Here is a 57,671-nt window from a genome sequence, read left to right as displayed (position 1 = left end):
CTTCCACGAGGGCGTGCCGGGCCACCACCTCCAGGTGGGGACGCAGACCTACCTGCGTGACACCCTCAACTCCTGGCGGCGCCTGTGCTGCTGGGTGAGCGGTCACGGCGAGGGCTGGGCCCTGTACGCCGAGCGCCTCATGGCCGACCTGGGGTTCCAGGACGACCCCGGTGACCGTATGGGCATGCTGGACTCCCAGCGCCTGCGCGCCGCGCGCGTGGTCCTGGACATTGGCGTGCACCTGGGCAAGAAGCGGCCCACCGAGCTGGCCGACCTGCCCGGCGTGGGACCGGGCAGGTGGGACGCGCCCTCCGCCTGGGCCTTCCTGCGCCACAACGTAGCCATGGGCGAGTCCTTCCTGCGCTTTGAGCTCGACCGCTACCTGGGCTGGCCGGGGCAGGCGCCCTCCTACGCGGTGGGTCAGCGGCTGTGGGAGGAGACGCGCGACGCCGCCCTGGCGACCCAGCGGGTGGTCGGGGGCGAGGCGAGCCTGCGGGGCTTCCACACCCGGGCCCTGGCCCTGGGCAGCGTGGGCCTGGACGTCCTGCGTCAGGCCCTGGCCTGAGGCGGGCCCGGGCAGGTAGCTGGCAGGTCGCTGTGGGTGCGGTGGTGCGCGGCCGCGCGCCGCAGGCGGGCCCGGGCAGGTGGTCGTGGGGGCACCTGGGGCAGGAGCGGCGGGATCAGGATCCTGCCCCCTACCGCTTACGACCGAGGACCTACCACGTGGCGGGGGCTGCGGGCGAGGCCGTCAGCCGCTCACGAGCGAGGACCTGCCCAGTGGTGCACCCGGGCTTACCGGCCCGGGGCGGTAGGATCGGGGATCACAGGCCCAGGGCGGCACGCTCCTCGAAACCGACCCAGTCGGTGCGCACCTCCAGGGCCCGGAACCAGCGTGCCAGCGCCGGCCAGAAGGAGATGGAGGGGCCGGTCTCGGGGTAGGCCTGCCGACCGCCGTACTCGTAGGACTGGATGGTGGTGAACAGGCGGATGTCGCTGCCCATGGGGTAGGAGCCGCACAGGTACTGCTCGACGGAGATGACGGCGGCCAGGCCGGGCCCGTCGGAGAAGGTCAGGGCGTCCTCGTGGCTGGCCTCCATGCCGGTCGCCCGGGCCAGGAGGGTGTCGACGACGTCGAAGGCGGTCAGGACGCAGTTGGAGGCCTCCTCGATCTCCTCCGGGTCCTTGGAGTGGGTGACCACCCCGTGGGGGGCGTTGACCTCCGCGGTCAGCCACTCGTCCCAGGCGTCGGTGGACAGGCGGCGGTCCAGCGGGTAGAGCTGGGGGGCGTTGGACCGGTGGAAGGGGGACCAGGCAGTAGCCAGGTCAAAGAGGAGCGCCCCCGAGTCGGCCATGACGACGTGGCCGTCGTTGAGGTCTACCAGGGCCGGGAGGGTGGGGGGTGGGGTGTAGCCGGGGGTGCTGGCATAGACCTCAGCCAGGGACCGGGCCTCCAGGGCGGGGTCGATCCCAGGGGCACCGTCGGATCCGGTGAGCTCCCAGTAGCCGTCCTCACCCCGGCCGTAGGACCATGAGACGGGCAGGGCCTCCGTCAGTCCTAGAATCCGCCGGGCAATGAGCACACGTCGACACCATGGGCAGGAACTGGAGGCTACCAGCTGGTAGCGGCCTGGCTCGACGGCGAGGTCGCCCTCTGTGAAACGGTGCGAGGGTGAGATGGGCATAGGTCCTCCCGGGCTCGTGGGGCGTTATCTCCATCCTGAGCCCTTGCGAGGTAGCTCGCACGGTCATTCACCGCAGGCGAACCGTCGCGGAGCCGTCCACGGGTCCCGACGCCGCCGGGACCCCGTGACCGTCTCCGTGGAGGAAGAGGAGGGAGCCCTCGGTGGCACCACATTCGTGGTGGCACCGAGGGCTCAGCCTCAGGTGGTTGTCCTGGTGGTGTCCTGCTCTTCCGTACCCTGGCGGGTGCAGTACCATCGGCGCTGGGGGTCTTAGCTTCCGGGTTCGGTATGGGGCCGGGCGTGGCTCCCCCGCTATGACCACCAGGACGGGCCTGGTAGGGGCTCCCACGGGCTACTGTGGCCCCCCGGGTGTGGGGGGTGGTGTCCCGGTGGTGTGCGTGCCCCGTGTTCTGTTCTCGTGCCCCACGCCCGCTCGTGCACCGGTGTGGTGCGGACCAGCGTGTGTGGTGGGGGTTGGTCGTGGACCGTATAGTGGACGCCCACCCCCCGCCTGGGGGGTGGTCCGTGGCACGCTCCGTGTGCCTGACGCGTGCTCGTTCGCGTGTGTTTGTGTGTTGTGTCGGCCTGTTAGTACCGGTCAGCTCCACGGGTCACCCCGCTTCCACGCCCGGCCTATCAACCCGGTCGTCTACCGGGGGCCTACCACACCACCCCAGGGGGGTGGTCGTGCGGAGGCCTGGTCTCGGGGATGGTTTCCCGCTTAGATGCCTTCAGCGGTTACCCCTCCCGGACGTAGCCAACCAGCCGTGCCCCTGGCGGGACAACTGGCACACCAGAGGTCCGTCCGTCCCGGTCCTCTCGTACTAGGGACAGGCCCCCTCAGGCCTCCAACGCGCGCAGAGGATAGGGACCGAACTGTCTCACGACGTTCTAAACCCAGCTCGCGTACCGCTTTAATGGGCGAACAGCCCAACCCTTGGGACCTGCTCCAGCCCCAGGATGCGACGAGCCGACATCGAGGTGCCAAACCATGCCGTCGATATGGACTCTTGGGCAGGATCAGCCTGTTATCCCCGGGGTACCTTTTATCCGTTGAGCGACGGCCCACCCACACGGGGCCGCCGGATCACTAGCTCCTGCTTTCGCACCTGCCCGACCCGTCGGTCTCGCAGTCAAGCCCCCTTGTGCGCTTGCACTCGACACCTGGTTACCGACCAGGCTGAGGGGACCCTTGAGCGCCTCCGTTACCCTTTAGGAGGCAACCGCCCCAGTTAAACTACCCACCAGGCACTGTCCCTGACCCGGGTCACGGGCCGAGGTTCAGGCGCACGCCGCACCCAGAGTGGTATCCCAACAACGGCTCCCCACGACGCTGGCGCGCCGGGATCCACGCCTCCCACCTATCCTGCACAGGACACGGCGGACGCCAATACCAAGCTGCAGTAAAGGTCCCGGGGTCTTTCCGTCCTTCTGCGCGTAACGAGCATCTTTACTCGTAGTGCAATTTCACCGGGCCCGTGGTGGAGACAGCGGGGGAGTCGTTACGCCATTCGTGCAGGTCGGAACTTACCCGACAAGGAATTTCGCTACCTTAGGATGGTTATAGTTACCACCGCCGTTTACTGGGGCTTGAACTCACCGCTTCACCCCCCGCGGGGGGCTGACGGATCCTCTTGACCTTCCAGCACCGGGCAGGCGTCAGTCCGTATACATCGCCTTACGGCTTCGCACGGACCTGTGTTTTTAGTAAACAGTCGCTCCCCCCTGGTCTCTGCGGCCCGCCCCCCCAGCCCGCACGGGGCCTCAGGGGACAGGGCCCCCCTTCTCCCAAAGTTACGGGGGCATCTTGCCGAGTTCCTTCACCACGGTTCACCCGCCCGCCTCGGCATACTCTGCCGGACCACCTGTGTCGGTATAGGGTACGGGCGGCTCACACCATCGCGTCGAGGCTTTTCTAGGCACCACAGGATCACCCTGCTTCCCCGCCCCACGGGGCAGGTCACCGTCCCGCCTCACCCTCGTCACCAAAGACAGCCCCCCGGATTTACCTGGGGGACGGGCCACACGGTTGGACGGGCCAAGCCATCAGGCCCGCGGAGGCTACCACTGTGCGTCACCCCTGTTAACACGCTTGCCTACCAAGGCGGAGGACCCCCAGACCCGGCACCACCACCCCCACCCGGGCCGAAGCCCGGGACAAGGGGAAGAAGGCGGCACCCGGCGTGGGTTAGCACCCACCAGTCAGCACGGGCGGTGCCCCACCGGTACGGGAATATCAACCCGTCACCCATCGACTACGCCTGTCGGCCTCGCCTTAGGCCCCGACTCACCCAGGGCGGACGAACCTTCCCCTGGAACCCTTGGTCACACGGCGCCGGGGACTCCCACCCCGGTCTCGCTACTCATGCCTGCATCCTCGCTCCCGCACCGTCCACCAGGGGTCACCCCACCGGCTTCACCCAGCACAGGACGCTCCCCTACCACCCCCAACCCCCCACAGGGGGCCGGGGGTCCGCGGCTTCGGCGGCGCGCTTGAGCCCCGCTACATTGTCGGCGCACGACCACTTGACCAGTGAGCTGTTACGCACTCTTTCAAGGGTGGCTGCTTCTAAGCCAACCTCCTGGTTGTCACCGCGGCCGCACATCCTTTCCCACTTAGCGCGCGCTTAGGGGCCTTAGCCGGCGGTCCGGGCTGTTCCCCTCTCGACCACGGAGCTTATCCCCCGCGGTCTCACTGCCGCGCTCACACCCGACGGCATTCGGAGTTTGGCTGACCCCAGTAACCCTGTGGGGCCCATCAGCCAACCAGTAGCTCTACCTCCGCCGGGGACCACGCGACGCTGCACCCAAATGCATTTCGGGGAGAACCAGCTATCACGGAGTCTGATTGGCCTTTCACCCCTACCCACAGCTCATCCCCCCGGTTTTCAACCCAGGCGGGTCCGGCCCTCCACACGCTCTTACACGTGCCTCAGCCTGGCCATGGGTAGATCACCCCGCTTCGGGTCCAGGACGCGCCACTAGACGCCCTGTTCGGACTCGCCCTCGCTACGGCTACCCCACAACGGGTTAACCTCGCGACACGCCACTGACTCGCAGGCTCATTCTTCAATAGGCACGCCACCACCCCCCACCCCCCACGAAAAACGGGGGGGCGGCAGGGCCCTGACGGCTCGTAGGCGCCCGGTTTCAGGTACTCTTTCACTCCCCTCCCGGGGTACTTTTCACCGTTCCCTCACGGTACTACTCCGCTATCGGTCACCAGGAGGTATTCAGGCAGCCGGGTGGTCCCGGCAGATTCACACAGGATTCCACGTGCCCCGTGCTACTCGGGCACCGTGCCAGCGCGGCCGAGGCAGTTCCGCCTACGGGGCTCTCACCCTCCACGGCCCCCCGTCCCAGGGGGTTCGGCTACCACCACGGTTTCTCACCACGCCCCCGCCCCGGCAGGAACAGGACGGCACGACCCCACAACCCCGCCGCGGCAGACCCTGCCGGGTAACCAGCACCACGACGGTTTCAGCCATCATCCGCTTCCGCTCGCCACTACTCACGGAATATCCTCTCCTACGGGTACTGAGATGTTTCACTTCCCCGCGTAACCCCCACACGCCCTATACATTCAGACGCGGGTGACGCCCCGTGACGGGCGCCGGGTCCCCCCATTCGGAAACCCTCGGATCAAGGCCCGCAAGACGGCTCCCCGAGGCTTATCGCAGTCCACCACGTCCTTCATCGGCCCCTGGTGCCAAGGCATCCACCGAACGCCCATAAAAACAACACACAACACAGGCAAACCACACCCAGAACCCACCACACCACGAACAGCGCAGCAGGACCCGGGCGCGAGGCACACAACAAAAACACACCACAGAGAACAAAGATACTCGCGTCCACTATACAGTTCACAACCAACCCACCCACACCCCCACAACCCCCCACACCACCACCAAACAAGCAGCAGCAAACAACCAGGAGAGAAGCAGAAGCAGGACACAAAGGGCACGCAGCCCCAGACCCCGACAGCATGCCCCCACCCCCCCACCACAAGAGCGAGGAAGGGCGGGCACCCCCCACCCACCCAGCAGAACGCAGGGTGAGAGGGGAGCGTGCTCCCGTGCTGTTCGTCCGGCCCCTCCGACGGGCCACGAGAGGACCCGGGACGCGCCCGTGCGCGCCCCCCGCCCCCCGCAGACCCCTAGATCCCTAGAAAGGAGGTGATCCAGCCGCACCTTCCGGTACGGCTACCTTGTTACGACTTCGTCCCAATCACCAGCCCCGCCTTCGACCGCTCCCCGTGGGGCCACGGGCTTCGGGCGTCACCGGCTTTCATGACGTGACGGGCGGTGTGTACAAGGCCCGAGAACGTATTCACCGCGGCGTTGCTGATCCGCGATTACTAGCGACTCCAGCTTCACGGTGTCGAGTTGCAGACACCGATCCGAACTGAGACCGGCTTTAAGGGATTCGCCCCGCCTCACGGCATCGCAACCCTCTGTACCGGCCATTGTAGCATGCGTGAAGCCCAGGACATAAGGGGCATGATGATTTGACGTCGTCCCCACCCTCCTCCGAGTTGACCCCGGCAGTCTCCCGCGAGTCCCCACCACGACGTGCTGGCAACACGGGACAGGGGTTGCGCTCGTTGCGGGACTTAACCCAACATCTCACGACACGAGCTGACGACAACCATGCACCACCTGCGGACCGGCCCCGAAGGGAGCCCGCGTCTCCGCGGACGACCGGCCCATGTCAAGCCCTGGTAAGGTTCTTCGCGTCGCATCGAATTAATCCGCATGCTCCGCCGCTTGTGCGGGCCCCCGTCAATTCCTTTGAGTTTTAGCCTTGCGGCCGTACTCCCCAGGCGGGGCACTTAATGCGTTAGCTACGGCGCGGACGACCCGGAAGAGGCCCCCCACACCTAGTGCCCAACGTTTACGGCGTGGACTACCAGGGTATCTAATCCTGTTCGCTCCCCACGCTCTCGCTCCTCAGCGTCAGTAACGGCCCAGAGACCCGCCTTCGCCACCGGTGTTCTTCCTGATATCTGCGCATTCCACCGCTACACCAGGAGTTCCAGCCTCCCCTACCGCACTCAAGCCGGCCCGTACCCACCGCACGCCCCCGGTTGAGCCAGGGGATTTCACGGCGGACGCGACCAGCCGCCTACAAGCCCTTTACGCCCAGTAACTCCGGACAACGCTCGCGCCCTACGTATTACCGCGGCTGCTGGCACGTAGTTAGCCGGCGCTTCTTAACCCGGCTACAGTCAGCACCCCACACGGGGGCGCCTTCTCCACCGGCGAAAGAGGTTCACAACCCGAAGGCCTCCGTCCCTCACGCGGCGTCGCTGCGTCAGGCTTCCGCCCATTGCGCAATACCCCCCACTGCTGCCTCCCGCAGGAGTCTGGGCCGTGTCTCAGTCCCAGTGTGGCCGTCCACCCTCTCAGGCCGGCTACCCGTCACCGCCTTGGTAGGCCATCACCCCACCAACAAGCTGATAGGCCGCGAGCCCATCCCCCACCAGAACCCCCAAACAGGGGAACCTATCCCGGCACCACCATGCGGCAGCACCAGCACACCCCGTATTAGCACCCCTTTCAGAGCGTTATCCAGGAGCAGGGGGCAGGTTACTCACGTGATACTCACCCGTTCGCCACTAACCCACCCAAAAAAGGGCAGGCCCGTTCGACTTGCATGTGTTAAGCACGCCGCCAGCGTTCGTCCTGAGCCAGGATCAAACTCTCCAAAAAAACCAATCACCCAGGCAACACCAGAAACCCAGCAGAACCAGGCACCAGCACCACCCAGACAAACAAAACAACCAAGCACACCCCAGAACCCAACACCAGGCCCCAGAACACACCCAGCAAAAAACCAGACAAACAAAACACACAAAAACAAGACACACTATCGAGATCTCAAACAACACACCCAGCACCCCGACTACCGGAGGAACGAATCCTCTGGCGTCGCCGTGCGGCGCTCGAAGAACTTAGCAGGCGAATTCGCCGCCGTCAAACCCGGGACTTGTGATCCCAGCCTCTCAGGGCACCTCATTCGCACCGTCGAGTTCCTCGGTCCCCACAGGCCTCACGGCTCGTGGCGACAGACGAGTACTTAACCAGCATCCACCGACGGGGTCAACCTGAGGCGACGTGACCTCCCACACGGGAGGTGCCGACGTCGAGGGCCTAAGGTCCCCGTCCCGCAGAGAGGGCTGACGTCTGCGATCGGGCCGGTCTGGGACGTGTGGCTCAGACCGGCCCGATCGTGGGCAGCAGGTGCCACAAGGCGGGACCGGGAGCACGCCAGCCCGGGCGGGACCACCGGTCTCACGAGGGCAGGCGGAGCATGCCGTAGCCCAGCAGCTCCCGGGCGTCAGCCACCATCCGGGCCCGCACCTCCTGGGGATCCGCCCCGGTCAGGGCCGCGACCGCCTCGGCGACCTGCCCCACGCCCAGCTCCCCGTCAGCCACCCCGGCAAGGGCCGCCATGGTCGTCCCCGCCTGCACCACGCGCCCCAGGCCGCCCCCCTGGCGCAGGAGGATGAGACGGGGCTCGGTCTCCCCCGGCGTCAGGTAGCGCTCCTCGGTGACGTCCGGGGCGGTCAGCGGGCGCAGGCGGGCGACCTCGGCGTCGTCCATGGACGCCAGGCGGTCCCGGACCTCGATCACCTCGGCCACGTGGCTCCCCAGGGCCCCGCTGCCCCTGGTGCCCACCTCCTCCAGCACCCGCCACGGGCGGCGCCCGCCCGGGGGCTCAGACGCCAGCGCGCTCCCCGCCGCCCCCGCGGCCGCCGACCCGCTGAGGCCGGGCGGCACCGGGGCTGCGGCGGCACCGGGCGCCCCTGCCCGGCCGGGTGGTGCCGGGCGGTGCAGGACCAGGTATCCCAGGCCCACACCCCTGACCCCGCGGGCCTCGAAGTCCTCCACCCAGGCGCCCAGGGCGGCCTCGAACCCCGTCAGGTCGCGCTCCGGCGTCATCCCGCCGTCACGCAGCCACGTGGTGGCGTACTGGACCGGGTCCTGGAGGTCGCGCTGGACGACCCAGGCGTCCACGTCCTGCGGCAGCCAGGTGCTCACGCGCTCACGCCAGTCATGCCCGGCGTGGTGCTCCCAGTTGCCGAGCATGACCAGGGTGCCGCCCTCGCGCAGGAGCCCGGCCAGGCCCGGCACGAGCACCGGCAGCACCGGGGCGCCGGCGTCGCGGTACTCCATGAGGGGCAGGCCGGCCTGGCGCACAGCGGGTGGGGTGATGACAAAGGGCGGGTTGGTGGCAATGAGGTCAAAGCGCTCCCCCGCCAGGGGCTCCAGGAAGGAGCCCTGACGCAGGTCGAGCCGCTCAGGTCCCACCCCGGCCAGGGCGGTGTTGAACGAGGTAAAGGCCAGGGCGCGCGCCGAGACGTCGGTGGCCACCACCTGCTCGCAGTGACGCAGCAGGTAGAGGGTCTGGATGCCGCAGCCGCAGCCCAGGTCCAGGGCCCGCCCTACAGGCCGCCGGGGCGTCAGGCCGGCCAGGGTCAGCCCCGCCCTGCCGATCCCCAGGACGTGGTCGGGGGCCAGCTCCCGCCCGGTGACGAGCTCGCCGACGTCGGAGGCCACCCACCAGCGAACCTCGCCGACGTCGTCGACCGCCTCGTGGGGGCGCAGGTCCACCAGGGGGCGCACCAGGCCCTGGGTGTCAGGGGCGTCCACCAGGCCCGTCGCGCGGGCGCCCGTCGCACCGGTACGGGGCAGGGCGACGTCGAGGGCGGCGGCGGGTACCGGCTCACCGAGCATGAACAGGGCGGTGAGGACCGCCGTCGGCGCGGCCGCGGGAGCGGGACGGGCCTGCGCGCCGGGCATGCCGGGCGCGTCCCCCGGCGCCCTGCCGCCACCTGGCACCTCGTCCGGCGCCCTGCCGCCAGACGTCGCCCGACCGCCCGGTGCCGTCCGGGCCCGGGGCGCGGGGCCACCGCGACTGCCCTCCGGCGCCGACGCACCAGTGCCCGGCAGGGCGTCCTGGGGGACCTCGTCCGGTGCCCCGGCAGCACGTGGTTCACGACGGGCCGGGCGCGGGGGCCTGCCTGTGGCCGGCGCCCCGGCCAGGCCGAGCTCCTTGAGCGTGCGGCGCAGGACCCGCAGGGCGGGCAGGCGGACCTCACGATCCAGGGCGGCCTCGGCCACCGGCCCCAGGAGCGCCGCCACCGTCTCCACGCCCCAGCCGCTGTCCTCGAGGTCGGCACGCAGGGCGGCGGCCTGTGCGCAGGTCAGGGTGGGAGGCGGCGGGCTGGTGCGGGTCGACGGGGAGCGGGAGGAGCGCGTCATACCCTGACGCTACCGCCGCCCCTACCTCAGGGCTCCAGAGGGTCGATGACGGTCAGGCCGCGCCCGCGGGCGGCGTTAAGGAGCCGGGCGTCATGGGTGAGCACGGTGACCGGGTCGCGCGGGTCGTCAAGAAGCAGCGCGGTGGCCAGGTGGATGGCGTCAAGGGACTTCAGCTCCCCGGTCAGGTCACAGGCGCCCTCCACGACCTCACTGCTAATACCGATAAGGTGGATCTCGTCCAGGATCTCGTAGACGCGGCTCAGAGCGGTCCTGGTTCTCCGCGCCATGCGTACGAGCTCGATCCTCAGGAGCACGGACGAGGCGACCCTTGAGCGGTTGCTCGCCTCCTCAAGGATCCTGTGCGCCTGGTCAGCGCCCTCCTGGTCCAGGAGAGACAGTGCGACGAAGGACGTATCAAGATAGAACACTGAGATCGATCTCCTCACGGTCCTCATCAAGGAGCTGCTGAAGCGTCACACCCTCAGGAAGATCCCAGGCCCTCCAGCGGACGTGTCCGCTTCTTCTCGCTGGACGCACCTCCCCCTCACGCAGCAGGCGCTCGTAAGGGGTCTCGCTGGTACGGATCGGAATGATCTGGGCAATGGGGTGGCCCTGGTCAGTCACCGTCACGGGCACGCCGGTCGCCTCGACCTGCCGGTAGATCTCCTCGGCCCGCTGGTCGGCCTCGCGAATACTGACGGTCTGCGGGGAGGGCTCAGACGGCTCCCCCGCCACCGGTCTGGATACGGTCTCAGCACTCATGAGCCTATTCTATGCCAGGTGCTCGGCTAAGAGGGTTGGTTAAGGCTGTCGTGCACCTGTCTGCCCGGGTGCGGGTGGGCCAGGGTCGATGCTGGCCAGATTGCCGCCGCGTTGCCTGCCCGGGTGCGGGTGGGCCAGGGCGTAGCCGACGGCGGGCTCCTGGGCCGCGAGCCCTGCCCGGGCACCGGGGCTGTGGGCAGCCTGCAGTCACACGTCCCCGGCACCCGGGCACGTGGCCGGGTGCCGAGGACTACGGGGGCACCACGGACGACCTCACCCCGGCCCCGGGCACGTGGCCGGGACCCGGGCAGGGCTCGTGGACTGGACGGCGAGGAGCAGCCGGTCACCGGGTGCTGGCGGTGCGTCTTAGGCGGGCCGGTAGGTGAACCGCTCCCAGCCCAGGGCCTCAATGCGTCCGGCCAGGCGCTCACAGGCGGCGTCCCAGCCCGCGGCCGTGACCGCGAAGTCGCCGGTCGTGCCCTGGCCGCGCGCCTGCTGGAGGGCGTAGACGCGCGCCCCGGCGGCGTGGACCCGGCAGGCCACCTCGTAGGCGTCGCGCGCCGTGACGTCCCCGGGGACCACGGTGGTGCGCACCTCGAAGGTGAGGTCCGACGGCGTCGCGCCCGCCCCGGACGGCTCCGACGCGCCACCCGCGGGCCCGGGCGGTACACGCAGCCCGGGCAGCTGATCGTCGCGGCCACCCCCCGCGGGCCCGGGTGCGACGTCCCGCGGAGCTCCCTGGGACCCGGGGGGGCCACCCCCTGCGGTCCCGGGGCGAGCGGAGGCGCCGGCCTGCGCGTCAATGAGGATCCTCAGGCACTCCCAGGCCCGCTCACCGGCGCGCTGGCGCCCCACCACCTGCGGGTAGCTGTCGGGCAGGGCCTTGACGTCCAGGCCCACCCAGTCCACGAGCCCGGCCGCCAGGACGTCCGCCAGCCTGCGCGGGTAGACCCCGGCCGTGTGCAGCCCGACGGCGAAGCCCGCCCGGCGCACCTCGGCGGCGGCGTCGGCCAAGGCGTCCTGGCGCAGCGCCTCCCCCCCGGTGAAGACGACGCCGTCGAGCAGCCGCCGACGCCTGGCCAGCAGGTCACGCACCTCCTGCCACGCCACCAGCCCCGGCACCCGCACCGGGATGAGCGCCTGGTTGTGGCAGTAGAAGCAGTTCCAGGGGCAGCCCTGGAGGAACACGGTGGCGGTGAGGTGGTCGGGCCAGTCCACGGTGGACATGGGTACCAGCCCGGCGATCACCAGGTCGTCGGCCGCACGCGGCCGCTGGCGAGCGGGCGCCCGCGAGACCAGCATGCGGTCTCACGCGCTCACGGCACTCAGGCGCGAGACGGCGGGGCCGTGGGAGCCGGCGGCGTCCTCGGTGAACATCTGCCGCTCGGCGTACTCGCCCTTCTTGCCGATATTGAAGGAGCGCACGGGGCGGAAGTAGCCCATGACGCGCGTCCACACCTCGCACTCGACCGGCTCGGCACCCGGGTGCAGCGCCGCGCACTTCTCGCAGGTCTTGTGCTCCCCGGCCAGGTAGCCATGGACGGGGCAGATGGAGAAGGTGGGCGTAATGGTGATGTAGGGGGTGCGGAAGGCGGTCAGGGAACGGCGGACGATCTCCTTGCAGGCCCTGGCCGAGGAGAGGCGCTCGTTCATGTACAGGTGCAGGACCGTGCCGCCGGTGTACTTGGTCTGGAGCTCCTCCTGCATCTCCTGGGCCTCAAAGGGGTCGTCGGTGTAGGCCACCGGCAGCTGGGAGGAGTTCGTGTAGTAGGGGTTGGTCTCGGTGCCCGCCTGGAGGATACCGGGGTAGCGCTTGCGGTCCTCCTTGGCGAACCGGTAGGTGGTGCCCTCGGCGGGAGTGGCCTCCAGGTTGTACAGGTGCCCGGTGGCCTCCTGGAACTCCACCATCTTGCCGCGCACGTGGTCCAGGAGGCGCACGCACATGGCGTGGCCGCGCGGGTCGGTAATGTCGTAGCCGCCGTCGGGCTCGTGGCGCGTGAAGTTACGGACCATCTCGTTCATGCCGTTGACGCCGATGGTGGAGAAGTGGTTGTCCAGGGTCCCCAGGTAGCGCTTGGTGAAGGGGAACAGCCCGGCGTCAATGTGGTGCTGGATGACGTCGCGCTTGAGCTCCAGGGTGTCGCGGCCGATCTCCATGAGCTCGTCCAGGCGGGCGGTCAGGGCGGCCTCGTCCTGCGCGTACAGGTAGCCCAGGCGGGCCATGTTCACGGTGACCACGCCCACGCTGCCGGTCTGCTCGGCGGAGCCGAACAGCCCGTTCCCGCGCTTGAGCAGCTCACGCAGGTCCAGCTGGAGCCGGCAGCACATGGAGCGGATCATCCCGGGGTCCAGCTCCGAGTTAATGAAGTTCTGGAAGTAGGGCAGGCCGTACTTCGCGGTCATGGTGAACAGGAGGTCGGCGTTGGGGGTGTCCCAGTCGAAGTCCTTGGTAATGTTGTAGGTGGGGATGGGGAAGGTGAAGACGCGCCCGTCGGCGTCGCCCGCGGTCATGACCTCCATAAAGGCGCGGTTGATAACCGCCATCTCCGGGGCGAGGTCGCCGTAGGTGAAGTCGCAGAGCTCGTCGCCAATAAGGGGGTGCTCGTCGGCGAGGTCGTCCGGGCAGGTCCAGTCAAAGGTGAGGTTGGTGAAGGGCGTCTGGGTTCCCCAGCGGGAGGGCACGTTGAGGTTGAAGATGAGCTCCTGCATGCACTGCTTGACCTGCTCGTAGGTCATGGAGTCCAGGCGGACGAAGGGCGCCATGTAGGTGTCGAAGGAGGAGAACGCCTGCGCCCCGGCCCACTCGTTCTGCAGGGTGCCCAGGAAGTTGACGATCTGTCCGACGGCGGAGGAGAAGTGCCTGGCGGGCCCGGCGGCAATGGCGCCGGGAACGCCGTTGAAGCCCTGCTGGAGCAGGTTCTTCAGCGACCAGCCGGCGCAGTACCCGGCGAACATGTCCAGGTCGTGGATGTGCAGGTCGCCATTGCGGTGGGCCTGCCCGGCGACGGCGGGGTAGACGTGGCTCAGCCAGTAGTTGGCCACCACCTTGCCGGAGGTGTTGAGCATCATCCCGCCCAGGGAGTAGCCCTGGTTGGCGTTGGCGTTGACGCGCCAGTCGGAGCGGTCCAGGTACTCGGTGATGGTGGCACCGGGGTCAATGGTGGGGCGCTCGCCCTGGGCGACGGCGCAGGCCGCCGAGGCGGGGGCGGCAGGGGCGCCGGGTGCGGGTCCGTCAGCGACCGGGCCGGCCGCGGGAGCGGGCACGCCGGTGTCAGGTACGGCAGCCTGCGCCTGGGCGGCGTCGGGGGCGGCAGGGCTGGTGCTGACGGGAACGGACACTGGACTCTCCATCACTCGGCGGTTGTTCACGACGTCTCGCGGAAGCCCCCGGGACCCGGGGGGCGACGGGAGCGACCATACCCCATGTGAGGCCGCTTCACCACAGCATATAGGGGGAGTCCACATGGTGGACCACAACATGTTGTGGTCCCATCGAGACATATCGCATCGATAACCGGTACTTTCCCCCGGCGTTCCGCGCTGGCGCAGACCTTGGTCCTAGTGGCACGCGGTGCCGTGGGACCGGCCCGGACCACCCGCCCGGCGTGTCGGCTCCCTGAGGCCGGGCGGGCCCTGAGGGTGTGGAGGCGGCAGCTCCTCGAACAGGGCCATGGTGGCCGGGTCGGGCGGACTCGCGGAGCGCGGACGCGGCTCTCCACGGCGACCCGCACCCCGTCATCCCTGTGGGGCGCGGAGGCGGTGCCCTGACGCCGCGGTAGTGCTCCGGCAGGCCCGGCGGCCCTACCCGCTCCGGGACAGGGGAGCGCCCGGGGTGGCGTGGTGCGTAACCAGCAGGGCCCGCCCTACCCGCTCCGGGACAGGGGGTCGACCTCCACCGGGCCGGCCCTCGCCCTCGCCCCGGCCGTACGGGGCACCCCCAGGATCCGGATCCGCACGACCACGTCCACCGTCACGTCCTCGCCGTCGACCTGGCAGCCAGTCAGCTCCGCCCCGTTGGCTCGGGCGACCCTCGTCGCCACCTGGCAGGGATCGTCAGGGTGGTAGACGGAGGTCAGGGCGGTGGCCCCGGAGATCGCGGCCAGGTCGGCCGCCGCCTGCGCCCGCCCGGAGGCACTCTGGGACCTCATGAGCGCACTGGCTCCCAGGCACAGGACGAGGGCGACGGCAATGACGCCCAGGGCCAGGACGGTGCCCGACCCGTGCTCGTCCTGGACGGCACGCACCATGAGCGGGGCCTGCCCGCACCTGAGCAGGCTGCTCATGACGACTCCTCGGGCTCGGCGTAGGTGCAGGCCCGCGAGCGCGCCGTGAGCCCCAGGCCGCCCAGGGGCCCGGGCACCCGGCGCGACACGTTCACGCAGGTCAGCTCGCCGCGCTCCACGCTGACACTGACCTCCCCGGCGGCCGCGACCGCCGCGGCGGTGACGTCCTGCGACCCCAGCGCGGCCTGCCGGGCCGCCGCCCGGGCGGCCTGGGTGACCCGCAGCTGGGTGACCCCGGCGCTCACGGCCGCCAGGACGAGCAGGAGGACCAGGACCACGGCTGGCATGGCCAGGGCCAGCTCCGCCGTCGCCATACCGGCCTCACCCCGGCCACGGCGGGAGCGTGCGGACGCACCCGGCGCACTCCGCCCGCCCCGCCACCGGCGCGCGACGCGCCGGGAGCCAGCCGGTCCGCCGGCCCCCGGGCCGGTCCCCGGGCCAGGCCTCGGGTCGGTCCCTGGGCCAGGACCCGGGCCAGCCCCCCGGCGCGCGCACCGCCCAGGACCGTACCGGGGGCCCACGAGCCAGTGCCTCACCACCCACACCAGGACCACCTCAGCCCACGGAGAGCGCGGACTCGATAATGGACTGGAGGGTGGCGCGCAGGCCCCCCGAGCGCATAATCGCCAGGAGGAGGCCGGCGAACGCGGCGGCGGCAAGGGTCCCGATGGCGTACTCCGCCGTCGCCATACCCGCCTCACCACCGGGGTCCGGGCTCCCGTCCGGACCGGTCCGCGAGGCGGGGGGCATAGAGGCGGGGGACGTACGGCCGGCGGGGTGGGCCAGGGCCAGGGCGGACCGCACGGTGGTCGCAGTGTGCCTGAGAGTGATCATTGTGGTGCTCCTTCACTGTGGGAGGGCCCGGGCGCCGGGCTGGCGCCGGCCCGGCACGCCGTCGGCCCGTGCGGGAGGTTCCCGCCCCACCAGCGTGGAGGAGCGCGTCCCCTGGCCGTTTTGTCCCCCGTTTGTCCTGTGGACAAACTGTCCGCACCCGCCCCCTGTGTGCTGAGCGACCGGCGAGGGGCAGAGGTTCGTGTTCCGGGGCGTGGAACCTGGCCCCTGTGCGCTGGGCGCCCCCTGGGACGACGCCGTCCACCGGCCTGCCCGCCGCGCCCGTCGTGCGTCCCTACGCCCCCTCCCGCCCGGTGGCAGGTAGCCTGCAAAGCACCCTGGGACCTGCGCCCTTCCTGCTGAACCGGCCCGACGCCGTCTTCGACAGGGCCACCGCAGCCCGACCCGCCGGTGCCCCGCCACCGGCCCCGCCCGACGGCTCCCAGCCGGACGGCCGGGAACCAGGGCACCCGCCCAGAAAGGAGTAGGTCGTGGGACCGGTCTTCCTCTCCCTGTTCTCTATCACGGTGGTCGCCTTCCTCGCGCCCCTGGTCTCCCTGTCCGTACCCCACCGGATCGTGCCCGAGACCGTCCTGCTCATTATCGGCGGCGTACTCATCGGCCCCTCCGGGCTGGGGGCAGCCGCCGCCCTGACCCCGATCGAGTTCCTCAAGGAGCTGGGCGTGGCCTTCCTGTTCCTCATGGCCGGCTACGAGATCGACGTCAACGAGCTGCGTGGCTCCGGGGGACGGCACGCGGTGGTGGCCTGGCTGGGCTCCCTGACCCTGGCCTTCGCGGCGGTGGCCCTCATCGGGGTCAGCGGCGGGGTCCTGTCCGCCAACGGCATCGCCATCGCCATCGCCATGACCTCCACGGCGATCGGCACGATCCTGCCGATCCTGCGTGAGCGCGGGCTCCTGTCCACGGCGGTGGGCACCTCCATCCTCAACCACGGGGCGGTCGGGGAGGTGGGCCCGGTCGTCCTCATGGCCCTCCTGCTGGGATCCCGCTCCACCTGGGCCAGCCTGGCGATCCTCCTCCTGTTCGGCGTCATCACCCTGCTCATCCTGCGTTTCACCGCCCAGGTCCAGCGGGTGGGGCGCCGCCTCGTCCGCGCGATCCAGATCGGCGGGTCCACGACGGCGCAGACCACCATCCGCGTCACCGTGCTGCTGCTGGTGGGGCTGTGCGCGCTCGCGGAGGCGTTCAACCTCGACGTGGTGCTGGGGGCCTTCGCGGCCGGGTTCATCCTGCGCTACGCCCTGCCGGACGGGAACCAGGAGTTCGAGCAGAAGCTTGACGGCCTGGCTTACGGGTTCTTCGTGCCGATCTTCTTCGTGGTCTCGGGTATGGGGATCACGGTGAGTATGTCAGCCAGCTCGCTCAGGGGTCTGGGGGCCTTCCTCCTGCTGCTGGTCCTGGTGCGGGGCCTGCCGGTGTGGGCGGGGGCGTTCCTGGAGCGGCGCCGGGACGGCTCGCGCGCCTACGACCTGCGCCAGTCCCTGCAGATCGCCGTGTACTCCACCACGGCGCTGCCCATTATCGTGGCCGTCACCCAGGTGGCCGTCAACGCGGGGGCAATGAGCCGGTCCTTCGCCTCCACCCTGGTGCTGGCGGGGGTGGTCTCGGTCCTGGTCATGCCGACCCTGGGGCTGGCCCTGGGCAGCCAGAAGGACAAGGTGCCCGCCAATGAGGCCCTGGGCGTGGTGCAGGGTCCCGCGCCGCACCCCCACGACGGGCGCGCCGGACGGATCGAGGCGGCCGCCACCCGCCACGGCCTGACCCCTCTGGAGGCGCAGCACCTGGCTGAGCGTGTGGCCCAGATAGAGGCCGAGCGGGCGCGGTGGCGTCAGAGCGTGCGGGAGCAGATCCAGGCGCAGGTGCGGGTCCAGCACGACGCCGCCGCCCACCGCCAGAGGCTGGCCCAGCGCGAGGCGGCCCGCCAGGAGGCCGGACGACGTCGGGGCCTGGGGCGGGCCCGGGCCCTGGGCCGGGGCCTGCGTGACCGGCTGCGCCGCCCCCGCCCCCGCTCGCAGCGTCCTGACCGCCCCCGCAGCCGCCAGCGCCGTTAGGCGCCGGGGACGGGCGAGGCAGACGGCCACGTGGTCGGGAACGCGGCCGGGCCCGGGTCAATCCCCTGCCGTAGCCTGGGCGCATGCCTGTCAGGAGCACGCTGAACGACTGGCCCGCACGTGTCACCGACGAGGACGTCATCGACGTCGTCGGCACCAGGTCCTTTGAGCGGGCCCGGCGCTACCTCGCCGAGGGCCGGGTGCTGACCCTGTCAACCAGCGACGACGGGGGGATTATCTCGGGCCAGGTGCGTGGCGCGGGCGGCGTCTACGAGGCCGTCGCCATGCACGTCACCGATGAGATCCCCCGCGACGGCGCCCCGGCCGTGCTCTGGGAGGGCAGCTGCTCCTGCCCGGTCGGGTCCAACTGCAAGCACTCCGCCGCCCTCCTCATGGAGGCCCGCACCCGGGCCGGGTCCCCACGCGGTGCCGGGGCGGAGCCGCTGTGGGAACGGGACCTGGAGGCGCTCCTGACCGTCCCCCGGAGCGGCGATGCCCCCCTGGCCCTGGAGTTCTCCGAGGCGGGCACGCCGACCTGGTCACCCACCCGGGACCTGTCCGTGCGCCCCCTCATCCAGGGCAGGAACGGCTGGCTGAGGCGGGGGGCCTCCTGGGCCCAGGTGGTGGGCGGCAAGCTGGAGGGACGGGCCGTCAGCGCCCAGCTGGGGATCCTCTGCGAGATCGCCACCATGGTGCCCACGGACCTCTCCTCCCAGGACTCCCGGATCCTCCTCCACCAGGCGCCCGACCGTATCTGGGAGGTGCTCGCCCGCGGGGCCGCGCTGGGGCTGACCCTGACCACCGCGCAGCACGGTGGGAGCCCGGTGAGGATCCGGCCGGGGACGGTGCTGAACCTGGACCTGTCCCAGGGGGCCGACGGCGCCTACACGCTCGCCCCGTACGTGGACCTGTCCGGGGTGGACCTGGGGGCGGCCGAGGACGTCCTGGCCGACCTCGCCCAGGAGGCGGGCGAGGACGAGGTGCCTCCCCGCAGGACGGCCTGGGGTGAGGAGCCCACCGGCCGCGCCCTGGCCCGTCGGCTGGCCAGCACCGGCGGCCTGCCCCTGAGGCCCGTGGGCTCCCCGGTCCACGCGCTGGTGGCCCGGGGCCTGGGCGGTGAGCTCCTCATCCTCCCGCTGGACCCGCCGCCGAGCAGCGTCGTCTCCCGGCTGCTGGTCAACCGGCCCGGTGGGGTCGTGATCCCGGCCGAGGACGTCCCCCACTTCCAGGAGCGGTACCTGGACCCCCTGCGACGCGCGGTGCCCGGCCTACGGGTGGACCGGGCCGTGGACCTGCCCGAGCCGGTCACCCTGCGGGCGGTCCTGCGCATTCGGGTCGAGGGCGCCACGCACCGCTCCCACCTGACCTGGCTCATGCGCTATTCCACAGGCTCCGGGGTCAGGCAGGAGGTGGAGGTCGGCGGCCTGACCCACCCCGGCGCTGGCGCCAGCCAGGAGGGGGGCAGGGCCCTGGACGGTCCCGGGACCGTCCGGGACGACGCCGGGACCATCCGGGACGACGCCGGAACCATCCGGGACCGCGGCGCCGAGCTGCGCCTGTCCAACCAGCTCGTCACCCTCCTCCTGCCCCTGGCCGCCGAGCACGGGCCCCTGTGGGAGGAGCGCGAGCTCACCGGGATGGCCACGGCGGTCCTGGTGTCCCGGACGCTGCCGGTGCTGCGTGAGATGGGCACCGTCCTGGCCGACGCCGGCCAGCCCTGCCTGGAGGTGGAGGTGGTGGGCGAGGTGCCTGAGTACCGTCAGGCGGACGAGCCCCCGTTGATCACCACCGACGTCACTGAGGAGGCCGACCACCCTGACTGGTTCTCCCTGCGGGTGCGCGTGAGGGTCGGCTCTGAGGAGATACCCATCACACAGCTTATGGCCGCCGTGGCCAGCGGCCAGTCGGAGATCCTCCTGGGCTCCGGGGCCTGGGTGAGCATCGACCGCCCCGAGATCCGCCAGCTGGCCCGTCTCATGGAGGAGGGGCGCCACCTGGAGGACCCGCACGCCAAGGACGGGACCATGCGCGTCTGCCCGTTCCAGGCCGGTTACTACCAGGCGCTGGTGTCCCTGGGGGTGGTCGGTCAGGCCGCTGGGCGCTGGCAGGAGGCGGTGGGACGTCTCCTGGCCGTGGCCGGGGCCGACCAGGAGGGGGGCAGCCAGGAAGGGGGCAGCCAGGAAGGAGCCGGCCAGGAGGGGGCTGAGCAGGAGCGGGACGCCGGGAGGCGGGAGGGAGCTGGAGGCGGGGATCTCATTGACGTGCCCTTGCCGTCGGGCCTGGTGGCGACGCTGCGCCCCTACCAGGTCGAGGGCTACCGCTGGCTGAACCTCCTGCGCTCCCACGGCCTGGGCGGGATCCTGGCCGACGACATGGGCCTGGGCAAGACCCTCCAGGTCCTGGCCGCCGTCCAGCGCATGGTCGAGGAGCGTCAGGCCGGCCGGGACACCACAACCAGCAACCCGGACACCACAGCCAACCCGGACCGGGACGAGCGCGCCCCGGTGCTGGTGGTGGCCCCCACCAGCGTGGTCGGCTCCTGGCTGGAGCAGGCGGCCCGCTTCTGCCCGGGTCTGCGCGTGGTGGCGGCGAGGCGGACGTCGGCCAGGCGGGGCGTCGCCGTCAGCGAGGTGGCGGCCGGGGCGGACGTGGTGGTCACGAGCTACACGATCGTGCGGATGGAGGAGAAGAGCTTCGCCGCCCAGCCCTGGTCCTGGGTGGTCCTGGACGAGGCGCAGTTCGTCAAGAACCACACCTCGGCCACCTACAAGGCGGTGCGGCGTCTGAGGGCGCCCTCGACGGTGGGGATCACGGGCACGCCCCTGGAGAACTCCCTCATGGACCTGTGGTCCCTGCTGTCCGCGACGGCACCGGGGCTGCTGCCGGGACCGGAGCGTTTCGCGGCCCTCTACCGGCGTCCTATTGAGCGGGGCAGCACCGAGAGGCTGGAGAGCCTGAGGACGCGGGTGCGGCCCTTTGTGCTGCGCCGCACTAAGGAGCAGGTGGCCGCCGACCTGCCGGAGAAGACCGAGCAGGTGCTTAGCGTGGAGCTGAGCAGCAGCCACCGCCGGGCCTACGACGTCCGCCTGGCCCGGGAGCGCCAGCGGGTCATGGGCCTGCTGGGGGAGGACTCCGCCCAGGCACGCTTCAGCGCCCTGAAGTCGCTGACCACCCTGCGGCTCATGGCGCTGGACCCCTTCCTCGTGTACGTCGCCGATACCCAGGAGCCCGACGCCGACCCGGCCACCGTCAAGCGGAGCCAGGCCGGGATGGCCAGGCAGCGGAACCGGGCCGGATGCCTGGGCCAGCGCACCCGGTCGGTCAAGGCGGACGTCCTCCTGGAGCAGCTTGAGCCGGTCGTGGCCGAGGGGCACAAGGCGCTCGTGTTCAGCCAGTTCACAAGATACCTGCGCAGTGTGGAGGAGGATCTGCGGTGTGCGGGGCTGCGTACCGCCTACCTGGACGGTACGACGACGAACCGCCAGGAGGTCATTGACTCCTTCCGTTCCGGCCAGGCGGACGTCTTCCTCATCTCCCTCAAGGCCGGGGGCTTTGGCCTGACCCTCACGGAGGCCGACTACGTCTTCCTCCTGGACCCGTGGTGGAACCCGCAGGCCGAGGCGCAGGCGGTGGACCGGGCCCACCGGATCGGCCAGGACAAGCCGGTCATGGTGTACCGCCTGGTGGCGGCGGGGACCATTGAGGAGAAGGTCATGGAGCTCAAGGCCAGGAAGGCCGAGCTGTTCACCGAGGTCGTGGAGGGCGGTGCCGACGAGGCCCTGGCGGCCGAGGCGGGCGGCCGTGCCCGCCTGACCGTCCGGGACATCCGTGAGCTCATGGAGGGCTGAGCGGGACCGGAGTGCGTCCATCTGGCGTGTGGCCTGGGGACGGTAGTCGTAGGAACAACCGTCTGCGCGGCCCTGGTTCGGTGTCGTTTCCTAGTGCTGGTGTCGGTGTCGTTCCTGGCGTCTGCGTTGTCTTGCGCGTCGGTGCTGCCAGTGTCGTTGGGCGCGGCGCTGGTAGGTGTGGGAGTAGCCGTAGACCAGGCGGGCGGTGGCGGCGGTGAGCAGCAGCGCCAGGGCGGCCTGTCCGGGAGGGATCCCGGGGCCGTGGCGTTCCGGGGGGCGCCCCTGGATGCTGACGCCCTGGTCGTAGCGTGTGCCGATGGAGTACCTGCCGGCCGTGGCGGCCATGACCGGGTGCGTCGTGGTCCAGGTGCGGAACCCGTCGGGGTCGTCGTCGGCCCTGTCGGGGTCCAGGTGCCAGTGGCCCTGGTCGTCCTGGTACATCCAGTCCGCGTTCCAGGGCCGCGGCGGCTGGTCGTCCGTCTCGTCCTCGAAGGGGTCGGGTGGCTCGAGGTAGGCCTCGTCAGGCAGGAGCCGCGTGCGGTCCATGACGAGCAGGAGCGTGTGGTACAGGTCGTAGGCGACACTGCCCCCCAGGTCCCGGCTGGTCAGGGAGGGGCCACCGGTCACGGCCCAGGCGGCCTGGGCGGGGGCGGCCGGGGGCCGCCAGGGGGCGTGCAGGTCCAGGCCGTGGAGGTCCAGGCCCTGGACCAGGGCCGTCAGCGCCACCCCGGCGGCGGGGCTCTCCTCGTCCTCGCCCACGCCCCTGCCCGTGACACACGCCGAGTACAGGTACCCCTCCAGGGTCGCCCCCCTCCCGGCGACGACCAGGAGCCAGGCGTGCGCCGCCTTCCAGGGGGTGTCCTCGGCCTGGGCCCAGGAGCCCGGCGCCCGGGCGGTGAGTGCGGCGGACAGCAGGTGACGGGCGGCCAGGACCCCCACGGCCCGTGACAGGACGGCCAGGGCGGTGTCGTCCTTGAGGACCTCGCGCAGCAGGGCGGTCACCTCGACGTCGTGGTGCCCGCTCCAGGCCACGGGCAGGGACCGGTAGAAGGGCTGGTAGCCCCTGGCGTAGTCACCGCCGGTGGCCGCGTCCCGCAGGTCGCCCACGGAGTTGGCCAGCATGACGGCGGCGGCACGGCGGGCCGGGGGCGTCCAGGTGGTGGTGTCCACCCCTGCCAGGGTGATAGTGGCCTGTTCGGTGAGCCAGGCGGCCCGGGCCTCGTAGGGGTTGGTCCGGGGCGCGGTGGGCCGGTAGCGCAGGGTGGAGGCCGAGGCCACGGCCGCGGCCAGGGCCTCCAGGCAGGCGGTCCCTGACCCCTGGGTGCGGGCGGACACCCACTCCCAGGTGGTGGCGTCCACCCTGGTGGCCAGGACCCGCCTGACCGTGTCCCTCCTGCTGGGCCCCAGGGTCCTGGGATCCGGTCCCGACACGGACGGGGCCAGGACGTCCAGGACCGTGGCGGGGGCGCGGACCGCGGCGGTCAGGACCGCGGCCAGGGGGTCGTAGAAGGAGTAGCTGGCCCTGACCTCCCGGGGCGTGTCCTCGGGGAAGTTCGAGTACCCGCCACCGGCCGTGGTGGTCAGACGCGCGTACTCAACCCACCCCACCCGCGACCCCCCAGTCGTCGCACCGGTCTCACCGGCCATCAGCCCACGAACCAGGGACGCCAGGAACTTAGGGTCCAGGGCCAGGGGATCCCGGGAACCCCGGGAACCCGACCGCCCGCTACTGGCACCCGGGGCCTGGCCGGTCGCAGCACCCGGGGCCTGGTCCCCGGCCCCAGCAGCCTGGCCGTCACCAGCATCTGGGGTCTGGGTGCCGGCGGCAGCGGTGGTCAGGGGGTCCTGGTCGGCGGTCAGCAGGCGCCTGAACCCCACCGGGAGCAGGAGGGTGTCGGCCTCGGCCAGGTCACCCGTGGTGGTGACCAGGGACGCCAGATCCCGGGCCAGGGCCTCACGGCGCCCCTCGTCCCACAAGGGCGAGGCGGTAGCCGTGGCCAGCAGGGACGTCCACGTACACGCCACCGGCACACCCGGACCCGTGCTACCGGTACCGCTCCCACCAGAGCCCACCCGACCCGTGACACCACTGCCCCCCGCCGGCAGGTGCGCCGCCACACGCACCAGGGCCCGTGCTCCCAGGGCGTCGACCAGGGTGGTGGCGTAGGCACCCCCACCCACACGCGACGCCACACGCTCACCAACCACCCGCGCCAGGGCCGCGTAGTCACCCCCCTCCAGGGCCCCAGCCAGCACGACGGCATCCCCACGGGCGGCGTCGGCACTATCAGCACCCGTGCTGGCAGTATGACCAGCACCCGGACCACCAGGCCGGTCACAGACCCCACCACCCAGGCCACCCGGAGCCGGGGAACCGGTAGCACCGTCCCTACCGTCTGTACCAGGGGCCGTGACCGGGTCCCCACCCAGACCACCCGCACCAACGGTCCCAGTAGCCAGGGGCGTACCGGACCGGTCCGGCAACGGACCCAGACCACCCCCCTCCCCCGAACCCACCAGCACCGCCGCCACGAACAGGACCACACACACCACCACACCCAGACCACGAAACACCGCACCCCACCCAACACGACCAACAGGCCTCACACAAACCAGCTCTTTTGCTCAGAAGGTAATGTCAGTGGTCAGGATGATCTCGGATCCCGGGTGCTCATAAGACCGGCGTCGTTCCTCGCGCCTGCGTCGTCTCTCCTCGCGGCGCGGGAGCCGCCTGTTCCTGCGACGCTGATGGGTGTGGGAGAAGCTGTAGACCAGAAGGGCAGTGGCAGCGGTCAGCACCGCTACCAAGACGGCGTGCCTGGCGGGTGCCCGGGGGGCGGTTGCGGGCGCATGGTCCTGGGTCTTGAGGACGTCGTCGTTGAAGTTGTGGACGATGAATTCACGGATAACTGGGTAGATGCGCTGGGGGTCGCAGACGTCTTGAAACCAGACGCTCAAGCCCCGAGGGTCTGCCACGGCTTCTTGACGGTCCAGACGCCACACATTGCTGCCGTCCTTGGTGATCCAGTCATAGACAGGTCGCCCGTCGCCCAGGGTGTAGGCGTCCTGGGGAATGAGGTGGGAGGAGTCCAGAGCACCTATTACCTCCAGAGTAAGTCTGACCGCGACCTTCTGCGTGAGGCCGTTCAAGTCCGAGACGAGACCGACAGGGCTCTTCTGGGAGAAGTCCGCAAGACCGGACGGGGGCTGCCAGCTGAAGGGCGGATCCGTGGCGGAATCCATACCCTGTTCCAGGGCCGCCAGCATTATCCCAGCCGCAGGACCCGCCTCGTCGACTCCTGCCTGCCTGGCCGCCGCACAGGTCGCGTAAATGTAGCCATATAGTCTGGCACTCGACCCCGTACCACCCAGGAGCGCGCCGTAGGCTTCCCTCAGATCAGTCCCCGGATCAGTCTTTCTCGCGGTGACAACCAGGCGACGGGTGGTGAGCACCCCGGCGGCCCTGGATACAGTGGTCAGGGCGACATCGTCGGTCAGGACGTCCTGGAGCAGGGCACCTAGCTCCCTGCCGCGGCGGTCATGCCAGGCTACCGGCAGGAGCTTGTCGAAACTGGTGTAACGGTCCTTGTACGCGGTACCGCTAGCTGTGTCATCGATATCGCCTATGGAGTTAGCGAGCATGACGGCGGCGGCGCGCCGGGCCGGGGGCGTCCAGGTGGTGGTGTCCACCCCTGCCAGGGTGACTACTGCCTGCTCGGTGAGCCAGGCGGCCTGCTCCTCGTAGAGGTTGGTCCGGGGCGCGGTGGGCTGGTAGCGCAGGGTGGATGCCGAGGCCACGGCCGCGGCCAGGGCCTCCAGGCAGGCGGGGCCCGCTTTCTGGGCGCGGGCGGCCACCCACGCCCACAGGGATCCGTCCACCCAGGGGAACTGTTCCCGGTCCCCGTAGCTCCTCCCACTGGGCCCCAGGGCGGCACCCCTGTATGCGTCTACGCCATGAGGCCCCCGGCCCCTCCCGCTGGGTCCCAGGGTGCTGGGGTCAGCCCCCGGCAGGGACGGGGCCAGGACGTCCAGGACCGTCTGGGGACGCCGGGCTGTGGCGGTCAGGACGGCGGGCAGGGGGTCGTAGGAGGCCCGGTGGGCGGTCATGTCCTGAGGTGTTCCCTCAGGGAAGTTCACGTACCCACCACCTGCCGTGGTGGTCAGGCGCGCGTACTCAACCCACCCCACCCGCAAGCCCCCGGCGGCCGCACCGGTCTCACCAGCCATCAACCCACGAACCAGGGCAGCCAGGAACCCGGCATCCAGCGCCAGGGGATCCCGGGCACCCCGGGAACCCGACCGCCCGCTACCAGCACCCAGGCCCCGACCATCACCAGCACCCGGGACCTGGGCAGTCACCTGACCACCCCCAGGACCCGGGCTCGCCGTGCTCCCGACACCAGGAACCTGGTCGGGGCTGGTGGTCCCTGGGACCTGGCCAGGACCCGACTGCCCGCCCCCAGCGCCCGAGGCCTGGGTGCCAGCAGCGGCTGCGGTCAGGGGGTCCTGGTCGGCGGTGAGCAGACGCCTGAAGCCTAGTGGGAGCAGGAGGGTGTCGGCATCGGCCACGTGGCCGGTCACTGTGACCAGGGACGCCAGATCCCGGGCCAGGGCCTCACGACGCCCCTCGTCCCACAAGGGCGAGCTGGTGGCCGTAGCCAACAAGGACGTCCACGTACACGCCAGCCCGGCACCAGCTACTCCGGTGCCATCTGCACCGCCTACCCGGCACCCCCTGGCACCCTCAGCACCACCGGCGAAGCCCGCCGGGAGCGTGCCGTCCCCAGTAGGCAGGTGCGCCGCCACACGCACCATGCCCCTGGCCCCCAGAGCGTCAACCAGGGCAGTCGCATAAGCACCCCCACCCACGCGCGGCGCCACACGCTCACCAACCGCCCGCGTCAGGGCCGCGTAGTCGCCCCCCTCCAGAGCCTCAGTCAGCACGACAGCGTCCTCACGAGCAGTGTCAACGTCACTCGCGGCATCCTGGTGGACGGGGTTGACAGTACCTAATGAGCTGTCCACGCTATCAATGGCGGCGCCAGCGGGAATCACGGCCACAGTAGACGCAGAGCTTGGGTCCATGACCTGCGCATCCACGGCCCATGTAGTCGTCAAAAAACTAGGGAGGTGAAGGCAGAGCAGAATTGCCGCACATTTAAGCAGCGGGCACGGCATCACTTACCAGGCCCCCGGAATCCCCTGGCACTGGGGCTCCCCCACACCACCGTCAGATCACGGTCCGCGTCCTTCCGGACCCCGTCCGCCAGGACCATGTTGCCAGTCAGCGTATTGCACAAGGCCGCCAGCACACCCAGGTCAGCCTGCAGGAACACGGCCCGCCACCTCCAATCACCAGGGAGCTCAGGGACGGCCAACAAAGCAGTCAGCACACACCCCACCCAGCAAAGACAGGGCAAGACCCCTGAACCTCGCAGGAGAGGAAGAAGACTGCGACTCGCACCCCACACAGTATGTGAGCGACGCCCCATCTGTCCAGAGCAGCAACTCACCCATGGCCCATATCACAGGAACGGTCTGGGAAGTGCTCGCCAGACGACCCCACCCTCGGACAACACCGCCGCGCTAACCTCGCGCACACGGCGTCAGGGCCAGTCCGGCCACCGGCCCTGACGCTGGCCCAGCGCTGACCTCGCGCACACGCGGACAGGGCCTACCCGCTGTGGGTGGCCAGCTACCCGGCCGAGTTAACCTCGCACACGCGGACAGGGCCTACCCGCTGTGGGTGGCCAGCTACCCGGCCGGGCTAACCTCGCACACGCGGACGGGGCCTGGGCCACTACCACCCTGACGGCACCTCACCCCCGGCCTCACCCTCAGCCCGACCGGCAGCCGCACACCACGCCGTCCCTTCACAGGGAACACACAACCGGGGCTGACGCCAGCCACACGCCTGCCCGGCAGCGTGAAGGCATGTCACACAGCACAGTCCCGCGTCGTCCTGTACTCCGCCGCTCGGCCACCACCGGCCGCGCCCCCGAGGCCACCTCCCGGGATACCACCACGCACGCTCCCGCCTCCGCCACGGAGCCGATGGCCTCAGGTCCCCTGACGGCGGCACCGGCACCGGCACCGGCCGCAGCGTCCCCGGCCGTAGGACACGGTACGGACGCGAAACAGGGCGCGGACGCGAAACCGTCAGCCGCTGGCAGCGCAACAGCCACCGCCCGTACCTCCAGGCGCCACACCCGGCGCAACTTCCTCCTGGGCAGCGGCGCCGCCCTGGGTATCGGCCTGGTCGGGACAGGCGCCTGGGCCCTCAACCGCTACGTCATCGACCACGTCGAGATCACCGACGTCGAGGCCTACGAGGCCCAGAACTCCTCGGTGACCAGGACGGCCGCACCCACTGCCGCAAACGCCACCCTGACCCAGGACGGCTACACCTCGTCGTCGACGACCGTGCGCATTAGCACCGTCACCACCGGCTCGGGCCGCGAGACGGTCACCTACTACACGGCGGACATCACGGTCTCCGACGCCACCGTGGTGCGCAGCGCCTTCGCCCACAACGAGTACGGCACCAACATCACGGCCCGACCCAGTCAGATCGCCTCCTCCCACGACGCCTTCCTGGCCGTCAACGGCGACTACTACGGCTTCCGCGACACCGGCATCCTCATCCGCAACGGGGTGGTCTACCGCGACTCCCCGACCCGCCAGGGCCTGGTCCTCTACACCGACGGCCGCATGGAGGTCTACGACGAGACCACCACCAGCGCCCAGGCCCTCCTGGACGCGGGAGCCTGGAACACGCTGAGCTTCGGGCCCGCCCTGGTGCAGGACGGCTCGGTCCGGGAGGGGATCGACGCCGTGGAGGTGGACACGAACTTCGGCAACCACTCCATCCAGGGACGTCAGCCGCGCACCGCCGTGGGGGCGCTCGGGCAGGGGCACTACGTGTTCGTCGTGGTGGACGGGCGCGAGGAGGGCTACTCCCGCGGCGTGACCATGACCGAGCTGGCCCAGATCATGGTGGACCTGGGGTGCCAGGTGGCCTACAACCTCGACGGCGGCGGCTCCTCGACCATGTACTTCAACGGGCAGGTCATTAACCGGCCCTCCAACGGCGGCGAGCGTGGCACCTCCGACATCCTCTACATTGCGCAGGGGGCCTGAGATGAACCCGACAACCTGGTCCACCGACTCCTACCCGCTGGCCCGCCCCTCGTCCCGCCCCGCCCTGGAGGGGCCGCAGGCTCCCCTGGCCGCCCAGGAGAAGGCCGGCACCTCCTACGCCGGGGCCCGATCGGCCCGGGACGCGGCGTCGGCCCCGGGGCCCGCGCCCACCGAGCCAGCGCCCCCGCCCACCGACCCGAGACCCCGGACCACCGAGCCGAGGCCCGCACTCGCCGAGCCGGGGCCCGCGTCAATGTCGGCCCTGGGCCATGCAGCCCGGGCCCGTTCCGACTCCGGGTCGGCCCTGGGCCATGCAGCCCGGGTACTCCGGGACCCTGCGTCCCGGACGCCAGCCTCGGCCCGGGCAGCGGTCCTGGAGGCCTCCGGCACCCCGCGCCTGGCTGTGGTCGTCCCCGCCTACCAGCCGGACGCCCGCCTGGTGGGGCTCGTCGACGACCTGCACGAGGCTCTTCCCGGCTGCCGGGTCCTCGTGGTGGACGACGGCAGCGGCCCCGACTACGCCGCTGTCTTCGCCCGGGCCCGCGCCCAGGGCGCCGTCGTGGTCACGCACCAGGTCAACAACGGCAAGGGTCAGGCGCTGCGCACCGGCCTGGCCCGGGCCGCCACCACCTGGCCGGGTGCGGACGTGGTGTGCGCCGACGCCGACGGCCAGCACACGCCCGCCGACATCCGGGCCGTCGCCACCAGGGTCCGTACCACCGGGCACATGACCCTGGGGGTGCGCCGTTTCACCGGGAGGGTGCCGCTGCGCTCCAGGGTGGGTAACACCGCCACGGCCCTGCTCTTTGCCGGGGCGACCGGCTGGCGCCTGCGCGACACCCAGACGGGTCTGCGGGGCTTCCCCGCCGGGGAGCTGGCGTGGCTCCAGACGGTGCCCGGCGACCGCTACGAGTACGAGCTCTCCCAGCTCCTGGAGGCCCATGAGCGCGGCCTGGCGGTGGAGGAGGTGGAGATCGCCACGGTCTACGAGCCGGGCAACACCTCCAGCCACTTCCGTCCCGTCCAGGACTCCGCCCGTATCTACGCCCCGCTCCTGCGGTTTATTGGCGCCTCCCTGGCAAGTTTCGTCATTGACTGGGTGGGAGTGGTGGTGCTCATGGCGCTGAGCGGCGACCTGCTGACCTCCGTGGTGGTGGCGCGCATTATCAGTGGTACCGCGGACTTCTTCCTCAACCGTCGGGTGTTCCGGGCACAGGCCGGGACGGTGGGGCGCACCGCCGTACGCTACCTGGGGCTGGCCCTGGTGCTCCTGGCGGCCAGCTACCTCATGCTCAGGGTGCTGACCGGGCTCGGCCTGGGGGTGGGGACCGCCAAGCTCGTGGGCGACGGTACCGTCTACGTCGTCAGCTACCTGGCCCAGCGGCACCTGGTCTTCCGCCGAGGACGCAGCGGCTAACCCCGCCCGCGCCTGCCTGCCTGCCCGCCTCGCCACCCGCGAGAACGGTACTTATTCGTCGCGAGAACGGTACTTGTTTGCCGTGAGAACGGTACTTGTTCCTCGGCGACGTACCTTGGTCGTCGGGGGCGTACCCTAGAGGCCCCCTAGGGCACGTCCTCGACGACCAAGGCACGTCCCCGGCGGGGTGGCAGGAAAGGGGCTAAAAACCACCCGCCCCCGGAACACGGCCACCTAGGACGCCGGGCTGCCAGCGAGCAGCCAGCGGGAGGGGGCTCTGACTGCGCCCAGGGAGGACGCCAGCGTCCAGGGCTCGTCGGGTAGGCGCCCTGACGGGCTCCCGACCGCACCCCGGGGAGGAGTGGACGCTGGCACGGACCGCTCCGCCGTCGAGGACCCGCACCTGGGCCCAGCGCCGACCAGCGTCTCGGACGGCCCCCGTTCTCACGGCCAACAAGTACCGTTCTCACGAGCAACAAGTACCGTTCTCGCGAAGAATAAGTACCGTTCTCGCGGTGAGCGGGCGGGCGGGGAGGGCACGCTGTCCCGACACTGGCCCTGCGGCTCGGCGCCCACGTGAACAGGCCGCCGCAGGCGGGGCAGTGGCCAGCTAGTCGTAGGCGGGCTCGGCGCCCACACCCTGGGCCATATTGGCAAAGCGTGACAGGTGCCCCTGGAATATGACCGGGATGGTCCTAGTCTGACCATTGCGGTGCTTGGCCACAATAATGTCGGCCTCACCGGCGCGCTCGTCGCTGTTGTAGTACTCGGGACGGTGTAGAAGCATAATAATGTCGGCGTCCTGCTCCAGGGAGCCGGACTCTCGCAGGTCACTCATCTGCGGCTTGTTCCCGGTACGCTGCTCAGGACCACGGTTGAGCTGAGCCACCGCCACCACGGGGATGTCCAGCTCCTTGGCCAGCAGCTTGAGGGAGCGGGAGAACTCCGAGACCTCCTGCTGACGGGACTCCACACGTTTGCCCGAGGTCATGAGCTGGAGGTAGTCGACGACCATGAGACCCAGGTCCCCGTGCTGCTTGAGACGCAGGGCCTTGGAGCGGATCTCCGGCATGGTGAGGTGGGGAGAGTCGTCAATATAGAGGGGCGCCTCGGAGACGGGGTTGTAGGCACGGGCCACGTCCTCCCAGTCCCGCTCATCCATACGGCGTCCTCCACGTAGCTTAGTCATGTCCACCCCGGACTCGGCGGCCAGGATACGCATCATAATCTCCATGCGCCCCATCTCCAGGGAGAAGTAGCAGGAGGGGATGTGCTTGCCGTCAATGCTCGCGTGGATGGAGGCGCTGCGACAGAAGTCGACGGCGAGGGTGGACTTGCCCATGGCGGGTCGGGCGGCGACGATAATCATCTGCCCGCCGTGCAGGCCCCCGGTGAGCTCGTCGAGCTCGACAAAGCCCGTGGGGACCCCGGTCATGACGCCGGACTCCCGGGACTGGCCCGCCTCGATCTTCAGGTTCGCCTCGTTAAGGAGATCACCGACCACGGCGTAGTCCTGCTTGTCACCGTCGCGGTGGGCCACGGAGTAGACCTCCGCCTCAGCCAGGGTGACGAGGTCGTCAATATCCCCGGCGTCGGTTGAGTAACCGAGCTGGGTAATGCGGGTCCCCGCCTGGACCAGGCCGCGCATGAGGGACTTCTCCTTGACGATCCGCGCGTAGTAGCCGGCGTTGGCGGCGGTGGGGACGGTGGCCATGAGGCTGGCGAGGTAGGGTGCCCCGCCCACGCGCTCCAGCTCGCCGCGCTTGGCCAGCTCGTCGGCGACAATGAGGGGGTCGGCAGGCTCGGAGCGGTTGTAGACCTCCACAATGGCGTCGAAGATCGACTCGTGAGCGGGCTTGTAGAACTCGGTGCCGCGCAGGACCTCGATGACGTCGGTAATGGCCTCCTTGCTCAGGAGCATGCCGCCGAGCGTGGCCATCTCGGCCTCAAGATCCTGGGGCGGGAGGCGGTCGAAGGCGCCGTCGTAGCGGATGGCCTGGTCGCCGTCCCCCGCGGGCCCGACGGCGGAGCTCACCTCGGTCATAACGCCTCCTTCTCGCGTGCGCGCAAACAGGCCCCCTGGCCCACGAGCCCTTCCCGGAGGTGCCCCGTCTCGCGTGCGCGTGCACGATAGCCACGCAGGCGCCGGGGCGCAAACGCTCAGGACCGGCAGGGTGTGGAGGAGCGGGGGACGCCTGTGGATATGTGGGCAGAGCCTGTGGAGGACGCGCCGTCGGACATGGGGACAGACGGGGTAGAACTGTGGAAAAACTGCTACGCCACCAGCGGATATCGGCCTAGTTCCAACGTTTTCCCGCTGTCACCGCCAGCCCGCCCATCGTAGTACAAAATGTGTACAAAATCTGTGGATAAGTGGACAAGTCTGTGGATGAACCTCATCCTGTCCTTCAGGTCGGCCGCCGCCCGACCCGTCTGGGGCGCCGCCAGCGGTGGGAACGAGCACGTGGAAGCGGCTCACCGGCAGACGGTGGTGCTGGGGCGCCGCCAGCAGTGGGAACGAGGCGCCCCTCCACCCAGGAGCGGTGGGGTGCCGCCCGGGGACCAGCATGAGACGGCACCCGCCGCTTCCACCCAGGAGCGGTGGAGCGCCGGTCACCAAGGCTGACAGGAACGAGGGGCAGTGCCCCTCCGCCCAGGAGCGGTGGGGTGCCGCCACCGGGCAGGAGGGCGGGCGTGAGAGGAGGGCGGGCGTGAGAGACTGGGGCGTCGTCTCCGGAGGTCCTGTGCCTAATACGTCCAGCCCGTCGCCCGTTCCCGCCGAGCCCCACGCACCCTCGCCGTCCCACGGGACCACAGCACCCTCGCCGTCCCCGGCGCCCCACGAGACCCCGACACCCTCGGCGCCCCACAGGACCCCGGCGCCCCACGGAACCACAGCGCCCCCGACCACGCCGCCCCGCACAGCTAGCCTGAACCGGCAGATCCTCTCCCTGGCCCTGCCCGCACTGGGCGCGCTGGTGGCCGAGCCGCTCTTCGTCCTCATTGACTCGGCCATGGTGGGCCACCTGGGCCCCACCTCGCTGGCGGGCCTGTCCCTGGCCTCGACGGTCCTGACCACCGTCGTGGGCCTGTTCGTCTTCCTGGCCTACGCAACCACGGCCACCACCGCCCGGCTGTTCGGGGCGGGACGGCGTTCGGCCGCCCTGCGGGCCGGGGTCGACGGCATGTGGCTGGCCGGGCTCATTGGCGTCGTGGCGGGCACGCTCCTGGCCCTGGCAGCCCCCTGGGTCGTGGCCGCCCTGGACGCGGACGGGCAGGTGGCCGAGGCCGCGACCGCCTACCTGCGCGCCTCCGCCCCCGGCATCCCCGGCATGCTCGTGGTCTACGCGGCCACCGGGACCCTGCGCGGCCTGCTGGACACCCGGACGCCCTTCGTAGTGGCCACTGCCGGGGCCGTGCTCAATGTGGCGGTCAACGCCGTGCTGCTCTACGGCGTCGGCATGGGGATCGCGGGATCCGGCCTGGGCACGGCGGCGGCCCAGACGGTCATGGCCCTGGCCCTGGCGGCGCCGGTCCTGGGCGCGGCCAGGCGCGACGGCGTCACCTGGGGACCGCACCGACAGGGGCTGACCGCCTCCCTGGGGACCGGGACCCCGCTCCTGGTGCGTACGCTCTGCCTGCGTGCGGCGATCCTGGCGACCGTGTGGGCGGCGACCGCCCTGGGGACCACCGCCCTGGCGGCGCACCAGGTGGTGAGCTCGCTGTGGAACTTCGTCGCCTTCGCCCTGGACGCCCTGGCCATTGCCGCCCAGGCGCTCATTGGGACGGCACTGGGCCGGGCCTCAGCCGACCAGGCCCACCAGGACGCGGGTTCTCATAAGGAACTTCCGACATTTGCCCAGACAGCCGACCAGGCCCACCAGGACGCGGGCGTGAGCACCCTGCTGCGACGTACCACGGCCTGGGGCGCGGGGGCGGGCGCCCTCCTCGGCCTCCTGCTGGCCGTGGGCTCCCCCTGGCTGCCCCACCTGTTCACCTCCGACCCGGCGGTCCTGGGCGCCTGCGTCCCGCCGCTGCTCATTGCGGCCAGCGCCCTGCCCCTGGCCGGGGTCGTCTACCTGCTCGACGGGGTCCTCATGGGGGCGGGTGACGGGCGCTACCTGGCCTGGGCGGGCTTGGGGACCCTGGTCCCCTACCTGCCCCTGGCCGCCGCCGTCGGCACCGGGCTCCTGGGCGGCACCGGGCTCCTGGGCGGGGCCGGGACCCCGGAGGGGAGCACCGGCCTGGTGTGGCTGTGGCTGTCGTTCGCCTGGGTCCTCATGGGGGCGCGGGCGCTGCTCAACGGCCTGCGCGCCCGAAGCACCGCCTGGCGGCACTGAGCCGGTTCCCTGACACGGTACCCACGCCCCGGGCGACGGCTCCGCCTGGCGGCACTGAGCGGATCGGGCACCGGGGTGAGGACGGAGCACAGGGTGAGGACGGAGCACCGGGATGTCACATTTGATATCTGCCCCACCGCAACCTATCTTAGACACATGATCAATACGACCGGCTCCCGGCTCAGCCCCGAGGAGCGCCGCGCCCAGATCATTGCCGTCGCCGCCCAGCACTTCGCCCGCGACGGTGTCGTCGGCACCTCCATGAGCGCTGTCGCCAAGGACGCTGGCGTGGCGCGGACCCTCATCTACCACTACTTCCCTGGTAAGGAGGAATTACTCGGCGCGGTCCTGGCGGCGGAGGCCGCGGGGCTCCTGGCGGAGACCGCCCCGGACGCCTCGCTGACGCCCCAGGAGAACGTCGAGAAGGCGCTGCGCGCCTACATAAAACACTTCCGCACCTCCACCACCAGCCTGAGCGAGCTGTACTCATCCAGTGACGCCACCGAGGCCGGCGCCCTGGTCGAGCGCAGCCACGCCATGCACATTGAACGGATCCTGGCGCTGACCGGCGCCGAGGACACCCCCGCCATGCACCGCAACCTGCGCGCCTGGCTCATCTTCATCGCCGCCCTGGCCCAGGACACGGTAGACGTCGGTACCCAGGAGCAGGACGACGTCGCCGTGCTGAGCCTTGACGTCCTAGCCACTATTGTGGGACACCCGTTCTAAGTACTGGCGCACGGAGCCGAGCCAGCCCGACCAGGGCGGGTCCGGCCCCGTCCCCACAGCGCCAGCCCTCACCAGCACCGGTGCTGCGCCACCCAGCCGCAGCACCGCCTCCCTGCCCGACGGGCCCGCACGGCCCGGCGCGTCAGCCTCGCCCAAGCCGCCCCGCCCGTCCGGTTCGGCCCACCAGCCTCGGCTCATCACGTGCCACCCCGACCCCTCACCGACCTGCCCAGCCAGCGCGTCGCCACCAGGCGGGAGGCACCGGTCCCACCCCACCACCAGCTCGACCTCGCCCACGGTCCTGGTGCCGCCCCTCCCTGACCCGACGCCGTCGGGACACCACCGCCCTCCAAGGAGAACCCCATGAAGCTCGTCATTATCGGCGCCACCGGACACGTCGGCTCCCGTGTCATGACCCAGGCCCTGGCGACCGGACACGCTGTCACCACCATTACCCCCCACCCCGAGACGGTCCGTCGCAGGAAGCGCCTGAAGGTCGTACGGGGCTCCACCTCCGACCCGGGCGCCGTCGCCCACGCCGCCAGGGGGGCGGACGTGGTCATCGTCAGCCTGACCGGCAAGACCAGGGACGGGACGCTTATGCAGGCGCGTCTACCCAGTATTATCCGGGGACTAAAGAGGGCGGGCTCACCGCGCCTGGTGCTGGTCTCCGCGTTCGGTGCCGGTGACACCATCGACAAGGCCCCCTGGTACATGCGTCTGGTCTACCGCTACGTCCTGGGCCGGATTATGCACGACAAGACCGCGTCCGACAATCTCCTCATGGCCTCGGGAATACCCTGGACCATTATCTACCCGGTCAACCTCAAGAGCAGCGTCGCCACGGGTACCGCCGTCAGCCTGCGCCTGGACCAGGTCACCAAGGTGCCCGGGCTACCGATCCTGGCATTCGACGACGCCGCGGCCGCTATCCTGGCCGCCGCCGAGGACCCGGACACCCAGGGCAGCCAGATCATTGTGACCACCGCCAAGGGGTTCCGGCGCGCCTGACCGGGCGACGACGTCGGGCAGCGGGGAACATTTTGTACAGAGAGTAACCGATTGCGCACAAAGTGACCTCGATTGGTTACATTCCGCACAGAATGTCCCCCTGCGCACAAAATGTTCCTCTGCGCTCAGGAGCGCCGTCACCCTCCGGCACCTGCCGTCTGGCGCCGGAGGGACTCCAGGTTGCTGCGCACAGTCAGGGTAGCCGGGTGGTCAGGTCCCAGCACCCTTACAGTATCCTCCAGCACGGCCCCGCACAGGGAAATCGCCTTCTCCGTGTCACCAGCCTTCTGGTAGGCAGTAGCGAGGTTACTGCGCGAGGTCAGGGTACAGAGATGCTCCGCCCCCAGTACGCGCTCGCAGTCCTCAGCCACTGCCTCCCAGGCGCGGACAGCCTGCTGGAAGCGTCCCGCGGCGTCATACGCCTCGGCCAGGCCCGCACGGGCGACCAGCGCCCCGGGCTCATCCAGTGCCCCGGGCACCGTCACCCCCACCGTCGCGAGCGCCGCCTCCGCCTCGTCCAGCCGCCGGGCGCTCGCCAGCCAGCGCACGAGCATGAGCCTGCTCTCCAGGCTCGCCTCCTCGGCGTCGAGACGCTCAGCACGCTCCACCCACTGGCCCGACTCCGGCTCGTGGGGCACGCCCATCTCCCTCAGGGCGAGCGTCAGGAGGTCCAGGCGCACGGGCGTGAGCCTGCGCTCCGGTCCCGCCCGGTGCTCAAGGGCCTGGCGTACGGTGCTCGGCAGATCCATGACGGGCTCGGCGTCCCCGCGTCGGGCCGCCGCCAGGGCGTCCTCCACCTGCCCCAGGAGGGCCACCGAGGGCCTCCTCCCCACCGGCAGGCTCGTCAGCTGCTGGACCGGGCCAGCTGTCTCGTCCCCGGAGAGGACGCGCATGGGCATGGCGCAGTACGGTGCGGCGCTTCCCTCCTGCCCGGCGGTGCGGAGCTCGGTCAGGCCGTACCAGCCGGTGAGGAAGTCCACGACCAGGCGCAGCGGCTCCCCACGGGACTCCTTGATCTGGAAGGCCAGCCGGGCCAGGGGCTCAGCCAGCTCGTAGTAGGTGCGACGGCGGTCCAAGAGGTCGGCGAAGACCGTGTCCGTGGGCCGCAGCCACCCGCGCCCACTGAGGTCGCCCACCGCCTTGGCGACGGTCCGCTGCCCGATCTGTGTGCGCCTGGCGATCTCCTTGACCGGTAGGGGCTGGTCCGCGCCGGCCAGCTCGGAGACAATGAACCGGTGCTGGGGTGACAGGTGTGCCAGGCGCTCCTGGTAGTAGGGGGTCAGGTTGTCGAACCGGATCAGGAGCAGGTCAACCAGGTCGTCCAGCTGCTCCACCGTCAGGGCGTCACCCAGGAGCGCCCACAGGCGCGGCTGCCCCCCGGCGAGGTGGGCGACGGTCCTGATCTTGACCCGTGCGCCAGGAGTCTCCAGCTCCTTGCGCAGGTCCTCGTTTCCCTGGGCGCCGGCCAGGGCCGAGAGCATGGTGACCGCCTGCTCGGGCGTGAAGGGCTCAAGCCTCATGACGTCGAAGTAACCGAACAGCGGCCGGTCCTGGAAGACCCGGTCGTGGTCGAGCCGCCTGGTCGAGCCAATGACCAGCAGACCGGGCTGGGCCTGCAGCAGGTGGCGGAGCCGCTGCTGTCCCAGCTCCCCGACGCCCTCCAGAACCTGGTCCGCGTTCTCCATGAGCACCAGTACCGGCCCCGCCTCGAGTACGGCGCGCAGGCGGGCCACCGCCTCCTCCTCGCCCAGCGCCCCCAGGTCCTCGTCGTCAACGAGATCCTGGAGCACGGCCAGCACCAGGTGGCGGTAGGAGACGATCGTCCAGGGGTCCTCGGGCAGCCAGGCGATCCGGATCCCGGCCCCCTTGGCCGCCAGGGTGCGGGTGCGGTGGTAGACCAGGGCGACGAGGTGGGTCTTCCCCGCGCCCCGAGGCCCCACCAGGAGAGCGTGGTGAGGGCTCCGTCCGCTGCCTAGCTCCTGGACCCGCTCCATGAGCTGGTCCAGAAGAGGCTCGCGGACCACGAAGAGCTCCTCCAGGTGCTCCGCCGACATGGTCGAGGGGGTGAAGCGCGAGGGCCTCACGAGGCCGCCTCCCAGATCCGACGGCGTCGGGCCCAGGTGCACTGGAGCGCCGGGTAGCGCCACCGGCAGGACATGCCCCGGGCCGTGGTCCGGCGTCGCCCGACGAAGAACTGCGGATCCAGGAGGTTCCCAGGGTGGGGGCGGATGGGGGCCGAGGACATCCGGCTCATACTCGCTCCTTCGTACGTGGTCAGTCACGTACAAGTGTACGTCATTAACCACGTATACTTTTATGTGGACGACGACGTACATTCTATTTCGGCCCGGGCAGGCTGGTCCGGCTGGCCTGGGATGCTGGCCCGGGGCTAGCCCAGGCATACTGGCCCGGTCAGCCCGAGGCCAGTCTGGGGCTGGCCTGGGATGCTGGCCCGAGGCTAGCCCGGACGGCGGCCTACCCTGGCCCGCCCTGGCCTACCCTGGCCCGCCCATTGCCCCGCGCCCCCGCCCTCACAATGCGCGGTCGCCGCCACACCTCGCAGATGTGACGGCGACCGTCATGCTTCAGCCGACCGGTGTCAGGGGGTGGGCCCACGGCCTGACGGCCGCGTCCACAGCCCGGCCTCACGGCTCGGGCCGCAGGCCAACAGAGGTTGGCTGCGCCGCCCCCGAGGCTTACGTCTCGTGGCTCCCCGACGGCGTGCGCGAGGACGGCTCTCCAGCGGTGGTGCGAGGCGGCGGGTGATCCCGTCCCCGACGGCGGGCGCGGGCCCGGTCAGCGCCGCTGGCGACGAGCCCGCCCGCACCCTGGCGGCGTGCGCGAGGGCGGCTCAGCTGCGGCGCGTCCCCGAGCCATCGCACTCCCGGCAGCTCGGTGAACGGGGCACGTGGCGCCCAGAGCTCCCGCTTCTCAGCGGGCAGCGACCACGTTGACCTCAATGGGGGCCACGACGTCGGTGTGCAGGCGCACGGAGACGGTGTGGCGGCCAACGGACTTGACCGGGGGGACGGCCTGGATCTTGCGGCGGTCGATGGCGGGGCCACCGGCGTCCTTAATGGCCTGGGCCAGCTCGGTGGTGGTGATTGCGCCAAAGAGGCGGCCGTTGGCGCCAGCGGTGGCGGTCACGGTGACCACGTTGTCCACCAGCCAGGCGCGGGCGGCCTGCGCCTGCTCCAGGGAGGCGATGGTGCGCCTGCGACGGGCCTCGGTCATCTGGTCGATCTGCCGCTGGGCGCCCTTGGTCCACGGCGTGGCGAGCTTGCGGGGCAGCAGGTAGTTACGGGCGTAACCGTCCTTGACCTCGACGACCTCACCGGCCTCGCCGAGGTGGTCGACGTCGTGGGTGAGGATGAGCTTGGTGGTCATGCTTCCTCCTTCTCAGCGAGCGGAGCTCGTGTAGGGCAGCAGGGCCATCTCGCGGGCGTTCTTCACGGCCTTGGCGATCTTGCGCTGCTCCTGCACGGAGACGCCGGTGACGCGACGGGCACGGATCTTGCCGCGGTCGGAGATGAACTTGCGCAGCGTAGCGGTGTCCTTGTAGTCGATCTTGCCGACCTTAATAGCCTTGACCGGGCCGACCTTCTTCTTTGGCTTACGAAGCTGAGGCTTCGCCATGGTGGTACTCCTTGCTTCGAGCGCCTGGTATGAGCGGCGCTCACACGAGATTGAATATGGGTGGAAGCGGGTCCAACGACGCATCCCGCACAGCCCGCACCTCACCGTGGGTGTGGTGCTCACCGGTGCCGGGTCGCCGCTGGCAGACCCTGGCTGGGCGGTCCGGCCCCCAGGGGGCGGTCCGGCCCCTAGAAGGGGGGCTCGTCCCCGAAGGACGTGGTGCCGCCGGTGGCCCAGGGGTCGTCCGCCGCGCCACCGGAGGGGGCGTTGTAGCGGGGCTGGCTGGGGGCGTTGTAGCCACCGCCCTGCTGACCCGAGTTGTTGTAGCTGCCGGAGCCGCCCTGCTGGGACTGCCCCTGGCCTGAGGCGCCACCTGCGTAGCCGCCCTGGTTCCCGGCGTTGCCGCTGAAGCCGCCCTGACCGCCGCTGAAGCCGCCCTGGCCGCCGCCACGGGGGTTGCGGGTGACCTGGGCCTTGGCGTAGCGCAGGGAGGGGCCGATCTCGTCGACCTGCATCTCCACCACGGTGCGCTCGGCACCCTCGCGGGTGGTGTAGGAGCGCTGGTTCAGGCGCCCGGAGACAATGACGCGGGTGCCCTTGGTGAGGGACTCGACCACGTTCTCAGCGGCGTCGCGCCAGATGGAGCAGCGCATGAACAGGGTCTCCCCGTCCTTCCACTCCCCGTTCTGACGGTCGTAGGTCCGCGGAGTGCTGGCGACGGTGAACGAGGCCACGGCCGCACCCGAGGGGGTGAAGCGCATCTCGGGATCCGCGGTGAGGTTCCCAATAAGGGTGATAATGGTTTCTCCGGCCATAATGTGTCGTCCGTTCCTGCGGGCTCAGGCCTCGGGGCGCAGCAGCTTGGTGCGCAGAACCGTCTCGTTGAGGCCCAGCTGGCGGTCGAGCTCCTGGGCGTTGGCAGGGGTCGTGGTCATGTCCACGACGACGTAGAGGCCCTCAGACTTCTTCTTAATGTCGTAGGCCAGGCGACGCTTGCCCCAGATGTCGATCTTGTCCACCGTACCCCCGTTGCTGGGGACGACCTGCAGCAGCTTCTCCAGCGTCTGAGCGATGGTGCGCTCATCGGTCTCGGGCTCGAGGATGATCATGATCTCGTAGTGACGCATGCTTGGTACCCACCTCCTCTGGTCTAGGCGGTCACGGTCTCTCCGTGACAGGAGGGTGATGCGTAGTGGCGCTTCCGACGGCGCAGGGTTGCCCGACGGCGCAGCCAAGCCGTCAGCCTACCGGAGCCGGGACCTGGTTGGCCAGACCCGGCGGCCACCCCAGACGTGACCCCGCTCTCCCCTGCGCGTCCCAGGAGGATCCCGCGCGGAAGGACGATCCGGGGCCGGGCACCATGGTGCCCGGCCCCGGATGCGGCGTCGCCCCACGACCGGCTCGAGCCCAGCCGGTGGACCAGGTGGCTACCAGGGAAACGACCTAGGACCCGTTCTCACGGCGAACAAGTACCGTTCTCACGACGAACAAGTACCGTTCTCGCGTAAGGGGGGAGTGGCTGCTAGTTATTGACCCCGCCGCCTCCGTGGTTGCCGCCGTCCCCGCCACCGGGAGGATTGGGGTTCTCGGCACCACCATTGCCACCGCCGCCGGGGTTCTCGGCACCACCATTGCCACCGCCGCCGGGGTTCTGGCCGCCGCCGTTCTCGCCGCCGGGGTTCTGGCCGTTGCCGCCCCCGCCGCCGTTCTCGCCGCCGGGGTTCTGGCCATTGCCACCGCCGGGGTTCTGGCCGTTGCCGCCCCCGCCGCCGTTGTCATCACCGTTGTCGCCACCGGGGTTCTGACGGCCGGTGCCACCGGGCTCCGGGTTCTGGAGCCTGCCGTTACCGGGCTCCGGGGCGCCGGTGGACTGGTTGCCGGGCTCGACGGGCTCCTGCGGCTGGGCGGTCGCGGTGCTCTCCTGCTGGGGGGCAAGCGCACCGCCCCCACCGAGCTTGCCCGGCTGGGAGGAGCCCGAGCTGCGGTCCGGGAAGTCCTTGACCTCCAGGTCCTTCAGGGCGGTCTTCATGTACGTGGTGAAGATGTCCGCCGGGTAGGTCGAGCCTGTGATCTCGTCATAGTCACCCCACGGCGTAATGGATTCCTCCTCACCATTGGGGCCGCTCTGGTAGAGCGTGACCGCGGTCGCGATCTGGGGGGTGAAGCCCGCGAACTGCGCGGACTTGTTGTCCGAGGAGGAGCCCGTCTTGGCCGCCACCGGCCGTCCCAGCTCCTGGGCGGTCTTACCCGACCCGTTCTTGACCACCTGCTGCATGGCGTAGGTGGCATCCGCCATGACGTCGTCGTCGAACACCTTCTCACCGCTCGTCGGTCCGCTGTAGACCACGTCCCCGGACTTGTTCGTTGTCTTGGAGATAATGTGCGGCGTGTAGCGCGTCCCCTGTGAGGCGAATGTGGTGTACGCCGTGGCAATGTCCAGCGTGTGCGGGGACGCGGATCCCAGCACGTTCTGGAGGTAGGTGTTCATCCCCTGGGTGTCCTGGGGGTACCCCGCCCGGACGGCGACGTCATTGGTCTTCTCCGGGCCGACGGCGTCATTGAGGTGGAGGTACGCGGTGTTGATCGAGTCCTGGGTGGCCCTGACCAGGTTGACCATTCCGTAGGAGACGTTCTGGAAGTTCTGGAACTGCGTGCCGTCAATGGTCTGCGGCGAGCTGCCGTCAAACGTGTTGGCCAGGGTGGCCCCGTTCTCCAGGGCCGCCACCAGGGCAAAGGGCTTGTAGGTGGATCCTGCCTGGGCGATGGCGGAGGTGGCGGAGTTGACCTGGTTGGTCAGGAAGTCCGACCCGCCGTAGAGGGCCAGTATGCCGCCGTTCGTGGCGTCCATGGACACCAGCGCCACCTTGAGGTTGCTCGAGTAGCCCGACGGCAGGGCCTTGACGGCGGCGACCGCCGCGTCCTGGTCCTCCTTGCTGATCGTGGTGACGATCTGGTAGCCGCCGGCGTCGATCTGGTCGTCGGTCAGCTTGGCGCTGTCCCTGAGCTCGGCGCGCACCATCTGCAGCAGGTAGCCGTTGGAGCCGCCGTAGGTCTCGGTCTGGGTGTCCTCGACCGTGGTGGGGAAGACGGCGGCGGAGCGCTCCTGCTCGGTAATGTAGCCGTCCTCGGCCATGAACTGCAGCACCCGCGCCCAGCGGTCCTTAGCCGTCTGCGGGCTGACGGCGGGGTCGTAGGCGCTGGGGGCGGGCAGGATCCCGGCCAGGAGGGCGGACTCGGAGATGGTCAGGCTCGCCGCACCCTTCCCGAAGAACGCCTGGGCGGCCGCGTCGATACCGTAGGCCCCGCGCCCGAAGTACACCGTGTTGAGGTAGGAGTCGAGAATCTCCTTCTTGGTCTTGGAGTGGTCGATCTTGATCGCCATAATGGCCTGCTCGAACTTACCCGCATAGGATCCCGTGGTATCCACGTAGTAGTTCTTGACGTACTGCTGGGTAAGTGTCGAGGCACCCTGCTGGGAGCCGCCGGAGAGGTTGTTCCACAGCGCCCTGACAATACCCTTGGGGTCAATGCCCTTGTTGCTGTAGAAGGTGCGGTCCTCACTGGCCACGACGGCGTTGCCCACGTAGTCCGGCAGGGCGGAGGTGTCGATAATGTTGCGGTTCACCTCGGCGAACCTGCCCATCTCCGTGGTGCCGTCGTTGTAGTACACGACCGAGGTGGTGGCCAGGGCGAACTGGGAGACGTTGGGGATCTCGATCACCGTGTAGGCGGTAATGAAGCCGCCGAAGAGCAGGGCGATCATGAGCAGGAAGGAGCCCAGCACGAACCGCCAGCTGGGCACCCAGCGCCGGATCGGCCCCTTGCCCGCCCGCGGGTAGTTGAAGAAGCGACGCCGCCGTCCGGCGCCGGGCCCCTTGGCGTCCTTGCCGCCCCGGGGTGGTCGCCCGGAGGCCCCGGGCTTCTTCTTGGTCTTCCTGACAGCGGGCTCGACCGCCGCCGCCTGGGCCAGCTTGCCCGGGCGCCGGGATCCAGGCGCATTGCTTCCAGCCACGTGGTCCTCGTTTCCGTCGATTGGGGCTGCGGGGCGAGGGCCGCCCACCCCCGTTTCCACCACCAGTATCACCATAGGAACCACCGGGACCGGTAGCGGACACGTCACAGCCCCCCAGGCGCCGAGAGTCGCGTCACACTGCACGCCGGATGGCTCCCAACGGCACTAGATCGATCTAGTCTTGTCCGGCATCCACCCCTTCCCAGGATCATACCCACCTACAAGGAGCACCATGAGCACCATCCGTGTCGGGATCGTCGGCGTCGGAAACTGCGCCTCCTCCCTCGTCCAGGGCGTCACCTACTACCGTGACGCCAAGGCCACCGACACCGTCCCGGGCCTCATGCACGTGGACTTCGGCGGCTACCACGTGCGCGACCTGGACTTCGTGGCGGCCTTCGACGTCGACGCCGCCAAGGTGGGCCTCGACCTGGCCGATGCCATCAACGCCTCACAGAACAACACCATCCACATCGCCGACGTCGCCCCCACCGGGGTGGTCGTCCAGCGCGGGGTGACCCTGGACGGCCTGGGGGACTACTACCGGGCCACCATCACCGAGTCCGACGCCGAGCCGGTCGACGTCGTGGCCGCCCTGAGGCAGGCGAAGGTGGACGTGCTCGTGTCCTACCTGCCGGTGGGCAGCGAGGAGGCCGCCCGCTTCTACGCCCAGTGCGCCATCGACGCCCACTGCGCCTTCATTAACTGCATGCCGGTGTTCATCGGCTCCACCCGGGAGTGGAGCGAGAAGTTCGCCGCCGCCGGGGTGCCGATCGTGGGTGACGACATCAAGAGCCAGCTCGGCGCCACCATCACCCACCGGGTGCTCGCACGCCTGTTCGAGGAGCGCGGCTGCGTGCTGGACCGCACCTACCAGCTCAATGTGGGCGGCAACATGGACTTCAAGAACATGCTCCAGAGGAGCCGCCTGGAGTCCAAGAAGATCTCCAAGACCAACGCCGTGCAGTCCAACCTGGCCCAGCGCCTGGACGACCGCGACGTGCACATCGGCCCCTCGGACCACGTGGCCTGGCTCGACGACCGCAAGTGGGCCTACGTGCGCCTGGAGGGCCGCAACTTCGGCGACGCCCCCATCTCCGTGGAGTACAAGCTGGAGGTGTGGGACTCGCCCAACTCCGCGGGCATCGTCATCGACGCCGTGCGCGCCGCCAAGATCGCCCTGGACCGGGGCATTGGCGGGGAGCTGCTGAGCGCCGCCTCCTACTTTATGAAGTCGCCCATGGAGCAGCGCCCCGACGAGGAGGCGCGCCGCAGCGTGGAGGAGTTCATCGCCGGGACCCGCGAGCGCTGAAGGCCCGGACCGCGGCGGGGCAGCCGGCCCAGTGGTCCAGGAGCCAACCCCGGCCTCGCGCCCGGCCCGGCTCCCTGTCGGCCCCGCCCCGAGGCTGGCCCCGATCGGCCCCGCCCCGGGGCCGCTCCCCGGGCTGACCCCGCCCCGGGGCTGGCCCTGCCCTGGGGCCGCTCCCGCCCGGCCCCGCGCCCCTGAGAGCCCGGGCTCACACGTCCTGCCACGCACCTGCCCGGGCCCGCCAGCGCGGACGCGACTACTGTGAGTCCCATGGAAGCCACTTCTGCTGCCAACGAGACCACCTCGCAGAACGCGGTCAGCTCCCCCGAGTACACCGCCGCCGCGATCGCCCTGCGCCTGCGCCTCCTGGGCCTGCCGGCCCCCCAGGGCACCGGTGACGCCGAGACCGACAGCCTCGTGGGCCCGATCCTCGCCCGCCAGCGCGAGCTCTCCCGCCGCCTGGCCCACCGCCCCTGCGCCGCCGACCACCGTGTCCAGCGCTTCCTGGACTCCTACCTGGAGGACGCGCCGGTGCGCCCCAGCCTGCCGCGCTCCACCTTCGTGCTGGACCAGAGCGGCCTGGCGCGCGCCCTGGCGCTGCCCGCCGACGCCACCAGCTTCCGCAGCGAGTACGTGGAGTCCTTCACGGTCCTCAACGGCGTCCTGCACAACCCGCGCAACGACCGCCGTACCACCGCCGGGGTCTTCCACGTGGCCACCGGGGGCCTGCCTATCCCGGACGACAAGATCGCCGTGCGCAAGGACGTGTTCGCCCGCCTGCTTGACGCCGCCCTCCGCCCCCCGCAGGACCTGCTGACCCTGCCCTGGACGGCTACCGCCCCCACCCCGGCCCACTGTTTCGTCTCCCTGCTGCTGCGCCCCGTCGTCGTCCCGGCCGTGCCCGGGTTCTGCGGTGAGCGCTCCATGGAGATCCGGTTCATCGCCCCTGGCGGCCTGGTGGCCAACCTGGACTTCGTCGAGGGGATCTTCGGCAACGGCGGCGACCCCTACCTGCCGGAGAACGACGCCTCCCTGGCCCCGGAGTCCTGGACCGGGCACACCGGCTGCGTCATCCTGGCCCCCCACCTGACCCGCCTGACCAAGAAGGAGCTGGGCCTGCCGTCCTGGGAGGACGCCAGCGAGCGGGAGCGCCGCGACGGGCAGTGCTTCAAGGACGAGGCCGAGCTGTACAACAACGGCAAGGCCTTCAAGGTCTGCGCCCGTGACGAGCGGGGCGTCATCGTCACCGTCATCGCCGACAACTACTTCGGCTACTGCAAGAAGGAGGTCAAGACCCAGATCGGGTACTCGGCCAACCTCTTCGGCTGCGTGGAGGAGGAGCACTCCGGCGGGGCCCAGGCCTTCCCCCGCTACAACCTGGGCCAGGAGTACGTGGACACCCACTCCCCCGACTGGGCCAGCGTGGAGCACGTCCTGGCGCTCAACCCGGGCGTGTTCACCCCCGCGGGCGACGGCTCGGCCGTGTGCGCCGCCGACCCGAGCATCGTCATGGTGCCGGCGGGCGCCAGGTACTCCATGCGCACCCAGACGGTCAGCTGGGAGCTGGCCCAGGGGGAGGGGACCCGGAGCGTGTCCATCCCGCTGCACGTGGACACCACCTACGTGACGCCGTCGGGCTACCGCATCCACGCCAAGCACCGCGAGGGCGACGCCACCCAGTGGCACCTGGTGGGCACCTCCCAGCGCGTCACCCAGGCGCACAAGCCCGCCACGGTCTCCGGCGGCGGCAAGTCGGAGATCTCCAAGTCGCTCCTGGACGCCTTCGTGTTCGGGGAGGCCTACGTCGCGGACGTGGACGCCGACCTCGACGCCGTGGCCGCCCTGCTGGAGCGCGACTACTCCCAGCGCTTCGCCGACCCGGCCCGGCGCGGCACCGACCACCGCCCGGTCCTGTCCCAGGAGCGGAGCCTGGGCAGCGTCATTAAGCTCCTGACGCCCTCGGAGAGGTACACGCAGGAGTACAACGCCTTCCTGGAGGCCATTCCCGCCCACGTCAAGGAGCTCCTGTTCTGGGTCAAGCGCTACTGGCAGCCCAGCTGGGGGCAGGACTGGCGCTCCCACTTCTCGGTGTCGGTCATTAACGGCCGCAAGGGCAACGCGCTGCGCCTGGACGGGGAGGTCCTCAAGGTCAATATGCTGCGCGTGGGCTTTGAGGACGACGGCGCCTGGCGCCTGCTGACCCTGCGCCCGGACTTCTCCCCGGCCGCCAAGGTGCAGACGGAGGACGACATTACGGCCTCCGTCGTGGTGCCCGGGGCGGCCCTGGCCGACCAGACCGGTGACGCGGTGCCCGCTGACGGTGCCGGCGCCCTTACCGCTGGCGCCCCCGCCAGCGCCGGCGCCTCTGCCGGCGCGACGCCCCTGTCGCGCAAGGTGGTGGCCAACTGCGAGCGCCTGCTCTTCCAGCGCCCCGACGACGCCATCGTGCGCGGCTACGACAAGCAGACCGAGGCGGACATGTCGCGCCCCGGCACCTTTATCTCCAACTTCCAGCCGCTGACCCCCGCCGACGCCCGCGCCATGGTGGACGACGCCCCCGGCCTGTCCCGGTTCACCGAGCCCATGGCCGACCTGGTGCGCCGGGCCGCCGCCCTGCCCGACGCCGTCGACCCCTCCCGGGAGACCTACTGGGTCTCCAGCGCCAACCCGCGCCTGGTCAACGGCGTCCCCTCCAAGAACCCGCGCTACCTCCAGCTGCGGCCCGACGTCGCCGACCCGCGCGAGGCCGAGCTCGCCGACATCTCCAGCCACCTGTACCACGACCTCCCCCTGGACCGGCCCCTGGCCCACACCGTGGACGTGGTGGCCGCAGGACGTCGCAACAACCCGCCCGAGGAGGGCGTGCCGGCCCTGTGCGCCTACAACCCGCTGCACTACATGGAGCTGCCCGAGCTGTTCATGGAGTTCATCTCCTCCATGACCGGCAAGTCCCCCTCCACCACGGGGGCCGGCAGCGAGGGGGCCCTGACCAAGGCGCCCTTCAACGCCCTGCCGGCCGTCTTCGACCTCAACGCCGCGCTGCTGTCCTACGCCCTGGGCGGCTACGACGGGTGGCTGTCCTCGGCGGGCTACATCGGCCCCAAGGTCAAGGTGGCCCACGACATCTCCCTGCTCGTGCCGGAGGTCTTCTCGCGCATGACGCCCCAGGAGCGCGACGCCGCCACCCTGATCCGGGACGGCTTCCTGGAGCGGATCGAGGACTTTGAGTACCAGGGCCGCACCGTCCAGGCCTCCCGCCTGGGCTACCGTATGAACGAGGCCTTCGCCTCCACGTACTTCGGTCGTATCTTCCTGCACCCGGACGTGCTGTTCACCGAGGAGATGCTGCGCCCCGAGCTGCAGGACCCGCAGGTGTTCGCCGACTCCGTGGACGTCATTGTCACCACCCACGAGGTGGTGGCCCGCAAGTACATGGCGGACGGCTCCATCGAGTGGGCGGCCCCGCCGGTGCGCGCCCTGCTGGAGATCATGGCCGAGGGCCGCTCCCGGGAGGGCTGGACCCTGACCAGCCCGGAGTTCCGCGCCCTGTTCGAGCGGGAGAACATCCTGTCCTCGTCCTGGTACGCCCAGCGGCTGGACGCCAAGGTCGCCCGGGACCTGGCCCAGGCCGACCTGGCCATCGCCGACCTCACCCGCTTCTCGACGGCGCAGGGCAACGAGGAGGTCATTGCCCGGCTGGACATTGAGGGACGCCTGGCCCGGGCACGCGCCTGGCGCGACGAGGTCACCTCACCGACCTACCGGGAGCAGCTGGTGGGCACCCTGGGCCTCCAGCCCAGCCTGGTGGAGCTGCGCTGAGACCGACGCCGGGCCCAGGTGCGCTGAGGGGACCCGCGCCCCTGATGCACCTGGGCCCGGCGGGGCGCCGCTCGCGTACTGAGGCGCAGCCGGCCCGGCGGGGCGCATCCCCGCGCCCTTAGCGCACCCGGGCCCGCCGGCCCCGGAAAGCCCCATGGGGTGTGTCACCTCACTGCGCACGCCGTCGCAGCCTCTGGTGGGATAGCAGGTATGCCTGCAACCAGACAGACAGCCCCACCCACGGGCTCCTACCACGCCTTCGTGGCCGACTCCTACCACCGGGACGCCGCCGCCATCGCCCGTGAGCTCGGCACCGACCCCGACCGGGGCCTGAGCGGCCCCGAGGCCGCCCGCCGCCTGGAGGCCGACGGCCCCAACGAGCTGCCCTCCTCCCCGCCGCCTCCCGCCTGGCGCCGCTTCCTGGAGCAGTTCGCCGACCCCCTGGTCTACCTCCTCCTGGCCGCCATCGTCATCTCCGTGATCGCCTGGATCCTGGAGGGGGCGCACGGGGTGCCCGTGGACGCCGTCGTGGTGGCCGCCGTCGTGGTCCTCAACGCGGTCCTGGGGTTCGTCCAGGAGAGCCGGGCGGCCGACGCCGTCGCCGCCCTGAGCGCCATGACCCGCGCCACATCCACGGTCCTGCGTGACGGCGCCCGCGTGGAGGTCCCCAGCGCCGACCTGGTGGTGGGCGACGTCCTGCTCCTGGGCGAGGGCGACCAGGTGGGGGCCGACGCCCGCCTGGTGAGCGCCGCCTCCCTGCGCGTCATTGAGTCCTCCCTGACCGGTGAGGCCGACGCCGTGAGCAAGTCCTCGGCCGCCGTCGCCCCCGACGCGGTCCTGGCCGAGCGCACCGGCAACGTCTACCGCGGCACCTCCGTGGCCCAGGGCACCGGCCGCGCCGTGGTCACCGCCACGGGCGCCGACACCGAGATGGGGGCCATTGCCGCCATGCTCGACGCCGCCCCGGACACCCCCACCCCGCTGAGCCGGGAGATCGCCCAGATCTCCAAGATGCTGGGGGTGGTCGTGGTGGTCATCGCGGTGGTCGTGGTGGGCACCCTGCTGGCCCTGAGCCCCACCCACGAGGCCGACACCATTATCGACGCCCTCCTGCTGGGGGTCTCCCTGGCGGTGGCGGCCGTGCCCGAGGGGCTGCCCGCGATCCTGTCGGTGGTCCTGGCCCTGGGTGTGCAGCGCATGGCCCTGCACCAGGCCGTGGTCAAGAAGCTCACCAGCGTGGAGACCCTGGGGTCGGCGTCGGTCATCTGCTCGGACAAGACCGGGACCCTGACCAAGTCGGAGATGACCATCCAGGAGGTCGTCACCGCCTCGGGCTCCATGGTGGTCACCGGTATCGGCTACGCCCCCGAGGGGGACGTGGCCCCCGACGCGGACCGGGACGGCCGCCCCGACGTCGAGCCCCTGTCCGACGCCCTGCGTGACGAGGTGACCGTGGTCCTCTCCGGGGGCGCCATGGCCTCGGACGCCCAGCTGTCCCAGGAGGACGGGGTGTGGCGGGTGCTGGGCGACCCCACCGAGGGCGCCTTCCTGGTGGCCGAGCGCAAGCTGGGGACCGAGGGCTCCCGCCAGGGCCGCTTCACCCGGATCGGTGAGGTGCCCTTCACCTCCGAGCGCAAGCTCATGAGCGTGGTCTACGCCGACGCCGCCCACGACACCACCGTCATGCTCTCCAAGGGCGCCCCGGACGTGCTCCTGGAGCGCTGCACCCACGTGCGTGTGGACGGCGTCGCCCAGGAGCTGACCCCGGGCCTGCGTGAGCACTTCACGGCCGAGATCACGGGCATGTCCTCGCGGGCCCTGCGCACCCTGGCGGTGGCCTACCGGGACCTGTCGGACGACGAGGTGGCGGCCGCCCGGGCCGGGGGCGAGGGGGACGAGGACCGGTTCGACCAGGTGGAGAAGGGGCTGACCCTGGCCGGTGTGGTCGGCATTATCGACCCCCCGCGCCCGGAGGCGGCCGACGCCGTCGCCGAGGCCCACCGGGCGGGCGTGCGCGTGCTCATGATCACCGGCGACCACCCCGCCACGGCCGGGCGCATCGCCACCGACCTGGGGATCGTGGGGCCGGGCGCCCGGGTGCTCACCGGCCGTGAGCTCTCCGGCATGGACGCCCCCGCCCTGCGCGCCGCCGTGCGCGAGGTGAGCGTGTACGCGCGCGTGGCCCCCGAGCACAAGATGCGGATCGTCTCAGCCCTCCAGGCCCAGGGGCACACCGTGTCCATGACGGGCGACGGCGTCAACGACGCCCCCGCCCTGCGCGCCGCCGACATCGGCGTGGCCATGGGCGTCACCGGCACCCAGGTGACCAAGGAGGCCGCCACCATGGTCCTGGCGGACGACAACTTCGCCACCATTGTGGCGGCGATCCGCGAGGGGCGCCGGATCTTCGACAACATCAAGAAGTTCCTGCGCTACCTGCTGTCGTCCAACATGGGCGAGGTCATGACCGTCTTCGGCGGGGTGGTCCTGGCCGGGGTCATCGGCCTGTCCGAGCACGCCAGCGGCTCCGGCGTCGTCCTGCCCCTGGTGGCCACCCAGATCCTGTGGATCAACCTGGTCACCGACTCCGCCCCGGCCCTGGCCATGGGCGTGGACCCCAGCGTGGAGGACGTCATGGCACGCCCGCCGCGCCGCCCCACCGACCGCGTGGTGGACGGCTCCATGTGGGGCGGCATCCTGCTGATCGGCCTGGTCATGGGCGCGGCGGTGCTGGCCACCATTGACCTGTTCCTGCCCGGCGGGCTCATTGACACGTCTCTGTCCACCGACTCCCTGGAGACGGCGCGCACGGCGGGCTTCACCACCCTGGTCCTGGCCCAGCTGTTCAACACGGTCAACTCCCGCTCGGAGAGCGTCAGCGCCTTCAGGAACCTGTTCGTCAACAGGTGGCTGTGGGGGTCGATCGCCCTGGGCGTGGTGCTGCAGGTGGCGGTGGTGGAGGTGCCCCTCCTCCAGGCGGCCTTCTCCACGACGTCGCTGGACCTGACCCACTGGGTGGTCTGCGTGGCCATGGCCTCCCTGGTGCTGTGGGTCGACGAGGCGCGCAAGCTCGTCCACCGCGCCCGACGCCGCTAGCCCCGCCCCGCCCTCTCTCCGCCTGCTCTCCGCGAGAACGGTACTTATTCGCCGTGAGAACGGTACTTGTTCCTCGCGAGAACGGTACTTATTCGCCGTGAGAACGGGTGCTGTTCGTGACCGTGGCCGCCGCTCCCGGTCCTCTTCGGGTACCCCGCCCCCGGAGAGGACCGCTGGCGGTTCCTAACCCACACGGTGGCGGCTGCGGACGCTGGTGGTCAGCCGCCGCTCGGTGGCGACCCCTACGCACACGGTGGTGGCGCCCAGAGCACTTGCGCCCTCGGGGTCTGGCGCCCTCTACCCGCACGGCGGCACACGGTCCGCGCCATACCCGCCCCGGGCGATGGCCGACGTCGTCATGTCGGTGACACAGCACACCAGCCCACCCCGGGTGGTGAGCCCTTACTCGCACAGTGACCTGAGTACAGGGCGGTGTACGGGAACCGGGGAGTCGTCCCCTGACCTACGCTGACAGCAAGCCACCGGAACCTGGAGCAGGGCGCCCCCTGTCCCAAGGCCCCAGACCGCGGCAGACCCAGGCACCCGCCACCCCACGGTCACGAACAGCGCCCGTTCTCACGGCAAACAAGTACCGTTCTCGCGACGAATAAGTACCGTTCTCACGAGCAATAAGTACCGTTCTCGCGACGAATAAGTACCGTTCTCGCGGGGGCTCGCGCGCCGCGGGGGCGGAGGGCGGGGTGAGCGGGCCGCCTTACTCCTGCACGACCAGGCAGAAGGGGCGCATGGGGATCCCGGCGCCATTGCGCACCACCGTGGTGAACCAGCCTGACCAGGCGTAACGAATCTGGCTGCCCACCGGCACCGGGGCCCGGACGACCAGGCGGTCACCCTCCACGTGGCCGCGAGCGCGCAGCCTGGGCACTCCCGACGGCGGGTAGACGGTGAGCTCCACGACGCCGGGGCCCTCATCCACCTGCGAAGAGTCCCGACGCCCGGCAGCAGGCCAGTGCCCAGCCAGGACGCCAGCCACCTGGCGGCCCAGGCCGCCGACCCGGTCGGCATCGGCCACCCGCCCACCACGACCAGCATCAGCCACCCACCCCGACCCACCACGACCAGGGCCAACCACCGGCCCCTGCCCACCAACCCGACCAGCATCAACCACCAGCCCCTGGCCGTGGTCGACCTCAATGACCACCTGCCTGCCGCGGCGCACGGCCCGCCGCGCCACCGGGGCATCGGCGTCCACGTCCTGGTCGTAGACGTGCCGCAGCGCCAGGAGGGTGAGCCGCTCGGCCACGGGCCGCTTGCGCTTGGGGTGGATGTCCCAGCGCATGCCGCCGTCGCCGTTGGTAGCCAGCCACACGCCCGGGACGGTGTCGGCCACCTGCGCCTGGGCCGCCCGGATCAGGGGGAAGGCGTCGCCCGAGGTGCCCAGCCACTCCTGGAGGGGCGCCAGCTCGACGGCCAGGAAGGGCAGGTCCTCCCCCCAGGCCTGGCGCCAGGAGGAGACGACGGCGCCCATGACGTCGGCGTAGGCCTGGGGGTGCGGCCAGTCGGACTCCCCCTGGTACCACAGCAGGCCGCGGGCGGTGTACCCGGCGACCTGGCTGACCATGGTCTCGAACAGGCCCCCGGGGCGGCCGGGGTGGGCGGGACCCAGCGGCAGGGGCGTGAGGTACCGGAAGGTGGGGGTGATGAGGCGCTGGGCCAGGCGCGAGTAGCCCGGGTACATCATCCTGACGAACCGGGGGTCCGCGAAGGGCCGGGACAGGTCGATCATCCGCGAGCGGCGCGCGGCGGCCAGGTGGGCGTGCGGCGTGGTGCGCGCGGCGGCCTGCTCGTACTCGGTGAGCCACACCTGCGCGCCCGTGCCCCGCAGGCTCTGCGCGGGGCACCAGGTCGTGCCGGGGGTCCCGCCCCAGGTGCAGCCGATGACGCCGACCGGCACCCCCAGGCGCCGCGACAGCCTCGTGGCCAGGAAGTAGGGGACGGCGGAGAACCAGGGGAGGTCCTCGTAGGTGGCGGTGTGCCAGTGGCTGAAGGCGGAGTAGTCGTGCTCCTCCAGCTGGCCCGGGTAACAGGTCTTGGCCACGTCCAGGAAACGCACGTCAGGGTCGGGCGCCAGGGCGCTCAGGGCCTCGTACTCCGCGTCAAAGCCCAGGAGGTACTCCATATTGGACTGCCCGCCCGCGACCCAGACCTCCCCCACGGCCACGTCCTCGCACAGGACGCTCATCTCCCCGTCCGACACCCACAGCCGCAGCCCGCGTGCCGCCTCCTGGGGCTCCAGCACGGTCTCCCAGCGTCCTGCCGCGTCGCTCCTCCCGACGGCGCCGGCCAGCACCTGCTCCGTGGCGTCCTGGCCGGCCAGCAGGCTCACCTCGATGTCGGCCCCGGGCGAGGCACGCCCCCAGACCCGGACCGGCCTGCCCTGCTGGAGGACCAGGTGGTCGGTGAAGGGGGTGGCAAGGGTCAGGGCGCTGGTCATACAGGCTCCTGTGATCGAGCTCGGCGGGTCGGACCTCCAGGTTAGCGTCGTCACACCTCAAGAGGGGGACCCGCGCCGTCGTGCCTGCGGAGTGCGTGCGGACACGACAGGACCTGGTCGCGAGGGGTGAAGGACGGGCCGCCTGTCATGTCTCCCGACGCAGATCTAGGTTGACTATGCAATACCACAAGTAATTCCTCGACCGTCTGTCATCCCGGATCCCCGCACGTGTCGCAATCTGAGGATCAGAGGCGACCCCACCCCGCTCCCACCTTTGTACACTCAATGTCCACGCAGGTCAGGGGCCTGGACCTCGGCGTGGTCAAGGGTGCCCTCCGTTCTGATCCTCAGATTGCGACAGAACCGGGTGCCACCTCCACCGCGGCCGTGAATACCAGCGAGGTCGGGAACGGTCCGTGCAGGCATCCAGGGACCACGGCCGCCAGGACGCCATCTGGGCCCGTGCCAGCCGCGCCGCACAGCACCCACGGGGACCTTAAGGAGAGGTGGGGCCTCATGCCACCATCCACCCCGCACCCCCACCCCGTCTCCCGTAGGCTCGTAGCATGACCGACACGGCACCAGCACCCGAGGCGGCGCCCACGCCGCCCACCTCCCCGGTGGGAATCCCCCGGATCGGGGTGACGCCCACGACCACCCCCGAGCCCAAGCAGCCCGCCCCGCGCTCCAGCACGCTCCTGGTGGACGCGGCCCCACGGCGCACCCACCGTGCCGAGGATCTCCTGGACCTGGGCCTGGCAGTCCTGGGGATCGCGTCCCTGGTGGTCCTGTCGATCTACGCCAGCTCCACCACCAGGGCGGTGACCAACGACGTCCAGAACGTCCTGACCGGCGTGCTCGGCAGGATCCTGGTCCTGCCTATCCAGACCATTGAGGGCCTGGTGACCTTCGTCGTGCCCATGGCGGTACTCATCGAGTGCCTCCTGAGGCGCTCCTGGCGCAGCGCCGGGGAGTCGGCCGCCGCCGCCGCCATCGGCTTCGCCTCGGGCAACCTGGTCCTGCGGATGATCAACACCTGGGGGCCGGACTCCCTGGTGCGCGGGCTGACGGTCGTCGTCAGCGGCCACAGCCGGGTCGGTATCTCGGTGATCTTCTCCGGGCTGGCCGCCCTGCTGACCATGGCCGGGGAACGGCGCAGCTCACCGGTGGTGCGCTACTCCTGGGTGGCCCTGTGGACGATCACCACCCTGTCGGTCCTGCGGGGAGCCATACCGCTGGCCGGGGTCCTCATCTCCGTGCTCCTGGGGCGGGGGATCGGCCTGGCCCTGCGCTACGTCTTCGGGGTACGCGACGAGCGGGCCTTCGGGATCGCCTTCATCCGGGCCCTGCGCCGGGCCGGGATCGACGCCGCCCGGGTGGTACGCCTCGACGTCGCCCCCGACGTCCGGGCCTGGAGGGTCACCACCCAGAGCCCCCTGGGCTACACCGAGCAGGTCCGGGAGGCGCCCCTGATCATCCCCCGGGCCACGCCGGAGGAGCCCCTGGGCCCGGGGGCGCAGGACGACTCCCCCCGCCCGGACGAGGACGGCCAGGACGCCGCCGGGGACACGGAGTCCACGGAGCCCGCGGAGACCATCGTTCCCGACCCGCAGGTGGACCTGGACGCCGTCCTGACCGAGGCCTCCTCCACCGCGCTGTCCCAGGAGGCCCTGTCCGACCACCGCCTCTACGCCGTGTGGGACACCAGCGGCATCCGCCGCGACGTCACCGTCCTGGACGCCGACCGGCAGGTGGCCGGGTTCGTGTCCACCCTGTGGGACCGTATGCGTATCCGCGGCCTGGCCCCCAGCAGCCGGGACATGTCGGTGCGCTCGGCGGCCGAGCACACCGCCCTCATGACCCTGTCGGCCCGACGCGCCAACGTCCGCGTCCCCGGCCTGACGGGAATGGCCGAGTCCGGGGAGTCCATGCTCATGGTCAGCGACCACATCGTGGGCGCCCGCCCCCTGGGCGAGGTCACGCCCACCTCGGGCCTCCTGGACGACCTGTGGGAGCAGGTGCGCCGCGCCCACGCCGCCGGGCTGGCGCACCGGGCCATTGACGCCACCTCCACGGTGGTGGACGTCTCCGGCCGCGTCTGGCTCCTGGACTGGGAGGACGGGGAGACCATCTCCAGTGAGCTCTCCCGGCGCATGGACCTGGCCCAGACCCTGGCGCTGACGGCCTCCGTGGCGGGCGTGGAGGAGGCGATCGCCTCGGCCTCCCGGGCGCTGACGACGGCGCAGGTCGCCTCCATCGCCCCCATGCTCCAGGCGGTGGTGCTGCCCCGTTCCACGCGCGAGGCCATGGGACGACGCGGCACGCTCCTCCAGGAGCTGCGTGACGCCCTGGTGACCCTGACCCCGACGGCGCACGCCGAGCCCGCCAAGGTCCAGCGCTTCAGCCCGCGCACGGTCATTATGGCGGTCATTGGCATGGTGGCGATCTGGACGCTGCTGGCCCAGATGAACTTCGAGCAGGTCAGCGCCGCCGTGCAGGACGCGAACCTGTGGTGGATCCTGGGGGCGCTGGTCTTCTCCCTGACCACCTACCTGGGGGCGGGCCTGGCCCTGGTGGCCTTCTCCCCGTTGCGTCTGAGCGTGTGGCGCTGCACCGAGGTGCACCTGGCCTCCTCGGTGGTGAGCCTGGTGGCCCCGGCGGGCATGGGCGGTGCGGCCGTCAACCTGCGCTACCTCAACCGGCAGGGCGTGAGCACGGCCATTGGCGTGGCCACCGTCGCCCTGGTGCAGGTGGTCCAGTTCGCGGTGACCGCGATCCTGCTGGTCGTGGTGGCGGCGGCCACCGGGCAGTCGGCCACCCTGTCACTGCCCTCGGGCTGGATCATGGTGTCCGCCGTCGTCCTGGTGGCGGTGGCGGGGGTCGTGGGCCTGGTGCCACGGCTGCGTTCCTGGGTGTGGTCCAAGCTGGAGCCGACCTACCGCCAGGTCTGGCCGCGTCT

The 57,671-nt window shown here is 70.7% G+C and carries 32 protein-coding genes and 3 rRNA genes (2 of these 35 only partly in view); 12 read left to right on the top strand and 23 right to left on the bottom strand.

The genetic code is table 11. The annotated features are described in order from the left end of the window. Positions 1-565 carry the 3' end of a DUF885 domain-containing protein gene (locus C3V41_RS09825; protein WP_106110111.1) on the top strand. It extends 1,169 nt beyond the left edge of the window, so the window shows 565 of its 1,734 coding nt (coding positions 1,170-1,734); the start codon falls outside the window, past its left edge; its stop codon occupies positions 563-565. 256 nt (positions 566-821) lie between these two features. Here C3V41_RS09825 and C3V41_RS09820 read toward each other — a convergent pair whose 3' ends face one another. From C3V41_RS09820 to C3V41_RS09760, 12 genes are all read right to left on the bottom strand, one after another. Then, positions 822-1,682 (bottom strand): glutathione transferase, encoded by an 861-nt coding sequence (locus tag C3V41_RS09820; RefSeq protein WP_106110110.1) that lies wholly within the window; start codon positions 1,680-1,682, stop codon positions 822-824. Between the two features lie 209 nt (positions 1,683-1,891). Then, positions 1,892-2,008, bottom strand: a 5S ribosomal RNA gene (rrf, locus tag C3V41_RS09815). 243 nt (positions 2,009-2,251) lie between these two features. Then, a 23S ribosomal RNA gene (locus tag C3V41_RS09810) occupies positions 2,252-5,427 on the bottom strand. A 426-nt stretch (positions 5,428-5,853) separates the two neighbouring features. Continuing rightward, positions 5,854-7,396 (bottom strand): 16S ribosomal RNA (locus C3V41_RS09805). The 16S, 23S and 5S rRNA genes sit together here, the layout of an rRNA operon. 582 nt (positions 7,397-7,978) lie before the next feature. Next, positions 7,979-9,952: a DUF7059 domain-containing protein gene (locus C3V41_RS09800; RefSeq protein WP_106110109.1), complete on the bottom strand. Its 1,974-nt coding sequence runs from the start codon at positions 9,950-9,952 to the stop codon at positions 7,979-7,981. Positions 9,953-9,978: 26 nt separating this feature from the next. Continuing rightward, a complete protein-coding gene (locus C3V41_RS09795) occupies positions 9,979-10,380 on the bottom strand; it encodes a type II toxin-antitoxin system VapC family toxin (RefSeq protein WP_106110108.1) in 402 nt (133 codons plus the stop codon). After that, positions 10,367-10,714 carry a type II toxin-antitoxin system Phd/YefM family antitoxin gene (locus tag C3V41_RS09790; protein ID WP_106110107.1) on the bottom strand — a complete coding sequence of 116 codons (348 nt, stop codon included), beginning with the start codon at positions 10,712-10,714 and terminating at the stop codon, positions 10,367-10,369. Before C3V41_RS09790 ends, C3V41_RS09795 begins: the two co-directional genes overlap by 14 nt. Positions 10,715-11,080: 366 nt before the next feature. Further along, entirely contained in the window at positions 11,081-12,016 is a 936-nt protein-coding gene (locus tag C3V41_RS13890; RefSeq protein WP_254423561.1) for an anaerobic ribonucleoside-triphosphate reductase activating protein, read from the bottom strand. 6 nt (positions 12,017-12,022) lie between these two features. After that, on the bottom strand, positions 12,023-14,065 hold the full coding sequence (locus C3V41_RS09775) for a ribonucleoside triphosphate reductase (RefSeq protein WP_441299724.1): 2,043 nt from the start codon (positions 14,063-14,065) through the stop codon (positions 12,023-12,025). Positions 14,066-14,577: 512 nt separating this feature from the next. Next, positions 14,578-14,997, bottom strand: coding sequence for an Rv3654c family TadE-like protein (locus tag C3V41_RS09770; RefSeq protein WP_254423560.1), 420 nt, complete (start codon positions 14,995-14,997; stop codon positions 14,578-14,580). Then, entirely contained in the window at positions 14,994-15,311 is a 318-nt protein-coding gene (locus C3V41_RS09765) for a TadE family type IV pilus minor pilin (protein ID WP_106110105.1), read from the bottom strand. The genes C3V41_RS09770 and C3V41_RS09765 overlap by 4 nt, the downstream gene beginning before the upstream one ends. A gap of 241 nt (positions 15,312-15,552) precedes the next feature. Beyond that, positions 15,553-15,747, bottom strand: coding sequence for a DUF4244 domain-containing protein (locus tag C3V41_RS09760; protein WP_106110791.1), 195 nt, complete (start codon positions 15,745-15,747; stop codon positions 15,553-15,555). Between the two features lie 572 nt (positions 15,748-16,319). Here C3V41_RS09760 and C3V41_RS09755 point away from each other — a divergent pair. Both C3V41_RS09755 and C3V41_RS09750 read left to right on the top strand, forming a co-directional pair. After that, positions 16,320-17,900: a cation:proton antiporter gene (locus C3V41_RS09755; RefSeq protein ID WP_106110104.1), complete on the top strand. Its 1,581-nt coding sequence runs from the start codon at positions 16,320-16,322 to the stop codon at positions 17,898-17,900. An 83-nt stretch (positions 17,901-17,983) separates the two neighbouring features. Then, positions 17,984-21,748, top strand: coding sequence for a DEAD/DEAH box helicase (locus tag C3V41_RS09750; protein ID WP_106110103.1), 3,765 nt, complete (start codon positions 17,984-17,986; stop codon positions 21,746-21,748). 90 nt (positions 21,749-21,838) lie between these two features. Here C3V41_RS09750 and C3V41_RS09745 read toward each other — a convergent pair whose 3' ends face one another. Next, positions 21,839-24,004, bottom strand: coding sequence for a hypothetical protein (locus tag C3V41_RS09745; RefSeq protein WP_106110102.1), 2,166 nt, complete (start codon positions 24,002-24,004; stop codon positions 21,839-21,841). A 369-nt stretch (positions 24,005-24,373) separates the two neighbouring features. Continuing rightward, positions 24,374-26,410: a hypothetical protein gene (locus C3V41_RS09740; RefSeq protein WP_129591552.1), complete on the bottom strand. Its 2,037-nt coding sequence runs from the start codon at positions 26,408-26,410 to the stop codon at positions 24,374-24,376. Positions 26,411-27,682: 1,272 nt separating this feature from the next. Here C3V41_RS09740 and C3V41_RS09735 point away from each other — a divergent pair. Continuing rightward, on the top strand, positions 27,683-28,888 hold the full coding sequence (locus tag C3V41_RS09735; RefSeq protein WP_254423559.1) for a phosphodiester glycosidase family protein: 1,206 nt from the start codon (positions 27,683-27,685) through the stop codon (positions 28,886-28,888). Between the two features lies 1 nt (position 28,889). Further along, positions 28,890-30,305, top strand: a complete 1,416-nt coding sequence (locus C3V41_RS09730) for a glycosyltransferase (RefSeq protein ID WP_368033261.1) — start codon at positions 28,890-28,892, stop codon at positions 30,303-30,305. 610 nt (positions 30,306-30,915) lie between these two features. On the opposite strand, the gene dnaB is transcribed toward C3V41_RS09730, so the two are convergent. Next, a complete protein-coding gene (dnaB, locus tag C3V41_RS09725) occupies positions 30,916-32,349 on the bottom strand; it encodes a replicative DNA helicase (RefSeq protein ID WP_106110099.1) in 1,434 nt (477 codons plus the stop codon). A 700-nt stretch (positions 32,350-33,049) separates the two neighbouring features. Here dnaB and C3V41_RS09720 point away from each other — a divergent pair. From C3V41_RS09720 to C3V41_RS09710, 3 genes are all read left to right on the top strand, one after another. Continuing rightward, positions 33,050-34,645, top strand: coding sequence for an MATE family efflux transporter (locus C3V41_RS09720; RefSeq protein ID WP_399503027.1), 1,596 nt, complete (start codon positions 33,050-33,052; stop codon positions 34,643-34,645). Positions 34,646-34,801: 156 nt separating this feature from the next. Next, entirely contained in the window at positions 34,802-35,374 is a 573-nt protein-coding gene (locus C3V41_RS09715) for a TetR/AcrR family transcriptional regulator (RefSeq protein WP_106110097.1), read from the top strand. 363 nt (positions 35,375-35,737) lie between these two features. After that, positions 35,738-36,385 (top strand): NAD(P)-dependent oxidoreductase, encoded by a 648-nt coding sequence (locus C3V41_RS09710; protein ID WP_106110096.1) that lies wholly within the window; start codon positions 35,738-35,740, stop codon positions 36,383-36,385. A 137-nt stretch (positions 36,386-36,522) separates the two neighbouring features. Here C3V41_RS09710 and C3V41_RS09705 read toward each other — a convergent pair whose 3' ends face one another. From C3V41_RS09705 to C3V41_RS09680, 7 genes are all read right to left on the bottom strand, one after another. After that, positions 36,523-38,469, bottom strand: a complete 1,947-nt coding sequence (locus tag C3V41_RS09705) for a tetratricopeptide repeat protein (protein WP_106110095.1) — start codon at positions 38,467-38,469, stop codon at positions 36,523-36,525. Next, positions 38,466-38,639, bottom strand: coding sequence for a hypothetical protein (locus C3V41_RS13190; RefSeq protein WP_165271631.1), 174 nt, complete (start codon positions 38,637-38,639; stop codon positions 38,466-38,468). The genes C3V41_RS09705 and C3V41_RS13190 overlap by 4 nt, the downstream gene beginning before the upstream one ends. A 677-nt stretch (positions 38,640-39,316) precedes the next feature. Then, positions 39,317-39,772: a 50S ribosomal protein L9 gene (gene rplI, locus C3V41_RS09700; protein ID WP_106110094.1), complete on the bottom strand. Its 456-nt coding sequence runs from the start codon at positions 39,770-39,772 to the stop codon at positions 39,317-39,319. A 12-nt stretch (positions 39,773-39,784) separates the two neighbouring features. Then, positions 39,785-40,021 carry a 30S ribosomal protein S18 gene (gene rpsR, locus C3V41_RS09695; RefSeq protein ID WP_106110093.1) on the bottom strand — a complete coding sequence of 79 codons (237 nt, stop codon included), beginning with the start codon at positions 40,019-40,021 and terminating at the stop codon, positions 39,785-39,787. A gap of 188 nt (positions 40,022-40,209) precedes the next feature. Further along, on the bottom strand, positions 40,210-40,836 hold the full coding sequence (locus C3V41_RS09690; protein ID WP_106110092.1) for a single-stranded DNA-binding protein: 627 nt from the start codon (positions 40,834-40,836) through the stop codon (positions 40,210-40,212). Between the two features lie 24 nt (positions 40,837-40,860). Further along, a complete protein-coding gene (gene rpsF, locus C3V41_RS09685; protein WP_106110091.1) occupies positions 40,861-41,148 on the bottom strand; it encodes a 30S ribosomal protein S6 in 288 nt (95 codons plus the stop codon). A gap of 395 nt (positions 41,149-41,543) precedes the next feature. Further along, positions 41,544-44,033 (bottom strand): transglycosylase domain-containing protein, encoded by a 2,490-nt coding sequence (locus C3V41_RS09680; protein WP_441299707.1) that lies wholly within the window; start codon positions 44,031-44,033, stop codon positions 41,544-41,546. A gap of 232 nt (positions 44,034-44,265) precedes the next feature. Here C3V41_RS09680 and C3V41_RS09675 point away from each other — a divergent pair, with 232 nt between their 5' ends. The 3 genes from C3V41_RS09675 (at position 44,266) to C3V41_RS09660 (ending at position 52,257) form a co-directional block, all read left to right on the top strand. Beyond that, a complete protein-coding gene (locus C3V41_RS09675; RefSeq protein ID WP_106110089.1) occupies positions 44,266-45,345 on the top strand; it encodes an inositol-3-phosphate synthase in 1,080 nt (359 codons plus the stop codon). A gap of 267 nt (positions 45,346-45,612) precedes the next feature. Then, positions 45,613-49,161 (top strand): hypothetical protein, encoded by a 3,549-nt coding sequence (locus C3V41_RS09665; protein ID WP_254423558.1) that lies wholly within the window; start codon positions 45,613-45,615, stop codon positions 49,159-49,161. 210 nt (positions 49,162-49,371) lie between these two features. Further along, positions 49,372-52,257, top strand: a complete 2,886-nt coding sequence (locus tag C3V41_RS09660) for a cation-translocating P-type ATPase (protein WP_106110088.1) — start codon at positions 49,372-49,374, stop codon at positions 52,255-52,257. A 715-nt stretch (positions 52,258-52,972) separates the two neighbouring features. On the opposite strand, the gene C3V41_RS09655 is transcribed toward C3V41_RS09660, so the two are convergent. Next, the gene (locus C3V41_RS09655) at positions 52,973-54,712 is read right to left on the bottom strand and encodes a sialate O-acetylesterase (protein WP_106110087.1); all 1,740 of its coding nucleotides are present in this window, start codon (positions 54,710-54,712) and stop codon (positions 52,973-52,975) included. Between the two features lie 566 nt (positions 54,713-55,278). Between C3V41_RS09655 and C3V41_RS09650 the strand changes: the two genes are divergently transcribed. Further along, on the top strand, positions 55,279-57,671 hold the 5' portion of the coding sequence (locus C3V41_RS09650) for a lysylphosphatidylglycerol synthase transmembrane domain-containing protein (protein ID WP_106110086.1). Its footprint extends 355 nt past the window's final position; 2,393 of the gene's 2,748 nt are visible here — the first part of the coding sequence; it begins with the start codon at positions 55,279-55,281; its stop codon lies beyond the right edge, outside the window.

It is taken from the genome of Actinomyces sp. oral taxon 897 (assembly GCF_002999235.1).
Taxonomy (GTDB): domain Bacteria; phylum Actinomycetota; class Actinomycetes; order Actinomycetales; family Actinomycetaceae; genus Actinomyces.
This window is presented reverse-complemented; position numbering and strand designations above follow the sequence as displayed.

Coding starts and splice junctions, on each gene's coding strand:
- C3V41_RS09735 (WP_254423559.1), top strand. CDS start 27,683: ATGTCACACAGCACAGTCCCGCGTCGTCCTGTACTCCGCCGCTCGGCC.
- C3V41_RS09770 (WP_254423560.1), bottom strand. CDS start 14,997: ATGAGCAGCCTGCTCAGGTGCGGGCAGGCCCCGCTCATGGTGCGTGCC.
- C3V41_RS13190 (WP_165271631.1), bottom strand. CDS start 38,639: ATGAGCCGGATGTCCTCGGCCCCCATCCGCCCCCACCCTGGGAACCTC.
- C3V41_RS09800 (WP_106110109.1), bottom strand. CDS start 9,952: ATGACGCGCTCCTCCCGCTCCCCGTCGACCCGCACCAGCCCGCCGCCT.
- rplI (WP_106110094.1), bottom strand. CDS start 39,772: ATGACCACCAAGCTCATCCTCACCCACGACGTCGACCACCTCGGCGAG.
- C3V41_RS09820 (WP_106110110.1), bottom strand. CDS start 1,682: ATGCCCATCTCACCCTCGCACCGTTTCACAGAGGGCGACCTCGCCGTC.
- C3V41_RS13890 (WP_254423561.1), bottom strand. CDS start 12,016: ATGCTGGTCTCGCGGGCGCCCGCTCGCCAGCGGCCGCGTGCGGCCGAC.
- C3V41_RS09660 (WP_106110088.1), top strand. CDS start 49,372: ATGCCTGCAACCAGACAGACAGCCCCACCCACGGGCTCCTACCACGCC.
- C3V41_RS09790 (WP_106110107.1), bottom strand. CDS start 10,714: ATGAGTGCTGAGACCGTATCCAGACCGGTGGCGGGGGAGCCGTCTGAG.
- C3V41_RS09750 (WP_106110103.1), top strand. CDS start 17,984: ATGCCTGTCAGGAGCACGCTGAACGACTGGCCCGCACGTGTCACCGAC.
- C3V41_RS09730 (WP_368033261.1), top strand. CDS start 28,890: ATGAACCCGACAACCTGGTCCACCGACTCCTACCCGCTGGCCCGCCCC.
- rpsR (WP_106110093.1), bottom strand. CDS start 40,021: ATGGCGAAGCCTCAGCTTCGTAAGCCAAAGAAGAAGGTCGGCCCGGTC.
- C3V41_RS09690 (WP_106110092.1), bottom strand. CDS start 40,836: ATGGCCGGAGAAACCATTATCACCCTTATTGGGAACCTCACCGCGGAT.
- C3V41_RS09760 (WP_106110791.1), bottom strand. CDS start 15,747: ATGCCCCCCGCCTCGCGGACCGGTCCGGACGGGAGCCCGGACCCCGGT.
- C3V41_RS09665 (WP_254423558.1), top strand. CDS start 45,613: ATGGAAGCCACTTCTGCTGCCAACGAGACCACCTCGCAGAACGCGGTC.
- C3V41_RS09710 (WP_106110096.1), top strand. CDS start 35,738: ATGAAGCTCGTCATTATCGGCGCCACCGGACACGTCGGCTCCCGTGTC.
- C3V41_RS09675 (WP_106110089.1), top strand. CDS start 44,266: ATGAGCACCATCCGTGTCGGGATCGTCGGCGTCGGAAACTGCGCCTCC.
- C3V41_RS09775 (WP_441299724.1), bottom strand. CDS start 14,065: ATGGAGAGTCCAGTGTCCGTTCCCGTCAGCACCAGCCCTGCCGCCCCC.
- C3V41_RS09655 (WP_106110087.1), bottom strand. CDS start 54,712: ATGACCAGCGCCCTGACCCTTGCCACCCCCTTCACCGACCACCTGGTC.
- rpsF (WP_106110091.1), bottom strand. CDS start 41,148: ATGCGTCACTACGAGATCATGATCATCCTCGAGCCCGAGACCGATGAG.
- dnaB (WP_106110099.1), bottom strand. CDS start 32,349: ATGACCGAGGTGAGCTCCGCCGTCGGGCCCGCGGGGGACGGCGACCAG.
- C3V41_RS09765 (WP_106110105.1), bottom strand. CDS start 15,311: ATGGCGACGGCGGAGCTGGCCCTGGCCATGCCAGCCGTGGTCCTGGTC.
- C3V41_RS09715 (WP_106110097.1), top strand. CDS start 34,802: ATGATCAATACGACCGGCTCCCGGCTCAGCCCCGAGGAGCGCCGCGCC.